Source organism: Paramylibacter ulvae, assembly GCF_014652655.1.
Lineage (GTDB): Bacteria > Pseudomonadota > Alphaproteobacteria > Rhodobacterales > Rhodobacteraceae > Amylibacter > Amylibacter ulvae.
The window spans coordinates 344,516-402,186 of sequence record NZ_BMZF01000001.1 but is presented as its reverse complement, the minus strand read 5'-3'; the positions used below and the strand labels follow the sequence as shown (position 1 = coordinate 402,186).

57 protein-coding genes and 1 pseudogene (2 of these 58 running past the window's edge) are annotated in these 57,671 nt (G+C 49.3%); 39 read left to right on the top strand and 19 right to left on the bottom strand.

Translation table 11 applies throughout. The features are described from left to right. The 5 genes from IE094_RS01995 to IE094_RS01975 form a co-directional block, all read right to left on the bottom strand. Positions 1 to 157, bottom strand: the 5' portion of a protein-coding gene (locus tag IE094_RS01995; RefSeq protein ID WP_189638892.1) for a MarR family winged helix-turn-helix transcriptional regulator. 311 nt of this gene lie to the left of the window's left edge; only the first 157 of its 468 coding nucleotides appear in the window; it begins with the start codon at positions 155 to 157; the stop codon falls past the left edge of the window. Between the two features lie 56 nt (positions 158 to 213). Further along, positions 214 to 1,386, bottom strand: a complete 1,173-nt coding sequence (gene pobA, locus IE094_RS01990; RefSeq protein WP_189638891.1) for a 4-hydroxybenzoate 3-monooxygenase — start codon at positions 1,384 to 1,386, stop codon at positions 214 to 216. 80 nt (positions 1,387 to 1,466) lie between these two features. Then, positions 1,467 to 3,671 carry a hybrid sensor histidine kinase/response regulator gene (locus IE094_RS01985; protein ID WP_189638890.1) on the bottom strand — a complete coding sequence of 735 codons (2,205 nt, stop codon included), beginning with the start codon at positions 3,669 to 3,671 and terminating at the stop codon, positions 1,467 to 1,469. 3 nt (positions 3,672 to 3,674) lie between these two features. Continuing rightward, positions 3,675 to 4,808: an FIST N-terminal domain-containing protein gene (locus tag IE094_RS01980; RefSeq protein ID WP_229801962.1), complete on the bottom strand. Its 1,134-nt coding sequence runs from the start codon at positions 4,806 to 4,808 to the stop codon at positions 3,675 to 3,677. 24 nt (positions 4,809 to 4,832) lie between these two features. After that, a complete protein-coding gene (locus tag IE094_RS01975; protein ID WP_189638888.1) occupies positions 4,833 to 5,546 on the bottom strand; it encodes a response regulator in 714 nt (237 codons plus the stop codon). A gap of 156 nt (positions 5,547 to 5,702) precedes the next feature. Between IE094_RS01975 and IE094_RS01970 the strand changes: the two genes are divergently transcribed. The 8 genes from IE094_RS01970 to IE094_RS01935 all read left to right on the top strand — a co-directional run bounded on the left by IE094_RS01970 (position 5,703) and on the right by IE094_RS01935 (position 14,707). Next, a complete protein-coding gene (locus IE094_RS01970; RefSeq protein WP_189638887.1) occupies positions 5,703 to 6,227 on the top strand; it encodes an SRPBCC family protein in 525 nt (174 codons plus the stop codon). Positions 6,228 to 6,249: 22 nt separating this feature from the next. Beyond that, entirely contained in the window at positions 6,250 to 6,735 is a 486-nt protein-coding gene (locus IE094_RS01965) for a (2Fe-2S)-binding protein (protein ID WP_189638886.1), read from the top strand. A 13-nt stretch (positions 6,736 to 6,748) separates the two neighbouring features. After that, entirely contained in the window at positions 6,749 to 9,106 is a 2,358-nt protein-coding gene (locus IE094_RS01960; RefSeq protein WP_189638885.1) for a xanthine dehydrogenase family protein molybdopterin-binding subunit, read from the top strand. A gap of 11 nt (positions 9,107 to 9,117) precedes the next feature. After that, on the top strand, positions 9,118 to 9,951 hold the full coding sequence (locus tag IE094_RS01955; protein WP_189638884.1) for an FAD binding domain-containing protein: 834 nt from the start codon (positions 9,118 to 9,120) through the stop codon (positions 9,949 to 9,951). Between the two features lie 70 nt (positions 9,952 to 10,021). Further along, complete coding sequence (locus tag IE094_RS01950; RefSeq protein WP_189638883.1) at positions 10,022 to 10,909, top strand: AAA family ATPase; 888 nt, start codon at positions 10,022 to 10,024, stop codon at positions 10,907 to 10,909. Continuing rightward, a complete protein-coding gene (locus IE094_RS01945) occupies positions 10,906 to 12,135 on the top strand; it encodes a vWA domain-containing protein (RefSeq protein ID WP_189638882.1) in 1,230 nt (409 codons plus the stop codon). Before IE094_RS01950 ends, IE094_RS01945 begins: the two co-directional genes overlap by 4 nt. Further along, complete coding sequence (locus IE094_RS01940) at positions 12,132 to 13,112, top strand: XdhC family protein (protein ID WP_189638881.1); 981 nt, start codon at positions 12,132 to 12,134, stop codon at positions 13,110 to 13,112. The genes IE094_RS01945 and IE094_RS01940 overlap by 4 nt, the downstream gene beginning before the upstream one ends. Next, positions 13,109 to 14,707, top strand: a complete 1,599-nt coding sequence (locus IE094_RS01935; protein ID WP_189638880.1) for an NTP transferase domain-containing protein — start codon at positions 13,109 to 13,111, stop codon at positions 14,705 to 14,707. The genes IE094_RS01940 and IE094_RS01935 overlap by 4 nt, the downstream gene beginning before the upstream one ends. A gap of 54 nt (positions 14,708 to 14,761) precedes the next feature. Here IE094_RS01935 and IE094_RS01930 read toward each other — a convergent pair whose 3' ends face one another. Next, a complete protein-coding gene (locus IE094_RS01930) occupies positions 14,762 to 16,531 on the bottom strand; it encodes a PQQ-dependent methanol/ethanol family dehydrogenase (protein ID WP_189638879.1) in 1,770 nt (589 codons plus the stop codon). Between the two features lie 215 nt (positions 16,532 to 16,746). Here IE094_RS01930 and IE094_RS01925 point away from each other — a divergent pair, with 215 nt between their 5' ends. From IE094_RS01925 to IE094_RS01915, 3 genes are all read left to right on the top strand, one after another. Beyond that, the gene (locus IE094_RS01925; protein WP_189638878.1) at positions 16,747 to 17,721 is read left to right on the top strand and encodes an ABC transporter substrate-binding protein; all 975 of its coding nucleotides are present in this window, start codon (positions 16,747 to 16,749) and stop codon (positions 17,719 to 17,721) included. Positions 17,722 to 17,782: 61 nt separating this feature from the next. Continuing rightward, positions 17,783 to 18,469: an ABC transporter permease gene (locus IE094_RS01920; RefSeq protein ID WP_373295846.1), complete on the top strand. Its 687-nt coding sequence runs from the start codon at positions 17,783 to 17,785 to the stop codon at positions 18,467 to 18,469. Further along, positions 18,466 to 19,056, top strand: coding sequence for an ABC transporter ATP-binding protein (locus IE094_RS01915; RefSeq protein ID WP_189638877.1), 591 nt, complete (start codon positions 18,466 to 18,468; stop codon positions 19,054 to 19,056). The genes IE094_RS01920 and IE094_RS01915 overlap by 4 nt, the downstream gene beginning before the upstream one ends. Here the strand turns inward: IE094_RS01915 and IE094_RS01910 are convergent. The 6 genes from IE094_RS01910 to pedA1 are packed head-to-tail and all read right to left on the bottom strand — an operon-like array spanning position 19,050 to position 23,737. Continuing rightward, positions 19,050 to 19,601 carry a tetratricopeptide repeat protein gene (locus IE094_RS01910; RefSeq protein ID WP_189638876.1) on the bottom strand — a complete coding sequence of 184 codons (552 nt, stop codon included), beginning with the start codon at positions 19,599 to 19,601 and terminating at the stop codon, positions 19,050 to 19,052. The two genes, IE094_RS01915 and IE094_RS01910, sit on opposite strands and share 7 nt — an antisense overlap. Before the next feature lie 30 nt (positions 19,602 to 19,631). After that, entirely contained in the window at positions 19,632 to 20,423 is a 792-nt protein-coding gene (pedC, locus tag IE094_RS01905; protein ID WP_189638875.1) for a lanthanide ABC transporter permease protein PedC, read from the bottom strand. Next, positions 20,420 to 21,139 carry a lanthanide ABC transporter ATP-binding protein PedB/LutE gene (gene pedB, locus IE094_RS01900; protein WP_268247197.1) on the bottom strand — a complete coding sequence of 240 codons (720 nt, stop codon included), beginning with the start codon at positions 21,137 to 21,139 and terminating at the stop codon, positions 20,420 to 20,422. The genes pedC and pedB overlap by 4 nt, the downstream gene beginning before the upstream one ends. Then, positions 21,132 to 21,593, bottom strand: a complete 462-nt coding sequence (locus tag IE094_RS01895; RefSeq protein WP_189638874.1) for a cupredoxin domain-containing protein — start codon at positions 21,591 to 21,593, stop codon at positions 21,132 to 21,134. Before IE094_RS01895 ends, pedB begins: the two co-directional genes overlap by 8 nt. 11 nt (positions 21,594 to 21,604) lie before the next feature. After that, complete coding sequence (locus tag IE094_RS01890; RefSeq protein WP_189638873.1) at positions 21,605 to 22,561, bottom strand: YVTN family beta-propeller repeat protein; 957 nt, start codon at positions 22,559 to 22,561, stop codon at positions 21,605 to 21,607. Beyond that, positions 22,562 to 23,737, bottom strand: coding sequence for a lanthanide ABC transporter ABC transporter substrate-binding protein PedA1 (gene pedA1 / locus IE094_RS01885; protein ID WP_189638872.1), 1,176 nt, complete (start codon positions 23,735 to 23,737; stop codon positions 22,562 to 22,564). A gap of 132 nt (positions 23,738 to 23,869) precedes the next feature. Between pedA1 and pedF the strand changes: the two genes are divergently transcribed. Beyond that, the gene (pedF, locus tag IE094_RS01880; protein WP_229801959.1) at positions 23,870 to 24,601 is read left to right on the top strand and encodes a cytochrome c-550 PedF; all 732 of its coding nucleotides are present in this window, start codon (positions 23,870 to 23,872) and stop codon (positions 24,599 to 24,601) included. After that, entirely contained in the window at positions 24,601 to 25,497 is an 897-nt protein-coding gene (locus IE094_RS01875; RefSeq protein ID WP_189638871.1) for a substrate-binding periplasmic protein, read from the top strand. Before pedF ends, IE094_RS01875 begins: the two co-directional genes overlap by 1 nt. Here the strand turns inward: IE094_RS01875 and IE094_RS01870 are convergent. After that, positions 25,478 to 26,377, bottom strand: a complete 900-nt coding sequence (locus IE094_RS01870; protein ID WP_189638870.1) for an FAD:protein FMN transferase — start codon at positions 26,375 to 26,377, stop codon at positions 25,478 to 25,480. The genes IE094_RS01875 and IE094_RS01870 overlap by 20 nt on opposite strands. After that, entirely contained in the window at positions 26,374 to 28,401 is a 2,028-nt protein-coding gene (locus tag IE094_RS01865; RefSeq protein ID WP_229801958.1) for a 4Fe-4S binding protein, read from the bottom strand. Before IE094_RS01865 ends, IE094_RS01870 begins: the two co-directional genes overlap by 4 nt. A 183-nt stretch (positions 28,402 to 28,584) precedes the next feature. Here IE094_RS01865 and IE094_RS01860 point away from each other — a divergent pair, with 183 nt between their 5' ends. After that, a complete protein-coding gene (locus tag IE094_RS01860; RefSeq protein WP_189638868.1) occupies positions 28,585 to 29,061 on the top strand; it encodes a c-type cytochrome in 477 nt (158 codons plus the stop codon). On the opposite strand, the gene IE094_RS01855 is transcribed toward IE094_RS01860, so the two are convergent. Next, positions 29,062 to 29,412 (bottom strand): hypothetical protein, encoded by a 351-nt coding sequence (locus tag IE094_RS01855; RefSeq protein WP_189638867.1) that lies wholly within the window; start codon positions 29,410 to 29,412, stop codon positions 29,062 to 29,064. 224 nt (positions 29,413 to 29,636) lie between these two features. Between IE094_RS01855 and rplU the strand changes: the two are divergent. From rplU to IE094_RS01825, 6 genes and pseudogenes are all read left to right on the top strand, one after another. After that, positions 29,637 to 30,143, top strand: a pseudogene (rplU, locus tag IE094_RS01850) (50S ribosomal protein L21); the annotation flags it as partial. Between the two features lie 24 nt (positions 30,144 to 30,167). Next, positions 30,168 to 30,437 (top strand): 50S ribosomal protein L27, encoded by a 270-nt coding sequence (rpmA, locus tag IE094_RS01845; protein ID WP_189638865.1) that lies wholly within the window; start codon positions 30,168 to 30,170, stop codon positions 30,435 to 30,437. Positions 30,438 to 30,519: 82 nt separating this feature from the next. Continuing rightward, entirely contained in the window at positions 30,520 to 31,554 is a 1,035-nt protein-coding gene (locus IE094_RS01840; RefSeq protein ID WP_189638864.1) for a GNAT family N-acetyltransferase, read from the top strand. After that, positions 31,551 to 32,597, top strand: coding sequence for a GTPase ObgE (obgE, locus tag IE094_RS01835; RefSeq protein WP_189638863.1), 1,047 nt, complete (start codon positions 31,551 to 31,553; stop codon positions 32,595 to 32,597). Before IE094_RS01840 ends, obgE begins: the two co-directional genes overlap by 4 nt. Continuing rightward, a complete protein-coding gene (proB, locus tag IE094_RS01830) occupies positions 32,585 to 33,691 on the top strand; it encodes a glutamate 5-kinase (protein ID WP_189638862.1) in 1,107 nt (368 codons plus the stop codon). The genes obgE and proB overlap by 13 nt, the downstream gene beginning before the upstream one ends. 4 nt (positions 33,692 to 33,695) lie before the next feature. Next, positions 33,696 to 34,952, top strand: coding sequence for a glutamate-5-semialdehyde dehydrogenase (locus IE094_RS01825; RefSeq protein WP_189638861.1), 1,257 nt, complete (start codon positions 33,696 to 33,698; stop codon positions 34,950 to 34,952). Positions 34,953 to 35,005: 53 nt separating this feature from the next. Here the strand turns inward: IE094_RS01825 and mepK are convergent, their stop codons facing one another. Then, positions 35,006 to 35,575 (bottom strand): peptidoglycan L,D-endopeptidase MepK, encoded by a 570-nt coding sequence (gene mepK / locus IE094_RS01820; protein ID WP_189638860.1) that lies wholly within the window; start codon positions 35,573 to 35,575, stop codon positions 35,006 to 35,008. A gap of 327 nt (positions 35,576 to 35,902) precedes the next feature. Between mepK and IE094_RS01815 the strand changes: the two genes are divergently transcribed. The 4 genes from IE094_RS01815 (at position 35,903) to IE094_RS01800 (ending at position 40,188) form a co-directional block, all read left to right on the top strand. Next, positions 35,903 to 37,525 carry a L,D-transpeptidase family protein gene (locus IE094_RS01815; protein WP_189638859.1) on the top strand — a complete coding sequence of 541 codons (1,623 nt, stop codon included), beginning with the start codon at positions 35,903 to 35,905 and terminating at the stop codon, positions 37,523 to 37,525. A gap of 62 nt (positions 37,526 to 37,587) precedes the next feature. Then, positions 37,588 to 38,682 carry a UDP-3-O-(3-hydroxymyristoyl)glucosamine N-acyltransferase gene (gene lpxD, locus IE094_RS01810; RefSeq protein WP_189638858.1) on the top strand — a complete coding sequence of 365 codons (1,095 nt, stop codon included), beginning with the start codon at positions 37,588 to 37,590 and terminating at the stop codon, positions 38,680 to 38,682. Positions 38,683 to 38,717: 35 nt separating this feature from the next. Further along, positions 38,718 to 38,978, top strand: a complete 261-nt coding sequence (locus tag IE094_RS01805) for an acyl carrier protein (protein ID WP_189638857.1) — start codon at positions 38,718 to 38,720, stop codon at positions 38,976 to 38,978. Position 38,979: 1 nt separating this feature from the next. Then, positions 38,980 to 40,188 carry a beta-ketoacyl-[acyl-carrier-protein] synthase family protein gene (locus tag IE094_RS01800; protein WP_189638856.1) on the top strand — a complete coding sequence of 403 codons (1,209 nt, stop codon included), beginning with the start codon at positions 38,980 to 38,982 and terminating at the stop codon, positions 40,186 to 40,188. Between the two features lie 45 nt (positions 40,189 to 40,233). Here the strand turns inward: IE094_RS01800 and IE094_RS01795 are convergent, their stop codons facing one another. Further along, positions 40,234 to 40,926, bottom strand: a complete 693-nt coding sequence (locus IE094_RS01795; protein WP_189638855.1) for an invasion associated locus B family protein — start codon at positions 40,924 to 40,926, stop codon at positions 40,234 to 40,236. 344 nt (positions 40,927 to 41,270) lie between these two features. Here IE094_RS01795 and IE094_RS01790 point away from each other — a divergent pair, with 344 nt between their 5' ends. Continuing rightward, on the top strand, positions 41,271 to 42,821 hold the full coding sequence (locus IE094_RS01790; protein ID WP_189638854.1) for a helicase HerA-like domain-containing protein: 1,551 nt from the start codon (positions 41,271 to 41,273) through the stop codon (positions 42,819 to 42,821). Between the two features lie 13 nt (positions 42,822 to 42,834). On the opposite strand, the gene miaA is transcribed toward IE094_RS01790, so the two are convergent. Then, complete coding sequence (gene miaA / locus IE094_RS01785) at positions 42,835 to 43,755, bottom strand: tRNA (adenosine(37)-N6)-dimethylallyltransferase MiaA (protein ID WP_189638853.1); 921 nt, start codon at positions 43,753 to 43,755, stop codon at positions 42,835 to 42,837. A 128-nt stretch (positions 43,756 to 43,883) separates the two neighbouring features. Between miaA and pyrH the strand changes: the two genes are divergently transcribed. The 13 genes from pyrH to IE094_RS01720 all read left to right on the top strand — a co-directional run bounded on the left by pyrH (position 43,884) and on the right by IE094_RS01720 (position 55,868). Further along, entirely contained in the window at positions 43,884 to 44,621 is a 738-nt protein-coding gene (pyrH, locus tag IE094_RS01780) for a UMP kinase (protein ID WP_189638852.1), read from the top strand. Positions 44,622 to 44,644: 23 nt separating this feature from the next. After that, positions 44,645 to 45,205, top strand: a complete 561-nt coding sequence (frr, locus tag IE094_RS01775; protein ID WP_189638851.1) for a ribosome recycling factor — start codon at positions 44,645 to 44,647, stop codon at positions 45,203 to 45,205. Positions 45,206 to 45,232: 27 nt separating this feature from the next. Next, a complete protein-coding gene (gene uppS, locus IE094_RS01770; protein ID WP_189638850.1) occupies positions 45,233 to 45,949 on the top strand; it encodes a polyprenyl diphosphate synthase in 717 nt (238 codons plus the stop codon). Further along, a complete protein-coding gene (locus IE094_RS01765; RefSeq protein WP_189638849.1) occupies positions 45,946 to 46,722 on the top strand; it encodes a phosphatidate cytidylyltransferase in 777 nt (258 codons plus the stop codon). Before uppS ends, IE094_RS01765 begins: the two co-directional genes overlap by 4 nt. A gap of 3 nt (positions 46,723 to 46,725) precedes the next feature. Beyond that, a complete protein-coding gene (gene dxr / locus IE094_RS01760) occupies positions 46,726 to 47,892 on the top strand; it encodes a 1-deoxy-D-xylulose-5-phosphate reductoisomerase (protein ID WP_189638848.1) in 1,167 nt (388 codons plus the stop codon). Further along, positions 47,892 to 49,238 carry an RIP metalloprotease RseP gene (gene rseP / locus IE094_RS01755; protein ID WP_189638847.1) on the top strand — a complete coding sequence of 449 codons (1,347 nt, stop codon included), beginning with the start codon at positions 47,892 to 47,894 and terminating at the stop codon, positions 49,236 to 49,238. The genes dxr and rseP overlap by 1 nt, the downstream gene beginning before the upstream one ends. A 68-nt stretch (positions 49,239 to 49,306) precedes the next feature. After that, on the top strand, positions 49,307 to 51,667 hold the full coding sequence (gene bamA, locus IE094_RS01750; RefSeq protein ID WP_189638846.1) for an outer membrane protein assembly factor BamA: 2,361 nt from the start codon (positions 49,307 to 49,309) through the stop codon (positions 51,665 to 51,667). Beyond that, a complete protein-coding gene (locus IE094_RS01745; protein WP_189638845.1) occupies positions 51,667 to 52,215 on the top strand; it encodes an OmpH/Skp family outer membrane protein in 549 nt (182 codons plus the stop codon). Before bamA ends, IE094_RS01745 begins: the two co-directional genes overlap by 1 nt. Positions 52,216 to 52,285: 70 nt before the next feature. Next, positions 52,286 to 52,762 (top strand): 3-hydroxyacyl-ACP dehydratase FabZ, encoded by a 477-nt coding sequence (gene fabZ, locus IE094_RS01740; protein WP_189638844.1) that lies wholly within the window; start codon positions 52,286 to 52,288, stop codon positions 52,760 to 52,762. A 5-nt stretch (positions 52,763 to 52,767) separates the two neighbouring features. Further along, a complete protein-coding gene (lpxA, locus tag IE094_RS01735) occupies positions 52,768 to 53,571 on the top strand; it encodes an acyl-ACP--UDP-N-acetylglucosamine O-acyltransferase (RefSeq protein WP_189638843.1) in 804 nt (267 codons plus the stop codon). Continuing rightward, positions 53,516 to 54,421: an LpxI family protein gene (locus IE094_RS01730; protein ID WP_189638842.1), complete on the top strand. Its 906-nt coding sequence runs from the start codon at positions 53,516 to 53,518 to the stop codon at positions 54,419 to 54,421. Before lpxA ends, IE094_RS01730 begins: the two co-directional genes overlap by 56 nt. Beyond that, positions 54,414 to 55,592, top strand: a complete 1,179-nt coding sequence (gene lpxB, locus IE094_RS01725) for a lipid-A-disaccharide synthase (RefSeq protein ID WP_189638841.1) — start codon at positions 54,414 to 54,416, stop codon at positions 55,590 to 55,592. The genes IE094_RS01730 and lpxB overlap by 8 nt, the downstream gene beginning before the upstream one ends. Beyond that, positions 55,593 to 55,868 (top strand): hypothetical protein, encoded by a 276-nt coding sequence (locus tag IE094_RS01720; protein WP_189638840.1) that lies wholly within the window; start codon positions 55,593 to 55,595, stop codon positions 55,866 to 55,868. It begins immediately after the preceding gene. Positions 55,869 to 55,920: 52 nt separating this feature from the next. On the opposite strand, the gene IE094_RS01715 is transcribed toward IE094_RS01720, so the two are convergent. Beyond that, a complete protein-coding gene (locus IE094_RS01715; protein WP_189638839.1) occupies positions 55,921 to 57,294 on the bottom strand; it encodes a M20/M25/M40 family metallo-hydrolase in 1,374 nt (457 codons plus the stop codon). A gap of 80 nt (positions 57,295 to 57,374) precedes the next feature. Between IE094_RS01715 and IE094_RS01710 the strand changes: the two genes are divergently transcribed. Next, positions 57,375 to 57,671: the beginning of a M23 family metallopeptidase gene (locus tag IE094_RS01710; protein WP_189638838.1), read on the top strand. 693 nt of this gene lie beyond the right edge of the window; only the first 297 of its 990 coding nucleotides appear in the window; the start codon lies at positions 57,375 to 57,377; its stop codon lies off the right edge, out of view.

Genomic DNA, 57,671 nt, shown 5'->3' with positions numbered 1-57,671 from the left:
CCGCTGTGGTTTTTTCCGATGTCCACAACATGCGCAACACGCGCCATTGTTGTTCGGTCAGATCAAATCGCGCAAAAAGTTCGCGATGAACCGGCATTACAGCATCGAGCGTGTAATTTAACATCATCGGTAATGATCGTTGAAAGTTGAGCATCATGCATATCCTAATTAATTAATATATTAATAATTTAGATATGCATGAAGTGCAAGTATTTAGCGCGAGTAGGGAAGCCCCACATAATTTTCCGCAATGCTTGTCTGTGCGGCCTTTGATTGCGCGGTGTATAACAATTCGCTTTCTTGGACATGTTGATCAAAATCGGTTTGATCTGGGAAACGATGCAACAGGGTGGTCATGGACCAGCTAAATCGGATGGCTTTCCATATCCGATCAAGTGCGGTTTCTGAATATGCGGACAACAGGTTTGAATTGCCATCATCGTAATGCGCGATCAAGCCGTTGGATAAATAATACACATCCGACATGGCCAAGTTTAACCCCTTGGCACCCGTGGGTGGCACGATATGTGCAGCATCGCCACACAGGAACAATTTGCCATGTTGCATCGGCTCACACACAAAGCTGCGCAATGGTGCAATGGATTTTTCAATGCTTGGCCCCGTGATCAATGTTTTGGCGTGTTCTGCGGGTAGGCGGCGTTTCAATTCATCCCAAAACGCATCATCAGACCAATTTTCAACCTTATCGGTCAGGGGGACTTGGATATAATATCGTGACCGCGTGGCGGATCGCATCGATGCCAGCGCAAATCCACGGCGATGGTTGGCATAGATCAATTCATCCGCACAGGGTGGAGTATCGGATAAAACGCCAAGCCAGCCAAATGGGTAAACTTTTTCATATTCAGTGCGAATATCATCGGGGATGCTGGGGCGGCTGACACCGTGAAAACCGTCGCAACCTGCGATAAAATCGCATTGAACTTCCTGTGTTTTCCCATCCAGTTCATATGTCACGCGCGGCGTCGATTGCAGGTCATGCAATTTCACATTTTCCACACCGTGAATGATGGTGGCGCCAATTTCATCTTGGGCTTCGTATAAATCACGCGTGACCTCTGTTTGGCCATAAACCATCATGCGCTTACCCGTGTGTTTATGCACATCAACGCGAAATTCTTGGTTGTTATAGGCCAGATGAAAACCGTCATGGGGGTGACCTTCGGCATCCATACGCGCGCCAACGCCTGCTTTGCGTAACAATTCAACGCTGCCCCATTCCAAAACACCCGCGCGGATACGCGACAGAACATATTCGCGGCTTTGACGTTCTAAAACGATCGTGGAAATACCCGCGCGATTAAGAAGTTGTGATAACAATAGCCCTGATGGCCCCGCACCGATGATTGCAACTTGCGTTTTCATGATCACTCCCAAAATTAATGCGGTAACAATAACGCGGACAGGGGTAATTCCAAATTCGTTTGACGAGATGCATTATTCACTTAGGCTATAGGTGGTTTGATTGCGGTCAATAAAAACTGTTCTAAAACATCTGCATCAACGGGTTTAAGCATAAGCTGTAATCCAGCATCTTTGCATTTTCGGCGCAGATCACCCGTGCGATTGGCCGAAATAATACGGGTGGGGATATCGCTATGTTTTTGTAAAATGGTCTGTGCCAAATGGATGCCGTCATCGCCGAAATCCAGCTGGTAATCTATTACCATCGCATCGGGCATGATTTGGATTTCATCCAAGAGATCCAGCGCCTCTGGTGCGTTGGCTACGTCCAATACGTTAATGTCCCATTTGTTCAACAATAACACCATGGCGCGGCGCAATTCTTGGTCGTTTTCAACCAGCAACACGATCAAGCCTTGGTTTTGGAGACTGTTTCGTGGCGAATATTTTGAATTTTGAGTGGTTGGATTGGTTTGTGCTTGGTCAGAAATGGGAACGTTGACAAAAAAACCAGAACCCTTGCCCAACACCGACCAAAGCTGGAGCGGGTGGTGCAATTGTTCACAGGCACGTTCAACAATCGCAAGGCCAAGCCCCATGCCCTCGGACGCGCTGGCGCGGGTTTCAAGGCGTTGAAATTCATCGAAAATAATGGCCTGATCGGGTTCGCTAATGCCGCGCCCTGTGTCCCAGACCTCTAACCGTAGTGATCCGCCATTGCGCCGCGCACCGACCAAAATGCGGCCCTGATCGGTGTATCGAATTGCGTTGCTGATCAGGTTTTGCAAAATACGGCGCAGGTAGGACGGATCGGATCGCACCGTGACGCTGCTATTTACCACGACCAATTCTAAATTTTTCAACGCTGCAATCGGTTGGAATTCGTTTTTCAACGTGGTCAAGATATCGGCAAGGCGAAAATTACCCACCTCCATCGTAGCCGAACCTGAATCAAGCTTTGAGATTTCCAACAAATCTTCGATAATGGTTTCTACACTGACGAGCGCCTGTTCGGCCTTGCCCAATATTTCTTGGTTTGCCTTATCAGACAGCGCCGCAAGATAAAGTTTCGCCGCGGAAAGGGGCTGTAACAAATCATGGCTTGCGGCAGCTACAAATCGGTTTTTGGATGCGTTCGCACGTTCTGCGGATTGCAAAGCCTGTTGCAAGTTATCGGTGCGTTCTTCGACGCGTAATTCTAAGGTTTCATTGGCGCGCGCTAACATGCGGGTGGCGGATCGTTCGGCGGACACATCTGTGAGGCTGATCACAAACCCACCATCGGGCATACGGCGCACAAAGGCATCCAATATTTGCCCGCTTTTGGACGTGACTTCAAATGATAACGGGCGGCGCAGATTTGGCGATTCAACCCATGTGTTCAAGGCATGTACCGCTTTTGCGTTTTCATTTCCAAAACTGTTGCGCAAACTGTCAACAACCTTTGAAAAACTAACCCCCATACGTAGCGATTTTGATTTGAGGCTGAGCAGGCTGTTGAGGCTGCGATTCCAACCGATCAGGCGTGATTGCTGATCAAAAATCGCAACCGCTTGGTTCAGGTGATCCAAAGTCGCCTTGATCATGCGCGCTTGATCGTCCAGCAATTTATCACGTTCTTCGCGTTCGGTGCGGATGATGTCGGTCACATCGGTTTGCATAATTACCGTGCTGCCGTTCAATGTGCGATCTGTGCTGACCTGTAACCATTGATCGTCGTTAATTGCGATATTGAATACTGCATGGGGTTTTTTGTGCAATGCCTTGCGATCAGTCGCCCAACTATCGCGCGTGGTGCCATCTGGTGGAATCAAATGGGGGCTGTTTGCGGCAAAATCGATGAATTGGTTTAACCGCAACCCAGGTGCGAGTTTGGCGCGAATATCGGGCAGGGCGGTGCAAAATCGGCTGTTGTTCATCACCAAAACATCATGTGAATCAAACAGTGCGAAACCTTCTTCGATGGCCTCGATGGCGTTGAACATGTCTTCGCGTGCGGATTCCGTTTCGGCCATTGCACTGGCAAGGTTTTCGTTGGATTGATTTAACAGACGCAATGCCTGTTCCAATTCTGCGGTGCGTTTGCGCACTTGGTCTTCTAACAATACGGCGCGTTCGAATTGCGCATAGGCATCGCCGTTATTGTTGGTGTCTTGTTCAACACGGCGCATCAACGCATCAACGATTTTCAACAGTTTTTCGTTTTGTTTGGTGATGGGTTGTGATGTATCGACCAGAGAATTCATGCGTTAAACTTTGTTTTCGGGGCGATAAATCGCAACACCTGTCATGGTTTGATTCACATGCATTGCGCCAAATTGTTCGCCATATGTGTTAAAACCGATTGCGCGGTTTTTGGCCATGATATTGGACAGTGCAATTGTTTTTTGGCTTTGGGCTGCTTCTAGTCTGCGCAAAATACAATCGCAAATCAACATACAATCCAGTGATCCCTGATCCGCAATTTTTGAAAATTCTCGTTCCAGATGGGTTTCCATATCTTCGGCATCGGCAAGGGTTAAAACCAACCCTTCGTCTATGGCCGAGAAAAACACCAAATCGCCGTCTTTGGTTACCTGTTGAATGGCGCGCACATGATGGCGTCCGCCAACGCGCACGACCAATGGGTTGGATGCGAATGTAAATTCCGACAACTGATTTGGATCGCGTCCTAATATGCGTGCATATTCGCGCGCGGCGGGTTCGGCGTTGATTTCATGCACAATACGGCGTGCTGGATCGGCGCGGGTTACAACCATTTTTTCACTGCTAGCGGACAGGTGATCCAAGCTAAAGCTTTCAATCACGCAATCGCTGCGCATGAATGTTAAAACGGCTGCGTTTTGATGGCTGACGCCGTTGCACGCGACATAGGTTTTTTCAAACCGTGTGCCATCACCAGCAGATCCGCCAAACAATGGAACAGGGCCAAGACCAGATGATATTTTGCTGACCAATTGATCTTCGAACAATGACAGGCCATCAACGATTAAAAACGCAACTTCGTGCGAAAACATCGGGTTGGCATCGGTAAGTTCGGTACGTGCACGGATCATTTCACCAATAAGATCATTGGTATTTACAGATGTTACATCCTTGATCAAAATGGATTTTGTGGCAAAGTGGTTGTTTGGCAACCCTACCGCCACAATCTGATCCTCGGTATAACCAGACATGATTTCACCCGCGGTGGTGCAGGCAACAATGCAGTCGGCGTGAAACAGGTGTTGTGCCTGTTTTGCGATGTCGTCAAAATTAACGCTTGGCGAAACGTATAAAAAGACATGCGCCAAATCTTCGCCTAGATCGGCGGCAAGCGTTTTTATTGCGTTTGGGTGGTGCGCTGCGATTGATGCGCTGCGCACAATGTGTTCCTGAGACACCACAAACCCCTCCCAAAGTTGTGGTTAATGTGTATTCACATCCGCCTGCATTTGGGCAAGGTTTTGGAATTTTGCTTGTTGTAACAACAAAACCGCCTGTGTGCGATTTTGTGCGTTTAATTTGCGCAAAATAGCCGTGATATGAGCCTTTACCGTAGCCTCTGCGATCGACAATTCATAGGCTATTTGTTTGTTTAATTTCCCATCGCTCATCAGGCGCAAAATACGACCCTGCTGGCGGGTTAATGTGGCCAGTTTGTCAATCACTATTTGTGGTGAATCGTCGTCGGTTTCGGGATTGGGCGATTCAATGAATTCTGGCGGCAAATATGTTTTACCACTTTGTAATGTTTCAAACGCTTGTTTGAATACTTCCTTGGCGCTGTGTTTTGGAATAAATCCATTTGCACCGGCTGCAATCGTTGATCGGATCATTTGATTGTCTGACATGGATGACACCACGACGATGATTAATTTGTCGTTGCGTGCACGGATGCGCATCAACCCATCCAAGCCGTTAACATCAGGCAGGCTGAGGTCCAGCAATACAATGTCGGGGTTTAAACCTGCGTCCAGTTTGTCCAATGCACCTTGTAGCGAAGCGGCAGTGTCGGGTGTTTCAATGTCCGATACCATCTGAACGATCAATGACAACGCGTCACAAAATAGGGGATGATCATCAACAATTAATGCTGAGTTCAGATCAATTTTATGCTGTTCCGTTGCGATCTCGTTCATTGAATACTTTCACAGAGTTTATTGGTCACATCAGATAATGGCCTAAGCTAACCAAAATAAGGGATGTATTCAACTGAATGGCGACTTGGACATTGGTCGTATTTTGGGTTTCGCAGTTCAAGCATAGAGTTACCCCATTATTGGGAGACAAGAATCGTGGAATTAAAAGATACCCGCGTGATCAAGGCCGATCCAGCAACCGTTTGGAAAGCAATCCTTGATCCCGAAGTGTTAAAGCAATGCGTGCCAGGTTGTCAGGAAATGACAGGGGACGCTGAAACTGGGTTTACAGCAACCGTTGTGCAACGTGTGGGGCCGGTAAAGGCCACGTTTAAGGGCATTGTTAATTTGTCCGATTTGAACGCACCACATAGCCTGACAATCAGTGGCGAAGGGCAGGGTGGCGTTGCTGGTTTTGCCAAAGGTGGTGCCGATGTGACCCTCACACCAAATGGTAGCGGCACAGAATTAGCATATAACGTAGAGGCCAAGGTCGGGGGTAAACTTGCCCAGCTTGGATCACGTATCATCGACAGTTTTGCCAGCAAAATGGCAGACCAGTTTTTTCAAAAATTTCAAGAGATCGTCGAAGGTGGGGGCGCACCCGCGGCCAGCACAGCACAACCTGCAAAACAGGGTGGGTTCTGGGCATGGCTTAAACGTTTATTTGGCGGCGCATAAATTACAATAGCGGAGGAAAACAATGACAAAAATAACAATGACGGTAAACGGAAAGGCCGCCAGTAAGGATGTTTCCGATAACACCTTGCTGGTGGAATATATTCGTGAACATCTACGCCTGACGGGCACGCATGTTGGGTGCGATACCAGCCAATGTGGCGCATGTGTTGTGCATGTAAACGGCCAAGCGATGAAATCTTGCACCATGCTTGCCGCCGCCGCCGAAGGCGCGACAGTGACCACGGTGGAGGGATTGGCGACATCCAAGGATGATCTGCACCCGATGCAGGTGGCGTTCAAGGAAAATCACGGGCTTCAGTGTGGGTTTTGTACACCGGGCATGATTATGACAGCTACCGATATGGTGAAACGATATCAGGAAGCGGGCAAAGAATTAACAGAAGACGCCATTCGCCACGAGCTTGAGGGAAATATTTGCCGCTGCACGGGGTATCATAACATCGTGAAATCCATTCAGGACGGTGCGTCCAAAATGACAGCTGCGTAAGGGAGGAATGACCATGACTGAAGGTATTGGCGCAAGAGTCCTGCGCAAAGAGGACAAACGTTTTATCACAGGCAAGGGGCGATATACCGATGATATCATCGAACCAAACCAAGCCTATGCCGCATTCGTGCGATCACCACATGCCCATGCAAATGTCAAAGGCATCGATGCATCCGCCGCATTGGCGATGGAGGGCGTTGTTGACGTTCTTAACGGGCATCAATTAACGGGCGATGGCATTGGTAACATCATTTGCGGTTGGGGTGTAACATCCAAGGATGGCACGCCAATGAATATGGGTGCTTGGTCCGCACTGGCCACCGAAAAGGTGCGTTATGTGGGTGACGCGGTTGCTGTTGTCATCGCGGACAGTGCCGAAATTGCCAAACTGGCGGCGGAATCCGTGGTCGTTGATTATGAAACGCTGCCCGTTGTTGTTGGCTCTGTCGAGGCTCTGGCAGATGGTGCACCGCAAATTCACGAAAACGCACCGGGCAATCTAATCTTTGACTGGGAAATTGGTAACAAGGAACCAACCGATGCGGCATTGGCAAGCGCGGAACATATTGTCGAGATGGACATTGTGAACAACCGTTTGGCACCAAATCCGATGGAGCCACGTTCCGCAATCGCCACATTTAATGAATCCGAGGATCATTATACCCTATACACCACATCGCAAAATCCACATGTTGCACGTTTGGTTCTGTCTGCGTTTTATAACGTGGCACCAGAACATAAACTGCGTGTGATTGCACCCGATGTTGGTGGTGGTTTTGGGTCCAAGATTTATATCTATCCCGAAGAAATCACATGTTTGTGGGCATCCATGAAAACCAATCGTTCGGTGAAATGGACATCTGATCGCACAGAGGCATTTTTAACAGATGCACATGGGCGTGACCACGTTACCCATGCAAAGATGGGTTTTGATAAGAACCATAAAATTGTCGGGCTTCGCGTGAATACCAAGGCAAACCTTGGCGCATATATGTCGTTGTTTAGTTCGGCCACGCCGACCTACCTGTATGCAACACTTTTGTCAGGACAATATAACATCGAAAATGTGTATGCTGATGTGCAAGGTGTTTACACAAACACCGTGCCAGTTGACGCATATCGCGGCGCAGGGCGACCAGAGGCCAGTTTCGTTATGGAACGCATGATGGAAACCGCTGCACGCCAATTGGGTGTTGATCCTGCGGAATTGCGTTTGAAAAACTTTGTCAAAGAATTCCCACATCAAACGCCTGTAATCATGGCCTATGACAGTGGTGATTTTGCAGCAAACCAAAAACAAGCAATGGACGCTGCCGATTACAAAGGGTTCGAAAAACGCCGAACAGAGGCCGCAAAACGTGGCAAATTGCGCGGTATTGGTTTTTCAAACTACATCGAGGCCTGCGGTATTGCTCCGTCAGCAGCGGTTGGTAGCCTTGGTGCTGGTGTTGGTCTGTGGGAAAGTGCCGAGGTACGGGTAAACCCCGTTGGCACAATTGAAATCCTGACGGGTTCACACAGCCACGGACAGGGACATGAAACAACATTCGCACAAATCGTGGCGGAACGTTTTGGTCTGCCCACGGAAAATGTGGCGATTGTTCATGGTGACACGGACAAGGTGCAATTTGGCATGGGTACCTATGGTTCACGCTCTGGCGCGGTTGGCATGTCCGCCATCGTCAAGGCAATGGATAAGGTTGAGGCCAAGGTCAAAAAGATTGGCGCACATGTGCTGGAAGCATCCGAAGATGACATCATCATCGAGGATGGCGCGGTCAAGGTGAAGGGCACGGATAAACAGATGTTGTGGCACGAGGTTGGCCTTGCCGCCTATACCGCGCATAATATCCCAGAGGGCATGGAACCAGGTCTAAAAGAATCTGCGTTTTATGATCCAAGCAACTTTACCTTTCCTGCGGGCTGTTACATTTGCGAGGTCGAGGTTGATCCAGAAACGGGTGTGACCAAGATCATCCAATTCACTGCATCCGATGACTTTGGCACAATCATCAACCCGATGATCGTCGAAGGCCAAGTACACGGCGGTCTTGCCCAAGGTATTGGTCAAGCCATGTTCGAAGGCGTGGTATATGATCCCGATGGGCAACAGTTATCCGCATCATACATGGATTACTGTATGCCACGCGCGGATGATGTGCCGATGTATCAGGTTATGCATCAATCAACCGAATGCCCAGGCAATCCATTGGGTATGAAAGGCTGTGGCGAGGCTGGTGCGATTGGATCGCCACCAGCGGTGATCAACGCGATCACAGATGCAATCGGTAACAACAACCTCAACATGCCAGCAACCCCAAGTGCTGTTTGGGCCGCTTTGCAAGAAGCATCCAAACAAGCCGCAGAATAAGGAGAGCAAAGATGTATACGACAAAATATCACAAAGCGTCTGATGCGGCCAACGCGGCATCCCTGTTGGGGGCATCGCCAGAGGCGAAAATATTGGCGGGTGGTCAAACCTTGATCCCCACAATGAAGCAACATCTTGCCGCACCATCCGATCTGATTGATATCAGTGGCATCGCAGAACTGAGCGGTGTTACGATTGAGCAGCGCAAAAAACTGGGTGTGTTAAAGGCAAAGGGCGGTGAAACCATCACAATCGGTGCCACAACCACCCATTATGATGTGGCCAATAACGCCGATTTGGCTGCTGTTTGTCCTGCAATCACGGGGCTTGCCGCCAATATCGGTGATCCAGCAGTGCGCCATCGCGGCACCCTTGGTGGATCGATTGCCAATAATGATCCAGCAGCGGATTATCCTGCGGCCTTGCTGGCCTTGGGTGCAACCATTCACACCACATCGCGTGACATTAGTGCCGATGATTTTTTCACGGGAATGTTTTCAACGGCGCTGAACGAGGGCGAGGTTATCAAATCTGTGTCCTTCCAAGCCCCGGCGAATGCAGGTTATGGGAAATTCCCCGTACCCGCATCGCGTTACGCGATGGTCGGTGTGTTTGTGGCCAAATCCATTGATGGTGATGTACGTGTATCGGTAACAGGTGCTGGCGATGACGGTGTATTCCGCCACGCTGGTTTGGAAGCGGCGCTTTCATCCGATTGGTCGTCCGCATCGGCCGCAGGTGTGAATGTCGGTGCCGAAGGATTGTTATCCGACATTCACGGCAATGCGGCCTATCGTGCCAATCTGATTGGAGTGATGGCAAAACGCGCGGTCGATGCTGCCTAATTCGCAGTGTTATCAAAACTGAAATCCACCAGCCCCTTGTTGGGCTGGTGAAGTTTGTTAGTGTGGCTATATGACGAATAACATACCCAAATCCATCGACGAAACGCTGACCCTGTTGCGCGGCCAAGGCTACATCTGTGATCGTCGCTTGGGCACTTTGACGTTTCTGTCGCTCTCGCTTGATCGCCCGATATTTTTGGAGGGCGAAGCAGGGGTGGGTAAAACCGAACTGGCCAAAACGCTGGCCGCTGCATTGGGGCGCGATTTGATCCGTTTGCAATGTTACGAAGGTCTTGATGCATCCACCGCCGTTTACGAATGGAATTTCGCCAAACAAATGCTGGCGATGCGCGGGGATGATGCGCGCGATATTTATACCGACGAATTTTTGATCAAACGTCCGTTGTTACAGGCATTGGAACCCCATGCAAATGGTGCGCCCATCCTGTTGATCGACGAAATTGATCGCACCGATGCCCCGTTCGAGGCGTTCTTGCTTGAAGCATTATCCGATTATCAGGTCAGCGTACCCGAAATTGGTACGATCAAGGCACCCGAACCGCCAATTGTGATCCTGACATCCAACCGCACCCGCGAGGTGCATGATGCATTGAAACGGCGCTGTTTATACCACTGGGTTGATTACCCCGATTTCGAACGCGAATTGGAAATTTTACAATCGCGCGTACCAGAGGCCAAAGCTCAGCTTAGCGGTGAAATCGTTGCCTTTGTTCAACGATTGCGGGGTGAGGATTTGTTTAAAAAACCTGGTCTTGCTGAAACGCTAGATTGGGCGAAATGTTTGGTAGCGTTGGATGTTGTTGCCCTGTCACCTGATGTGATTGCCGATACCATTGGTGCGGTATTGAAATACCAAGACGACATCGCAAAATTGCATGGGTCAGAGGTCGGCCGTATTTTGGAAACCGTACGCGCCGATCTGCGCGAGGCGGGATGAGCGTTATCCCCATAACGCCCCACGGGCGGTTGCCCGAGAACATTACCTATTTTTGCAAAGCGTTGCGCCGCGCAGGCGTGCCCGTTGGCACAGCCCAAGTGATCGACGCCATTCGCGCCGTTGAAACCGTGGGGTTTACTAATCGACGCGATTTTTTCATAACCTTGCGTGCAAGCCTGATCACCCGACCAGAACATTTACAAGTGTTTGAACAAGTGTTTCGCATGTTTTGGCGCGATCCAGAGTTTTTGGAAAAGATGATCACAAACCTGTTGCCTGTAATCAATGCACCACCAGTAGAGAAAAAACCAAAACCCGCAGAAAACCGTGCGGCTGATGCGATGGCCGATGGCGCCACGCGTGATGCGCCCGAACAGGTGCGCGATGAATTGGAGCTGGACGCACAATTATCCGTGTCGCAAAATGAATTGCTAAAAAACATGGATTTTGAAGCAATGAGCAACGCGGAAATGCGCGATGCAGAACGGGCCATTGCAAAAATGGAATTGCCTGTTTTGAAAACACCGTCGCGTCGATACCAAACAGCCAGTCATGGTCATATGATAGATGCACGCGCCGCATTTCGCGCCGCACGGCGTTTGGGTGGTGAAGTATTATCATTGCCACGCAAACGTGCGGTGAAACAGCCGCCTAATTTGGTGGTGCTTTGCGATATATCGGGGTCGATGTCGGCGTATTCGCGAATGATGATGCATTTCATTCATTCCGTGTCGCTCAAACGTGGTGCGGGTTGGGCGCGTGTTCATGCGTTCACCTTTGGCACACGTCTGACCAATATCACCCGGATGTTGAACGAAAAAGAACCTGATGCCGCGCTAAAACTGATCGGCAATCGGGTAAACGACTGGGATGGTGGCACATTGATTGGCACATCATTAGAGCGGTTCAACAAAGATTGGTCGCGCCGTGTGCTGGGAAGCAACGCAATGGTGTTGTTGATCACCGATGGATTGGAACGAGAGAATGTTGAAAACCTGTCGCAACAAATGCAGCGATTGTCGTTGTCGGCGAAACACATATTATGGTTAAATCCGTTGCTACGTTGGGATGGGTTTGAACCCCAAGCGATGGGGATCCGCGCAATTCTGCCCCATGTCGATAGTTTCAGTGCGTGCCATAACCTTGCATCATTGCAAGAACTTGCCGAACTGCTGAGCAATGCACATAATACCGGTGAAAAGAACCGCATGAAGGCCATGTTATGACGCAGATAGAACATATGCCAAGTGTGGCAATGGAATTCATTTCAAACGGGAAGGGTGCCGCATTGGCCACCGTGATCGCTACGTGGGGATCCGCCCCGCGCCCCGCAGGATCACAATTGGCAATCAGCGAGGATGGCACGTTTTTCGGATCAGTATCTGGTGGCTGTGTCGAGGGTGCAGTGATCCTTGAGGCACAATCGGCCATCGCCGACGGGCAATGCCGCGTGCTGGAATATGGTGTCGCAGATGAAGAGGCATTCGCCGTTGGTCTTGCCTGTGGGGGTAACATTAAAATCTTGGTCGAACCTATTGGTGTGGGTGATGGGCCAAGCGTTGATATGATTGCGGATTTGGTGAACGCCGCGGATGCACGCCGCGCGATTGGATATCAGGTGAACCTGTCAAACTGGTCGCGCAAATTGCTTGCGTCCGATGATGCACCTGATGCTTTTGCAGCTGATAAATCCATCCTTGATGGTCAAACATATTCGGGCGTGTTCAATCCACCGCTGCGCATGGCTATTGTCGGGGCGGTGCATATTACACAATCATTGGCGGCGATGGCGCGCATGGCTGGATATGCAGTGTTTTTGGTTGATCCGCGCGACAGTTTTGCCACCACGGAACGTTTTCCAGACGATCAATTCGTTGATGAATGGCCCGATGATGCGATGGATGTAATCGGGCTTGATCCACGCACGGCGGTGGTGACATTAACCCATGATCCAAAAATGGATAACCCCGCGTTGGAACGCGCATTAAAAAGTGATGCGTTTTATATTGGCGCACTTGGGTCGCGCAAAACCCATGCCAAACGGGTTGCACATTTACAATCGGCTGGATTTTCAGATGCAGAAATAGCCAAAATACATGCGCCAATTGGTGCAGATATCGGGTCAAAATCGCCCGCAGAAATTGCCATATCTATCATGGCAGAAATCACCGAACGTTTGCGCCGACCAGAGACACGGCGATGAAATTTGGAACCATTGCCACATCTAATGCGCATGGCGTGATTTTGGCGCATTCATTGCGTGCGGGTGATCTTCATCTGAAAAAAGGGCAGGTGTTGGATGGGGCACAAATAGCAGCGCTGGAGCAGGCGGGCATTTTTGAAATTAACGCGGCGATATTATCCGCCACGGATATTGGCGAAGATATCGCCGCGCAAAAAATTGGTGAGGCGCTGCAAAATGCAAATATCGGTTGCACCAAACCCGTAGCAGGGCGCGTTAACCTGTTGGCGGGGTGCGACGGTGTTGTGACGTTTGATATCGATCAGATCAACGCGATGAACAATATTGATGAATCAATTACAATTGCGACACTTCCAAATCACTCCAGAGTGGCCAAAGGTGCCTTGGTCGCGACGATAAAGATCATCCCATACGCCGTTGATAAAAATGACTTAAATAATGCCATTTCTGTAATTTCTGACAGCGCGGCGCAATTGTTTGCGTTTAAACCCAAATCGGTAGATTTGATCCTCACCAAAACCGCTGGGTTTAAAGACAGCGTACTGGCCAAGGGCGAAAAGATCATAGCATCGCGTGTTGCACCGTTGAATATGTCGCTTAATCATTGCGAAACGGTTTTACATGCAGAGGATGCGATTAAAGCCGGGATAAAAAATTGTCGCTCGGATATTATTCTACTGTTGGGTGCATCGGCGACATCGGATCGACGCGATGTAATACCTGGGGCCATCGAACGGGCAGGCGGGCAAATTTTACGATATGGCATGCCAGTTGATCCTGGGAACCTGTTGGTTTTGGGACATATTGATGGGCGGCCAGTTGTTGGCCTGCCTGGATGCGCACGTGCGCCCGCGTTAAACGGGGTGGATTGGGTGTTGGAACGCTTGGCAGCAGGGATTGATGTGCAATCAAACGATATCGCCGCAATGGGTGTTGGAGGATTGCTCAAGGAAATTCCAAACCGTATCCAACCCCGCGCAAAACGTGCCAAAGTGCCGACGCTGAATTACGGCGTTATGCTCGCGGCGGGTGCTTCGCGCCGTATGGGCGATCAGGATAAGCTGCTGCGCGAAATTGATGGTGTGCCATTGCTGCGCCGTTCGGTGGAAACAATGTTGGCCGCGGGTTTTGATAAATGCGTGGTAACATTGCGTACAGGTGCAGATGCACATCGTGCCGCGCTCGCGGGCTTGGACGTTGAAATTCAAGATGTGATGGATGCAGAACAGGGCATGTCCGCGTCCATACGCGCCGCAGTGGGTTGTGCAAATGGCAAGGCGAAAACCATCACGTTTGCGCTTGCAGATATGCCAGATATTCGCGTTGATCATTTTAATGCGCTGTTGTCAGCGCATGATCCAAATCAAGATCGGCTGATTATCTGTCCAAAAACCAGCGCGGGCACACGCGGGAATCCCGTTTTGTTTGACGCACGGTTTAGCGAAAATTTAAAAGATATCAGCGGGGACAAAGGCGCACGTGATGTTCTGCGTGCGGTTCCAGAGTTTATCCATGAAATCGATATGGACGATGCAGTGGCAATCGATCTTGATACGCCAGAGGCGTGGAAAATCTGGGAATCCAAAAACAACTAACCCATAAAAAAAGACACCCCGAAGGGTGCCCTTTCAAGGGGGAGAATTATTGTATTAGTTGGCTGATGCCATTTGTTTGGGTAATTTGAATACCCACATCAGGCCACCTTGGTTCAGGTAGTTTACCTTTTTGGCAACTTCGCCGCCCCACAATGGAACCGCGCCACCCCAACCAGAGGCCACAGCAACATATTGTTCGCCGTCCATGTCCCATGTGATTGGCTGACCAACGATGCCAGAACCCGTTTGGAATGACCAAAGCTCTTCGCCGGTTTCATCATCGAACGCTTTGAAATCACCCTCTGGTGTGCCCGTGAATACAAGCCCGCCAGCGGTGGACATTACGCCACCCCAAAGAGGCGCGTTGTTTTTGTATTCCCACTTGATGTCGCCTGTATCTGGGTCAACGGCCTTGAGCGAACCAATGTAATCTTCGAACAATGGTTTGATGGTAAAGCCAGAGCCAAGATACGCCGCACCTTTTTTATAGGTCACAGGTTCATTCCAAATATCCATGCCCCATTCGTTTGACGGAACATAGAACAGACCTGTTTTGGGGCTGTGCGCCATTGGCATCCAGTTTTTGCCACCCAAAAATCCAGGAACGGAGAATGTTGTTTCACCCTTTTTCCCATCAGCGGCGGCAGTTGGATCACCAGGGCGATTATCTTCAACGAAAATCGGGCGACCGTTTTCATCAATGCCTTCGGCCCATGTGATGTTTTGAACGAACGGTGATGCCGAAACGAATTCACCATCTTCGCGGTTCAAGACATAGAAATAGCCATTGCGATCCGCCGTGGCGTAACGCTTGTTGCCCTCACGATCGGTATAGGCGACGACCTCGTTCACGCCGTCAAAATCCCAACCTTCACGTGGGGTTGTTTGGAAATGCCACTTGATTTCGCCAGTGGCGGGATCAATGCCCAGACGGCTTGCGGCATAAAGGTTATCGCCGGTGTTGCCATCGGTGGGTTTACCCGCACCACGCAGGTGGCTGTTCCATGGGGCAGGGTTGCCTGTGCCGAAAATCAACGTGTCGGTATCGGCATCATAACTGCCACCCAGCCACGTTGCACCGCCACCTGTTTTCCACATGTCACCAGGCCATGTCGCGTTTAGTGTACCCGTCATGGTGGATTCTTCGCCGTTCAACGTGCCCATGTGACCTTCGATCACGGGGCGTGTCCAAACCAGATCACCTGTTTCGGCGCTGCGTGCTTGGACTTCGCCAACCACACCAAATTCACCGCCAGAGTTACCCGTGATGACCAGACCGTTCACGATCAAAGGTGCCGCAGTGTATGAATACCCTGCCTTGTAATCAGCGATTTTTTTGCGCCAGATTACGTCACCTGTTTTTGCGTTCAACGCAACAATACGCGCATCCAATGTGCCAAAAAATACGGTGTCGCCGTAAATTGCTGCGCCGCGGTTCACCACGTCACAACATGGCAAGATACCTTCGGGCAGGCGGGCATCGTATTGCCAGATCTCTTTGCCAGTTTTGATATCAATCGCATACATGCGTGAATATGAACCGGTGATATACATCACGCCATCATGTACCAAAGGCTGTGTTTCTTGGCCGCGCTGTTTTTCACCGCCAAGCGAAAATGCCCATGCTGGCACCAAATTTTTGACGTTGTCTTTGTTTAAGATTTCCAACGGTGAAAAGCGTTGCAAATGACGCCCCATGCCGTTTGTTAACACGCTGCTGGTGTTTGCGGTATCATTGGCAATGTCAGCTTCTGTTACTGGTCCTGCGGACACTGGTGAAGCCGCGATCAGGCATGCGACTGCCCCCGCTACAAAATTTCTCATACAATCCTCCCTTAGTGCAAGGTCACGACCCAAAGAGTCGCCCTTATGGTGGGGGAATTATGGAACAGGCGGCAAAAACGGGGTATTAGCCATAGGTCGATACGACCAAAGGCTAATATGAAAATGGATGAAAATGCAGGCGCTAATCATTTGGTCGTATATCCCATCAAAACCCTGCCATTTAGACATATAGGAAACATCTACGGGAGAGAGATATGAACCAGCTTCGTTTGATCATAACGGCGTTCATCGCAACGATTTTATTTGCCAGTCTTGGTAATGCCGAAACTCCAGTGCTGCGCGCTGCTGTGTTAAAGGTGGGTACGGTCAATTGGGAATTGGACACGATTAAACACAACGGTCTTGATCAAAAAAACGGTTTTGATTTGCAAATTGTGGGCATGGCTGGCAATCCCGCAACCCGCATCGCATTCCAAGGCGGCGAGGCAGATGTCATGGTTGCCGATTGGATCTGGGTTGCACGCCAACGTGCCGATGGCAAAGATTTTGTATTCATTCCATATTCCAAGGCTGTTGGTGGTTTGTTGGTGAAAAAAGATAGCCCAGTTCAATCACTGTCCGATTTAAAGGGTAAAAAAATCGGTATTGCTGGTGGACCAGTGGACAAAAGCTGGTTGTTGCTTCGCGCATTAGCGGAACAAAAAGGCGGCTTTGATTTGGCGGGGGAAACCGAACAGGTTTTCGGCGCACCACCCCTTGTGTTTAAATCAGCACTCAGCGGAGAGGTAGATGCCGCAATAAATTTCTGGCATTTCAACGCAAAAATGCAAGCGGCGGGTATGCGCCAAGTTGTTTCCGTTGCTGATGCAGCAAATGAATTGGGACTAAGCAGCGAAACACCATTGCTGGGATATGTGGTGCGGGGCGAATTGGTACGCGAACATCCTGAACTGGTGAACGGATTGGCAATGGCATCACGCCAAGCCAAGGAAATTTTGGCAACAGATGATACCGCATGGGATCGTTTGCGCCCAATGATGCGTGCCGAAAAAGACAGTGCATTTAATGCGCTAAAGGATGGATTTCGCGCAGGTATCCCAACAAGCTATTCCGTGAATGAAAAAGACGCTGCAACATTGTTGCAAGTGATGGCAAAATTTGGGGGTGAAAAACTGGTTGGCAAGGCTGTAACCTTGCCACAAGGTGTGTTTTTACAACCAGAAAGTTAAACAGATTAAAACGCTTTCGCGGATAATTTCGATTGCGGCATTTGTCGCAATCTGGGCGTGCTTGGCCATTGTTTTGCAAGATCGCGAAACATTGCCAGGGCCGCTTGCTGTTTGGCGATTGATGATTGCGGAATTGCAATCGGGCGAATTGTTATTTCACATTGCAATCACATTGCGCCGTGTTGCGTTTGCATTCGTTATTGCCATGTCTTTGGGTGTTATATTTGGCCTGATCATGGGGCGAAACCGCACTGTGAACCGTTGGTTTGATAGCTGGCTTTTGATTTTTTTAAACCTGCCGGCGCTGGTCACAATTGTGTTGTGTTATTTGTGGATTGGGCTCACGGAAACCGCGGCAATTGTTGCGGTGTCCTTGAACAAAATTCCGATGGTGACCGTAATGATCCGCGAAGGCGCGCGTGCGTTGGATCCCAAATTGTTTGATATGGCACAGGTATTTCAGATGTCACGCACCGAACGGTTGCGCCATGTGGTTATCCCCCAATTGGCACCACAATTGGCCGCGTCCGCACGCACGGGGTTGGCATTGATTTGGAAAATCGTGTTGGTGGTGGAGTTTCTGGGGCGATCAAACGGGGTAGGGTTTCAAATCCATTTGTATTTCCAACTGTTTGATGTGGGGCGTGTTTTGGCCTATGCAATTTCATTCATGCTGGTCATGCTTGTGGTGGAATATCTGATCCTGCAACCCATCGAAAACCATGCTAACCGTTGGAGACACAGATGATTTCGGTTGCAATTAAACGCAAATCATTCGGCGAACAATTGGTGCTGGTCGATGTGAATTTTAACATTGATACCAACGAACGGGTGTCGATTGTTGGGCCATCTGGCGTTGGAAAATCCACATTGCTGCGCGTGATCGCGGGGTTGGATACCGATTATGACGGGCAGGTATCATCAGTTAAAAACAGCGCCGTGGTGTTCCAAGAACCCACATTATTAAACTGGCGCGATGTGATGGATAATTTGCGTATCACAACACGCAAAGATGACGCGACATTAACAACCATTTTATCAGAGGTTGGGTTGGGCGAAAAGGCACAGATGTTTCCATTGCAGCTCTCGCTTGGTCAGCAGCGCCGTGTATCATTGGCCCGTGCATTGGCGATGGAACCAGAATTATTGATCCTTGATGAACCATTCGCATCCCTTGACGGTGATATGGTCGATGAAATGTTGTCGCTGACAAAACAGGTGGTCGATGCGCGCGATATGGCATTGCTGTTGGTCACACATTCACAAAAAGAAGCCGCGTTTTTAACCGATCGTCGCCTCACGTTGGGCGGTAATCCTGCGACGATTATTCAATAATTGGGTGCGTATTTCCAGTTATCCGCATCGGGCGTAACTGTTTCAACGTCGTAATCATCCATCTGTAATTGTTTGGCGATACCCAGCCCGATATTGGCGGCCTGATCCACATATTGACGGCCCAGCTCGATATTTTGCGTTTTCCCATGCCCGCGCATCAGATCAAGCCCATAATTATACATGCCCATTTCATCACCTGCATCAGCGGCGCGGCGATCCCAATCTGCGGCAGAGTCTGGATCGTATTCACCACCAAACCCGTTGTCATCCATATATGACATCCATGTCATCGCGCTGGTGTATCCTTGGTTGGCGCATTCGCGAAAAATGGCGCGGGCATCTGCGTGTGATCCGCCCTTGGTCAATAAATACCCTTGCGAACAAATTACCATGTTTACATCGCCGTCTTTGGCGCGTTTTACGGATTTTCGTAATGTCATTTCTTCGGGGTTAAGCGTGCCGCCATCAACGTCTTCTTCGTTGGCTGCGTACGCTGCGCTTGAAAGCGAGAGTGATATTATTGCGGCGGTTAATAAATATTTCATGTGCATTCCCTTTGATGCGGCTGAAATAGGCTAGCCCATTTTACGGTTTGTCATGGTCTTGGCCGGATTGTATCCCCAAAGGCTCGCAATCATAAATACGACGAAGGATGTAACAACCCAGATCAGCGCCGCGCCATTAAATTGCATATAGAGTGCAAAACGGATGAGCTCTATCGCATGGGTAAATGGGTTATAGGCACAGACATCGCGTAACAACGGCGACCCTTCGGCCATTTTCCACAATGGGTACAATGCCGTGGACAGGAAAAACATTGGGAAGATCACAAAATTCATAACCCCCGCGAAATTTTCCAACTGTTTGATGGTTGAAGACAATAACAAGCCGAGCGCACCCAGCATCAGACCGCTACAAACCAAGGCGGGTAGGGCGAGGATATACCCCATTGGCGGGAACGTAATGCCAAACAGTGCGGCGATACCAAGGAATGCGTAAACTTGCAGCAATGACACAAAAACGCCTGCGAATATTTTACATAGCAATAGCCACCATCGCGGCAAAGGGCTGGTTAACAGCAACCGCATCGATCCCATTTCGCGATCATAAACAAGGCTTAACGATGATTGCATGCCGTTGAATAATTGGATCATCCCACACAGGCCAGGCACGATATAAACCTCGTAGGTGATATAGGTTTGATAGGGGGGCATGATTGATAACCCCAATGCCGCGCGAAAGCCAGCGGCAAACACCACCAACCAAATTAATGGGCGCACAAGTGCGGATAAAAATCGTGAGCGTTGCCCAACAAAGCGGAGCAATTCGCGCCGTATAATCGCAGTTAATGCGGTAAGATATATCATGCATCCACCGTTTGATCAGAAAACCAGCGCGCCAAATCTTTCGTGCCAACCACATCGGATACGCGGCCCGTTTCCAACACTTGGCCATGGTGCAGCAAAACCAAATGATCGGTTGGTTTGATTTCATCAACCAAATGCGTGGCCCATAAAATGGTGATGCCATCATCGCAAAGTTGATGCACATATTGCGTGATCGATATGCGCGTTTCGTGATCCAACCCAACGGTTGGTTCATCCAGCAACAAAACCGATGGTTCATGGATCAATGCACGCGCAATTTCCATGCGGCGACGATGCCCACCATTCAGGTTTCGCACCTTTTCGCCTGCGCGTTCACCCATTGATAATCGATCAAGCGCATCCATCACGCGTGGTTTTGCGCGGCGACGAGAAATTCCGTGAAGTGCTGCAAAATACAAAAGGTTTTCGGTTACACTCACGTCCAGATCAAGGGTCGGTTGTTGAAAGACAACGCCAATATCGCGCCGTGCCAATCGTCCAAAACTGGCCAAATCATGCCCCAAAACCGAAACCGCGCCATCGGGTGATTGCACCAATCCCGTTAACACCGAAAACAATGTCGATTTGCCCGCGCCATTGGGACCGAGCAATGCACAAAAGTTGCCCTTTGGAATATCAAAAGACACATTTTTTAGCGCATTTTTTGTGGCATACGCATAGCTTAGATCGCATACCGACAGGGCATATTTACTCAATGTTTATGGTCACAGTCTGTAAATCACTTCCCGGGACACCAAAGCGATAGCTCCCTGGTTTTATTGCCACAAATGATAGCTCTGCTTCACCTGCTTCGTCAAATTCCATACTATCGATTCCATAGGGGCGAAGCTCGATCCCCTCGACCACGAATTCATCAACCCAAATAGCACGGAAAAAATCAGCGCCACCAAGTGCCAATTCCTGGCTGCCATCCGCGTTGATTTCCAACTCGTAATACATGCCAGATTTAAGTGTGATGGTATCACCATCCTCTAGTAACGGCATACCAGATGATAGTGAAATTTCAGGAATATCACCACGGTTGGTTTTGGATAAAATACCCGCCTGCCCAAATCCGTTATCGTCATCATCATCATCATCGTCTGCAAACGCGATCCCCGCGGCCATGATCAATGGGATGCAGCCAAGTTTAATTAATGTGTCTTTCATTATAATCTCCGTTATTTTGTTGGTCGAAATGCAGCGCCCCATGGGAACCGCCCGACCTTGATTGTGTTGATTGCTTTGAGTGATGGGATATCAATGACGCTGACGTCGCCTGATATTCCGTTAGTCGTATAAAGCTGAGTTTCATCGGCGTTGAATGCCATATGCCAAACACGCCGCCCGACGAGGATGTAATCCAAAACCTGATATGATGTGGGATCGACCACCGCGATATAATTCGATGGCCCAAGTGCCACGAACGCATATTTCCCATCATTGGTAAGCTCGAACCCAACGGGTTGGATCCGATCGCGGTGCACACCTTGAATTTCAAAATTGATCTTGGCCTTTTCAGATTGATCGGCGGTGTTAAACACGCTGATCGTGCCACCGATTTCAGAGCTGACCCATAATTCGGAACCATCTTTGGTGAATTCTGCATGGCGGGGACGTTGATCAACCAGTGAGTTGGCGAAAATGGTTTGATTTTCCGTGTCAATCCAATGCGCCATATTCGTGGTTTCAGATGTGGTTATCGCAACCTTTCCATCGGGCGAAACGGCCATGCCCTCGGGTTCGATGCCAACATCAATCTGGGCAATGACACGGTGTGTTTCTGTGTCAACAACCGTTGTAATCGCATCATCTTCGTTCGCGATATAAAGATGTTTGTCGTTGGGGTGCAAAACGAATTGCTCAGGATCTTCGCCCGATGGCAATTCATGAAGAACCTTTCCCGTTTCGGGATCAATCACCTGCACTGCATCGCTGTCAGATGCACAAACGTAAAGCACGGAAAAATCTTTGGAAAATGTAATGCCGCGCGGGCGTTGCCCTGTTTCGATGGTGCGCGTGACAGTTTGGGTTTCAATATCGATCACCGAAATGGTGTCGTCTTTTTCGTTCGTCACCCAAATTTCATCCGCAAAGGCGGGTGAACATAACAGGGCGAACAACAGTGTAAATCGCATTTAGTCCTCCTGAAAAGCCGTGCAATTGGATTCAGGTTGATCCAACCCCAACGTATCCAATTCGTTAAATTGATGTAAAAACCCAGCGAGCGGTGCCATCGCAACCATGGCGTCGTGATGTGCCAAAACGATAGGCTGTCGCATTTGTCCGTTCCATGATCGAAACGATAATTTGCGCCCCTTGAATCCAGCGAGCGCGAATTCATCCGATAAAAGGTATGATTTTAACGTTTGCAAATCGTTGCTGTCGGTGCGCGTCACAGCCTCGCCGATTGCCCGTATTGCGGCCCAACTTGCGTAATCGGTTTGTTGCATGTCACGCTTTGCCAGTTCACGAAAACGATTTTGCAATTGTACAGCACCAAATTGTTCCACGGATCGCGCCCAACCCGAAGTGATCAGCCCAACCGAACCCGCAACGGGGCGGGGTGCCCATGTATTATAAACCACATATCGCGCAAAATCGTTTGTGGCATCAGTGACAACAAGCATTTGGTGATCTGCAAAATCCTGTGTGAACAGTGGGATTTCATTGCTGGCACTGCGGCGCATATCGGTGTCAAATGTCCATTCTTTGCGTGCAACCAGATCAATGCCAAATTTGTTGATTGATTTTTCAAACGATGCGGCGAGGGCTCGATCATGCACTTGTGGTCCCACAATCATCGCCCAGCGTTGCCATTTTTTCGCAAACCCAAATTGGGCAAGCGCATCTGTTAACATCGCATGTGATGGCGCGGTGTGAAACATGTTGGGCAAACAGGCATCATCGCGCAATGTATTGTCCATCGCGCTGGCGTTGAACAAAACCGCAGGGGCATTCGCCCCCATTTGTGATATGGCAATCAGATCTGGCGTAGGCGCGTTTGCAACCACAATTGTTTGGCTGAAATCTATCTGGTCTTTCAACGTTGATATGTCTTGGTCGGGCGATAAGGTTATAATGTTCAATGTGTAATCATGCCCCAAAAACTTGCCCGTGGTTTGATTGTCTACCAACCCGAGTTCGGCACCGATCAGCCCTAAGTTTTCTGGAATCGGATCAAGATTTGAAAGTGTCGGCGCCTGGTTTTGTTCACGCATCACATAGGTAATCGACACGCGTAAATCAGACGCAAACGTAGTATTTGCAAGCATTGCGATGATGATCGCACATGCCAGTCCTAATAATTTCATTATGTCCCTCAACGCTGTTCCTCACGAATAACGCTATCGGCTCTGTCAAAATTGCAAAATGCTCCAAAGGTCTAATAGAAGGATTTGTCGGAGTTTGGCAAAAGGTCACAAACAAGCTTTGGGAGGTTCGTAATGAACAAGGGTTTTGGTTTTCTTACCGCGATGTCATGTGGCGTTGCCGTTTTATTTTTGGCACCAACTGCATCAGTAAACGCACACGGCGATGTGGCGCCACAAGCGGTGGATACCGCTGGTTTGCCCAATTTGGGTGATGAACAGTTAGAGGAAAACCCATGGCGCGATCCAACAGGCGATGCGTGGTCCGCAGCTGTGGCTATTGGCGATTCTGGGTACAATCAAAACTGTGCCCGTTGCCATGGTTTGGGCGCAGTGTCTGGTGGGCTTGCCCCTGATTTGCGCTATCTAGAGGCCGACATCGATGGCGATGAATGGTATATGGAACGCTTTAATGGCGGGTTCACGCAAAACGGTATTACCAAAATGCCTGCCTTTGGCGAATTGTTATCACAAGAGGCGGCATGGGCCATTCGTACATATCTTGAAACACGCCCCGATGATGGCGCGCTGGATGATCACACCGATGCATTGCAAACGATCAAAACCGATCTGGAATCAAAATCAGCATCGATAAACGCAGGTGATAAAACCGTGGCGGATTACGCAGATGATATTGGTGCGATTAAACAACAGCTTACAGATATTGCACAAACTGTTGAAACCGGATCGGGTGCACCACTGGCAGATTCCGTTGCATCACGCGCTGTGGCCGTATTGGATAACAGCGATGGCAGCTTGAAAAAGGCCGTTGATATTTTATCCGTCGGCCTGTCTGTCGCGCAATAATGCGCTGCTGTCTTGCAGCGCTTGCGTTTCTGATCGCCCCCCCAACATTTGCGCAAAACTGCGAAGGGGTGAAATCAGGGTTAGAGGCATATGGCAAGCCGCAAAACACCGCGCGTGATATCGTCGGGCAGAGCCTTGACGATATCATCGAACGTGGCTGGATGATGTTTGCCGTTTACGAGGATTACGCACCATATTCATGGATGAAGGATGGTTCATTGGTCGGCATTGATGTCGACCTTGGCCGATTAATCGCACAGGATTTGGGTGTTGAGGCACGATTTTTCCAAACGGCAGCAGACGAAAATGTCGATGCTGATTTACGCAACAATGTATGGCGTGGAAAACTGATCAGCGGGCAGATTGCCAATGTGATGATGCATGTTCCATATGATCACGAACTGGGTTGTCGCAATGAACAGGTTGTTTTGACAGGGCAATATTTCAACGAAAAAATCGCCATTGCGTATCGTGACGATGTTTACCCTGATGGCGGCCCCACGCCTGCGTATTTTCGATATGATAAGGTTGGCGTTGAAAACGATACGCTCGCGGATTTCTATCTTGCGTCCATTGCAAATGGTCTGATGGTGCCAAATATGGTGCGCTTTGATCATATTGATGATGCAATGGCGGCGCTGCGCGACAAACAAGTTGCCGCCGTGACAGGGCCAATTGGCCAGTTGGAACACGGGCTGGTTGATGGGCTTTCGGTTCATCAACCACCATTAGTTGGGTTGGCAAAATCTCAATGGACATTGGGCGTTGCCGTGCGCCACAATTGGCGGCCATTGGGATATACTGTTGATGATGCAATACGCGCGGCGGTCAATGACGGGCGCATGGCAGATATATTTGCCAGCTATGGGTTACAGTTTAACCCGCCAGAGTGGTGAGTTTCCCATTATTATCCACCAACAAACAACGCTGGATCACGCCGTTTTCAATCAATTTTTGCGCAAGTCGCAGATCAGGCGTAAGGCATAGCGCGGTTGACACCCCATCCGCGATACTTGCGCGTTTCGCCGCCACGGTGACAGTTTTCCAAACGCTGGGAATAGCGCCGTATCGGGGATGTAAAATGTGCGTTGTATCCCCGTTTAACATCAAGGCAGTCGGCGTAGATGTGGCAAGTGCAGCGTTTTTCAACGTGACGATATCATCGGTTCCAGCAACCGCAATCTGCGCCGCACGCGCACCTGCGCGATATTCACCGATATTAACGATTGCATCATCATATCCGTGTGTCGCGAGCAGGGCGGATATTTGATCCGTGATAAATCCCTGGGCAATGCCATTTAGCGTCATCGCCATACCGGCACGCGCAAATCGCACGTGTTTAGCTGTATTCTCGACATGCTGCCAACCCACGCGTAGCAACGCTTGTTGCTGTGCGTCTGCGGGCAAATTCGGATCATCTGCATATGCACGCCACAGGGGTTGAATCGTTGGATCAAACAAGCCATTCGTATAATTGTATATCTCATTCGCTTCGTTCAATAACGCATTAAAATCAAGTGTATTTACAGATTTACCTGTATCGTTTAGTGCGGAAATTCGCGACTGTGTCAGATAGAGTGAAAATTCATTTTCCAATTGACGGATACGCGAAATCGCGAGCGCGAGGATATGATCCGCATCAGCCTCATTTGCGTGCAGCGTAATTGATACATCCGCACCCATTGCAACACCCCGCCACGTGCTGGCCTGCGCGCGCATACCAACGCCCATGGCGGCGGCGCTGATGGCGATAAAACGGCGGCGCGAAATTGTCATAATGTTTTGCCTTTTTGCGCTAGGATTAATGGTACACATTGTTTTGGGTTGTCATGAATGGTGACACAATCAAGACATTGAAAACATTCGCTATATTTTATTTCGCCCGTTTTTTTAATCGCGCCGTAATTGCATTTCACTTTGCAAAGCTGACAGGGCGATCCGCATTCCTTGCGACGTTCAATCCAATCGCGCCCACGGATCAACCCGCCAATGGCCATCACCGCACCCAATGGGCAGAGATATTTGCAAAAGCTTTTGAAAACAAACATGCCCAACACCAACCAAAGTGCAGCATATGCGACGTAATACCAGTTGCGAATGAAATAGGTCGTGATTGCGGTTTTGAACGGTTCTACCTCTACCAGTTTATCCGCAACATCCGGGTTATAGAACGCCATGAAAATCAACCCGAATAGCACGGGGTATTTCAAATAAATCAGAACCGCATCAACGCGGTCTGGCACGGTGAATTGAGGCAGGCGTAACAAACGCCCCAAATGATGAGCAAATTCTTGTAATGCGCCAAACGGGCAGAGCCAGCCACAAAACAACCCACGCCCCCACAAAACGAATGATACTATTACCACCAACCAGATCAGCAATGAAAACGGATCGTAGAGCAGGAATGCCAAACTTTGCCCTTCGTAAACCGAACGCATCACCCCCAATGGTGTGACGATAGATAATTGTCCTTGGCCCCACCATCCAATGAAACAGGTCACAAACGCCAAAATAGAAAGGCGAATAGGGGTAAAATATCTATGCCCGGCCAACCAGTTTATTTTACCCAACATAATCCAGACAAGCGCAAACAGCGTGATCGCCAATATGACAAGATCGACAATCCGCGATTGAATGGCTTCTACCCATGGCGGTGTTGGAACATGAACCTTTTCACGAATGAAAAATCGTTCATCGGTTTTGTGATTTGCATCAAATGATACATTGCCCAGTTCCGGTCGAAATGATCCGTGTTCACGCACGGCCTTTATTCTGATGGTCCAATCACGTGTTGGGTCAAATCCCAAACGGCGATCTGTGCGAAATATCATGGCCGTTTCACCGGGAACACCATCCGCCAATTCCACATCCAAATCAGAATCGCGCAGGGCGATAGGGAACCCGTCTTGGTGTGCTTCGATTAAATCTGGGCTGGTGTTACGAATGAATGTATCGCTAACCAAACCATGACGCCCCGCATCGATCACCAACAGGGGTTCATCATGGTTTGAAATTTCCATAAAACCTTGTAATTCGTCATAGGCATCCGCGGACAAAACCGCACGGGCAACGGATTGTGGGCCAACATCAACCAGCCACAAATCAAGATAGGGTTCATCTGGTTCATCCGCTGCGATGGGATCGTCATCCTCCCATAATGTATCGTCGAATGCGGCTTGAACCTCGCTATTTTTAACCAGCCGTCGTGTGGCGATACCCTTGTCGATCAAGGCTTGCCAATCTAAATTTTCATTATATTCCACGTTTGGTTTTGCGGGTGGACCAGAGGGGATTTGTTGCAACATTTCTTTGGCAACCTTAAAGCTTGCTGCCAAAATTGTTTCATGCGCGATGCGTACACTGGCCGTGGCCTTGGTCACACCGTCGAGATAAATCAGGGACGATGCACCGTCTTTGCCGCCGTATGGTACGCCAACAACCAGCGTGTCAAAAATTGATTTACCTTTGTATTGTTCGACAAAGTTATGGAACAACGCACCGTCCAAGCCAGACACAAATATCGGCTCGTTATGTTCCAAAATTTCGGCATCAATGAATTTGCCTTGCAAATCAATGGTGACAAACAAATTAATCGGTGCGCCCGAAAACCCAGGGATCACGGCATAAGGGATAGTTTCAAACGCATAACCACCAATGCGCCCATCAAGATTGATGATTTCATAAGTGCGATCACCAATTTCATCACCCAGCGCGAATGGAGGTTCGATTTTGGCGGCCAAGGTTTCATAATCCACCTGTGCCGATACCGCGCTTGCGATCAGTGTGATACAGACGGACATGAGGACCGACAAGTAGTGTATTAATTTATTCATTTCGAATGCTAGTCATCGCGCAATTCACCACGCAATACGATGTTGGTATTAGTTCACGTAAATGCGATGAACTTCGACTAAAGATTTATTGAACCTTGAACGTTTTTCTGTGCATCTGTTTGCGACGCTACAAAGCCAGAGGAACACCAAATGTTTAAACCAGCCCTTATCGCCAGTGCCGTTTTCTTGGCCGTAACGCCAGCCTTGGCGCAAGATTCAAGCGCACCAGAAGAGGCCACCGCCGATATTCAAGAAACCCTCGATCCGCCAACAGACACAGAAACAGCAGAAACCGCCGCTGTCGATCCAGAATTGATCAAAGCGGGCGAAAAGGTATTTCGCAAATGCAAGGCCTGTCACAAGGTTGGTGAAAAGGCGAAAAACGGAGTTGGCCCACAGTTAAACGGCATCGTTGATCGCGCGGCAGCAACCGTTGATGGGTTTAGCTATTCTGGCGCGATGAAAAAGGCAGGCGAAGAGGGGGTCGTTTGGAACGCAGAAAACCTGACAGCGTATTTGCAATCACCAAAGGGTTTTGTCAAAGGCACGAAAATGTCATTCGCAGGATTGCGCAAAGAAAAAGATGTCACTGCGATTATTGCCTATCTTTCGACGTTCGCTGAATAATCAATTCCCATGAACCATTAACGCCACGACCAGTGGTTCGGGATCGGTTCCAAAATATAAATCGTGTTGATCGCGCAGCTCTTTTATCAGGGCGGCGCGATTTTGCGTTTTGACCCGCGCAAAATCCATTGCGGTGTTTATTGCATCACCACCACCATTTTGCACGTCGGTCTGTATAGTATTGTGATTGTCGATGACAAAAGTTTTCACCAACGCGCGGCGATGATTATACGCACCGTTTTGCGCACCAGTTGTGATCGCTTGAACAGGCCAAGTGAGCGGATTGCCCAAATGATTGGGCGCATCACTGGCGCATCCTGCAAGCATAAGATATAAAACGAGCCAACGCATGTGGTGATGTTATGGAATTTCACCCAGAAAAACAGGGTTAAATGCTTGACTCTGCAAACGCTTTTGACGATAAGCCGCCATCTGTTGCGCAAATGTGTGCAGAGAAATGTTCATATCGCACTAAACGGTGCGCGCTGTTCGAGGCGCGATTTATTCGCTAAACAGTTGGTTTTAAACATAAAACCATCGGGCCACAGGACGCGGAAGTTAAAGGAAAGACGCATATGTTTGCGGTTCTAAAAACTGGTGGCAAGCAGTATAAAGTTGCAAGCGGGGATATCCTGCGTGTTGAAAAAGTAACTGGCAATGCTGGTGAAACTGTTCAATTCAACGAAATTTTGATGGTTGGTGGCGACAAGCCAGTAATCGGTGTTCCAACAGTTGCAGGCGCAGCCGTTCAGGCCGAAATTCTGGAGCAGGGCAAAGGCCCTAAGTTGATCAACTACGTTAAACGTCGTCGTAAGCACTCTAGCCAACGTAAAAAAGGTCACCGCCAACAGATCACTGTTTTGCGCGTAACTGACATTCTGGCCAAAGGCGCTGACAAATCAGGCGTTGCTGTTGCCGAAAATGGCGCAGGTTTCACACCTGGTGCCGTAGAAGCAAAACCAGCGAAAAAAGTAGCGGCGAAAAAGCCAGCCGCGAAAAAAGCCGCTCCTGCTAAAAAAGCAGCAGCAGAAAAGAAACCAGCAGCAAAAAAAGCAGCCCCTAAAAAGGCCGCTAAAAAAGCTGAAGACAAGTAAAGGACACGCGAAATGGCACATAAAAAGGCAGGCGGCTCGTCCCGCAACGGTCGCGACTCCGCTGGACGTCGTCTTGGTGTAAAAAAATACGGTGGCGAAGCAGTCATCCCAGGCAACATCATCGTGCGTCAGCGCGGTAACAAATGGTGGCCGGGTGAAAATGTTGGTCAAGGTAAAGACCACACATTGTTCGCACTGAAAGGTGGCGCCGTGAAATTCCACAAGGGTTTCAAGGGTCGTACATTCATTTCAGTTTTGCCGGTAGCGGAAGCTGCTGAATGAGCTGATTGATTTCAGATTAACCATATGGTTATTGAAAAGGGTCGGCTGTTACGTCGACCCTTTTTTTGTGTAAAGTGATCCCATGAAAGATGTCATTCAAACCAAACGCTTGACCCTGCGCCATTTCACCAGTGCGGATGCTCCTGCTGTGGCCAAAGCATTGAATGATTACGAGGTGGCGCGGTGGTTATCATCCGCGCCCAATCCCTATGGTTTGGATGACGCAAAGAAATTCATCAACAAAACCAAGTCGATGAAAATCAAACCCTTTGCGATTTTTGATCAAAACCAATTTGTTGGCTGTATCGGCACGGATGGTTTGGTTGGGCTGGGGTATTGGATTGCTCAGGATCATTGGGGCAAAGGATATGCATCAGAAGCTGTGCGTGCCGTGGTGAATTGGCATTTTTCCAATCCAAAAAACACTGAACTGCGCTCAGGCTATATTGCCGATAATGATAAATCTGCGGCAGTTCAGCAAAAGCTAGGCTTTCAGATCACTGAATATAATACAGTTGATACCGTATTGCTCGGCACTGTTGATCATGTGAACACGGTTTTAACCCGCGATGCGTGGCTTACGTCATTCAATTTACCAATTGAATCTGCGCGGATATTTTTGCGCCCGCTGTCATTGGACGATTGGCATGATATGCAGAGCATTTCGGGAAATCGTGAAACCGCGCGGATGGTTTCAAAAATCCCCGTACCGTGGCCAGAAAGCCAAGTGAAACAAATGATCGCCGATACCGCGTTTCGCGGTCAGGTTGGTTTCATGCTGGCCATTTGTTTGCATGGTGGGCGCATGATTGGCGTGATTGGGCTGGGCGGGGATAAAGATCCGTCCGTCGCCTATGTGATGTCAAATCAGTTTAAGGGCCGGGGCCTTACAACCGAGGCATTGAATGCCTTGCTCCATTACAGTTTTAAAACCTTCGATTTGCCATCTATTGCATCCGAAGTATTCACAGATAACCCAGCGTCGATGCGGGTGTTGGAAAAAGCTGGCTTTGAAAAATGTGGCGAGTCGATCGAGCCATCCAAAGCGCGGCTTGAGCCTTCACCAGTATTTCTATATCGCTTGACGCGACACAAATTCGAAAGCCAAAACAAATGAAATTCCTCGATCTCGCCCGTGTATATCTGAAATCAGGCGCAGGCGGTAACGGCTGTGTATCTTTTCGCCGCGAAGCACACCAAGAATTCGGCGGCCCAGATGGGGGTAACGGCGGCAATGGCGGCGGCGTTTATGCCGAGGCCGTGGACAATCTGAACACACTGATTGATTTTCGCTATCAGCAACATTTCTTTGCCCAAAATGGCCGCCCCGGCATGGGGAAACAACGTTCTGGCAAAGACGGCGAAGATATCGTTCTAAAGGTTCCTGTTGGCACAGAAATTTTAGAAGACGACCAAGAAACCGTGATCGCTGATCTGACCGAAGAAGGCCAACGTGTGTTGTTGGCCCAAGGTGGCAATGGCGGTTTTGGGAACCTTCATTTCAAATCATCCACCAACCAAGCACCGCGTCGCGCCAACCCTGGCCAACCGCTTGTGGAATTAGAAGTATGGCTACGTCTGAAACTGATCGCGGATGTGGGATTGTTGGGGTTGCCAAATGCTGGGAAATCAACATTTTTGGCGGCAACTTCAAATGCCCGCCCGAAAATTGCGGATTATCCGTTTACCACGCTGCATCCCAATTTGGGCGTTGTTGGCATTGACGCCAAGGAATTTGTGATCGCCGATATCCCTGGCCTGATCGCTGGTGCATCCGAAGGTGTTGGTTTGGGCCACCGTTTTCTGGGCCACGTCGAACGCTGTGCGGTGTTGTTGCATTTGATTGATGGCACATCCGAGGATGTCGTAACCGATTATCAAACGATTATCACAGAGCTGGAAAAATACGGCGATGATCTGGCCGATCGCCCACGTGTTACCGTGTTAAACAAGATTGATGCGTTGGACGAAGTTGAACAAGCCCAAAAAATCAACGATCTGGAACAGGCCAGCGGCGGAACGGTTTTGGCGATGTCAGCGGTTGCACGTACAGGAACGGATAATGTTCTACGTGCGCTTGCAACACAGGTTGAAACACGAAATGCGCGTGAAAAGGCGGAGGAAAACGCCGACGAAGGGACGACAGGATGGCGCCCCTAGATCAGACAAATCGTATCGTCATCAAAATTGGTTCTGCGTTATTGGTTGATAGCGAAAGCTCGCAATTGCGTCTGTCGTGGTTACAAGGTGTCGCCAATGATGTGGCAGCAATGCGCGCCGCTGGCAAAGACGTGGTCTTGGTTTCATCGGGTTCCATCGCATTGGGGCGTTTGGTTTTGGGTTTGCCCGCGGGCGCATTAACATTGGAACAAAGCCAAGCAGCGGCAGCAGTCGGCCAAATTCGATTGGCACGCGCATATGAACAGGTACTGGAACCCCTTGGTATAAAAACCGCGCAGATATTGTTGACGCTAGAGGATAGCGCGGATCGCCGACGTTATCTGAATTCACGCGCAACGATGACGACGTTATTGCAGCATGGCGTTGTGCCAATCGTGAATGAAAACGACACGGTGGCAACGGATGAAATTCGTTACGGCGACAATGATCGCCTTGCCGCACAGGTGGCATCCATGTGTGGTGCGGATATGTTGGTTTTATTGTCCGATGTGGATGGGTTTTATACAGGCAATCCAAAAACCGATCCTGATGCCAAACGTATGGATGTTGTGCAAACAATCACGCCAGAGCTGGAAAAAATGGCGGGTGGTGCGGGCACGGCCGGTGCCAAGGGGGGCATGAAAACCAAAATCATGGCCGCGAAAACCGCAATGCGTGCGGGTTGCGCTATGGTTATTATGCTTGGGGATATTGAACGCCCGCTGGATGCGTTGCAAAACGGTGCAAAACATAGCCTATTCCTGGCCGAAGGCGACCCCCGCCAAGCACGTAAAAAATGGATTGCTGGGATGAAACCCAAAGGTGCCGTAATCGTGGACGAGGGCGCGGCAACCGCGCTTGGCCAAGGTAAATCATTGCTGGTCGCGGGGATTGCACAGATTTCTGGCGTGTTTGGTCGTGGTGATCTGGTGTCGATTGAAAATCAAACAGGCGCTGAATTGGCCAAAGGTTTGGTCAATTACGACGCCGCAGAAGCGCGCGCAATCGCAGGGCGTAAAAGCAGCGAAATCAAAGAAATATTGGGATACCCAGGGCGCGGTGTGTTAATTCACCGCGACGATATGGTGATATGAGGGCATGATGGACATTAAAAAAATGATGGCTGAAATTGGCCAAAAAGCAAAAGCAGCCAGCGCAGAATTGGCCTATGCCAACCCTGACAGCAAAACCGATGCATTGAATTTTGCCGCCGAAGCAGTGTGGAAAAACCGCGCCGATATTATTGCCGCGAATGCAAAAGACATGGAATTTGGTCGCGACAAAGGTTTGTCCGATGCGATGTTGGATCGCCTTATGTTGGACGAGGCACGGATCGAGGGCATTGTTGGCGCGCTTCGCGAAGTTGCAGGACAACCAGATCCTGTTGGTGCGATATTGCAATCTTGGGATCGTCCAACGGGGCTGAATATCAAGCGTGTGCGCACACCGCTGGGCGTTATTGGCGTGATATACGAAAGTCGTCCAAATGTTACCGCGGATGCGGGTGCGCTCTGCCTAAAGGCGGGGAATGCCGTGATTTTACGTGGTGGTTCAGAGAGTTTTCATTCATCTGGCGCCATCCATCAATGTTTGGTTGATGGCTTGGTCAAGGCTGGGCTGCCTGCGGATTCCATTCAGTTGGTTCCCACACGTGATCGTGCGGCGGTGGGTGAAATGTTAACCATGACCGATACGATTGATGTGATTGTACCACGCGGTGGCAAAGGTTTGGTTGGGCGTGTACAATCAGAGGCACGTGTGCCTGTGTTTGCTCATCTCGAAGGTATTTGCCACATTTATGTTGATGTGGATGCAGATCTGGAAAAAACCCGCAAGGTTATCATGAACGCAAAAACCCGGCGTACTGGCATTTGTGGTTCGGCGGAATGTCTGCTGATTGATCGTGAATTTTATGAAACCCACGGTGCGCCATTTATATCCGACCTTATCGCGGCGGGTGTAGAGGTGCGCGGTGATGAGACGCTGCAATCCATTGATGGTGTGATTGCGGCGAACAACGACGATTGGGGGCGTGAATATCTGGATATGATTATCGCCGCACGTATCGTGGACGGGGTCGGGGGCGCAATTGCCCATCTGCGCCAATATTCATCAAACCATACAGATTGTATCATGACGGAAAACGACGAAACCGCGAATGTGTTTTTTCAACGGGTTGATAGCGCGATTTTGATGCGCAACGCATCGACACAGTTTGCGGATGGCGGCGAATTTGGCATGGGGGGCGAAATTGGTATCGCAACGGGGAAAATGCATGCACGCGGTCCCGTTGGGGCAGAACAATTGACCAGTTTCAAATACTTGGTCGAAGGTGATGGTACAATCCGAGCATAACGCATAAAAAAACCCGTCAAATTGGCGGGTTAGTTTTTTTAGTGATTAGGTTGTTAGCCCCAAGTGCGAATTGGACCACAATCCACATGCACAAAACCAGAGCGGTGATATTTACCAACGCCACCACCACGACCGGCAACAGCCGCACGCGCGATATTGCTGACTGAACGGGATTTTAAACGCACATCAGATGCCTGTGCTTTCAGGTGATAGCTTTTCTTGGCTACGCCAGAACCACGCGAACGTAACATGTTATTGGTACGGCTGGTGCGATAACCAGATAGCAAAGTGAATGGTTCATCCGTATCAAGACGGAAATGCGTTGCGGCAATGACATCGATCAAATTTGGATCCATTTTCGCAACAGAGTTTTCACGCCAATCACGCATGAAATAATTGATCTCTTTCATTGCGGGTTTGATGTATTGGCCGTCAATCCAGTAAATCGTATCAACAGATTCACCTGTACGTGCCGAGCGCAATCGTACGCGGCGAATATTGCCAGCGCCTTTAACGTAACCAAAAGATTTTGAATAAACTGGTGCCGCCGACACCATAGCAATTCCTGCGAATGCCCCTAGCAAGCCACGCCGAGACAAATTTGAATTATCTTGCGATTCCATTTTGTGTAACCTGTCCTCTTTTTTGACAGCCCTATTTTGAGCCTTTACCGATTGCCCCCCGTGGAAATCGGATATGTTTTTATTACACAGGCCGATTCGAATTCCAAGGTAAACTTTATTTTTCAGCGAATTTTTGCTTAGATAGCAGGGGGTTAGCGACAATCATGCGAATTTGTAACTTTGATCACTTTTTGTTCTAGTTGTAATTTGTAAATTCGAACTTAATGGGCGAAAACTTGCCGAAAATTTGATTGGCAGGAGCCTAACAATTGGTGATAAAGGGATTATATTACTTGTATAAAACCATGGTTACGGGGACTGAAGCATATGATTAAGATATTAAAGCCGCTCAAGGTGGCGAGTTTTGCGCTATTTGCAATTTCAGCAAGCGCAACATTGAACGCACCGGTGCAGGCACAATCATTGCTTTATCCTGGCATTCAAAACAGTGCGGCGCGATTAAAAGCGGCTGATGCTGATATTGTGAAATTCTACCAAGAACGTCGGTTTAAACCGATCTGGGTTGGAAACCAAAATTCTTCACGACGCAATGCCTTTATCAAAGTTTTGCGCGACGCCAGTGATCACGGTTTGCCCGTTTCACGCTACAACCCATCTGGTTTGATGAAAGCGTTGAAATCCGCGCGTTCTGCAGAGGATCGTGGAAATGCCGAAATCCTTGCGAGCAAAACATTTGTTCAATACGCGCGCGACATTTCATCTGGTGTGTTACAACCAAGCGCCGTTGATCGTGAAATCGCGGTGCAACCGAAAAAATATGCGGCTTACGGCTTGCTTACAAATTTTGCGAAAAGTTCACCGAAAGGTTATTTGGCAAAACTCGCACCCAGCAATCCAGAATACACAGCATTGCTGAAAGAGCGTGAGCGCCTGTCAAAATCAATGCGCGGTGCTTCGGCTGTGGATGTGCCAATGGCCACCATCAAACCGGGCATCAGCAGCAAAAATGTTGTGATCATGCGCCAAAAACTGGGTGCGCTTGGTTATGGAAAACTTGGCAATTCACCAACCTATGATACGAAACTTGTCGCGGTTGTGAAGAAATTCCAAACGGATCGCGGGTTGGGAGCGGACGGTATCGTTGGCCCATCAACTATCCGTTCGATGAATTTTGGGCCAAAGGCCCAGATGGTCAAGGTTCTGGTAAACCTAGAACGCCAACGCTGGTTGAATTTTCCACGTGGTGACCGCCATGTCATGGTGAACTTGCCAGATTATTCCGTATCGCTGGTTGATAAAGGCAAGGTTTCGTTTAAATCGCGCACTGTGATTGGCCAAACCAAAAACGATTTCCGCACACCAGAATTTTACGATTCAATGACCCATATGGTGGTGAATCCCACATGGAACGTACCAAAATCCATCGCGGTAAAAGAATATGTTCCAATCATCAAACGCGACCCAAATTTCTTGGCTAAGCGTAACATGTATATGGTGAACGGAAGCGGTAAGGCCGTGCGCCCAAGCGTGGCTGAATTGTCCAAGTATAACAAAGATAACTACGGCAAATTCCCATATTACATCAAACAAAAACCTGATCCGCGCAACGCGCTTGGCTTGGTGAAATTTATGTTCCCAAATAAATACAATATTTATTTGCACGACACGCCATCAAAATCGTTGTTTAACAAGGAAACCCGCGCGTTCAGCCACGGTTGTATCCGTGTGCACCAACCGTTTGATTTTGCTTACAAATTGCTGGAACGCCAAGAGGCAAACCCAAAGGCATCTTTTGCAAATTGGTTGAATGCCAAAAAGGAACGCTTTGTGAATTTGAAAACACCAGTGCCAGTGTATATCACATATCGTACGGTTTATTTTGACGGTGGATCAAAACCAATTTATCGCAGCGACATTTATGGCCGCGACAAGAAGGTTTTCAACGCCTTGACCCGTGCAGGGGTGGCGTTGACCGCCGTAGAAAGCTAAACACCACTTACGGTGATAAACGGGGCGCCGATTGTGGCGCCCTTTTTTGTGAAAGGTCGGCTATGCCTGAATTGACAGTTGGTGAAATTGCAGCGGCATTGGGCGCCGATGCTGTTGGTGATTTAGATATTAAAATCAGCGCAGTACAAGAGCCAGCGAAGGCAGTTTCGGGCCAGCTCGCGTTGGCGATGGAGCCAACCTATGAATCCGCACTACGCCAAGGATCAGCAAGTGCGGCGATCATTTGGCCGGATGCGGATTGGCGTGATATGGGGCTGTCTGCCGCGATCATTGCACCGCGTTCGCGATATGTATTATCGGGCATATCCTATATTTTTGAGCACAAGCCCGAGATATCCACGGGCATCCACCCAAGCGCGATTGTTGATCCAACGGCCAAGATCGGTGCAAATGCCGCCATTGGCCCATTTTGCGTGGTTGGTGCGCGTGCGGTAATCGGGGATAATTTGCGCATGGTGGGGCATTGTACCATCGGCGAGGATGCCATGATCGGTGATAACGCGTTGTTATATTCCGGCGTGCGCATCGGTGCGCGGGTCAAAATTGGCAACGGCTTTATTTCCCAATCCAACACCGTTGTCGGTGCGGATGGGTTTTCGTATGTCACCCCACAACCAGGTGCGGTGGAAGAGGCGAAAAAAACGGGTCAAATCAGCGAACACACCCGCACGGATGGTTTTTCGCGGATCAATTCGTTGGGTGCTGTGCATATCGGGGATGACGTGGAAATGGGTGCAAATTGCACGATTGATCGCGGCACGATTGCAAATACAACCATCGGTAATGGCACGAAATTGGATAATCTTGTGCATATTGGCCATAACGTGGTTGTCGGGCAAACCTGTTTGATTTGTGGCCAAGTTGGCATCGCAGGCAGCAGCGTGATTGGCGATCGCGTCGTGTTGGGCGGACAGGTTGGCGTGGCCGATCATATCAATATCGGTTCCGATGTCATTGCGGCGGGGAAATCAGGAATTTCATCCAATGTTCCCGCGGGGCGTGTGATGATGGGTAACCCTGCGATGAAAATGGATTTGAATATTAAATCCTACACCGCGCTGCGCCGTTTACCGCGATTGGCTGCAAAGGTCGCAGAGCTGCAAAAATCTGTTTCAAAAATACTGGAAACAAAGTAATAGGCAGACGACTAACTGCAAAGGGATCTGAAAAGATGTCTGTTCAAGACAAGATTGTCGAAATCATCGCTGAACAAGCGGTGCTCGAGCCAAGTGATGTTTCACTTGAAATGGGGATCGAAGAATTGGGACTTGATTCCATGGGATTAGTTGAAACCGTCTTCGCCATCGAAGAAAACTTTGACGTATCCGTACCATTTAATGCAAATGATCCAAGCGCATCTGATTTTGACGTGTCATCCGTGCAATCAATTGTCACCGCAGTCGAAGGCTTGATCGCCGCGAAATCAGCTTGATATGAAACGGGTTGTCATTACGGGGCAAGGAACGATCAATGCCTTGGGCAACAATGTCGCGCAAACAATTGATGCGATGGCGAATGGTAAATGCGGCATTGGTGAATTGGAATTTCCAAATGCGGATCGTCTGTCGATTAAAATTGGCGGGCAGATCAAAAACTTTGATGCCAGCGAACGGTTCAGCCGCCAACAGCTTAATTTCTATGACCCATTTACACAATTCGCGTTGATCGCCGCAGAACAAGCCATTTCACAATCTGGATTGGTTTTTGATGGCGAATTGGCCGAATTTTCGGGTGTGATTTTGGGCACAGCTGGCGGTGGTCTGCAAACACAGGATGAAAATTATCGTTCCGTTTATGAGGATGGCAAAAACCGTGTGCATCCATTTGTCGTGCCCCGTTTGATGAATAATTCCGCCGTTTCACATGTATCTATGACCCATGGATTAAAGGGGCCGTGTTTTACGGTTTCGACAGCCTGTGCATCATCAAACCATGCCATGGGGCAGGCGTTTCAAATGGTACAATCGGGCGCTGCCAAGGCGATGATAACTGGTGGTAGCGAAAGCATGTTATGCTTTGGTGGGATCAAGGCATGGGAAGGGCTTCGCGTGATGTCCAACACAGGTTGCCGCCCGTTCTGCGCCAGCCGCGATGGCATGGTGCAGGGCGAGGGCGCTGCCGTTTTTGTGTTCGAAGAATATGAACATGCCCGTGTGCGCGGTGCAGAAATTTTGGCAGAAGTTGCAGGTTTCGCCATGAGCTCGGACGCCAGCGATATCGTCATGCCAAGCGTGGGCGGCGCACGGCGCGCAATCCAAGGCGCATTGAACAGTGCTGGGTTAAACCCAACTGATGTTGGTTACATCAATGCTCATGGCACGGGTACGGCGGCGAATGACAAAACCGAATGTGCCGCGATCAAGGATGCCTTGGGCGACCACGCATATAACGTGATGGTGTCATCGACGAAATCCATGCATGGGCATTTGATCGGTGGCACGGGGGCGGTTGAAATGCTGGCCTGTATTGCCGCGATCAAGGATGGCGTTATCGCACCCACGATTAATCTGCGCGACAGTGATCCAGAATGTGATTTGGATTTTGTGCCCAACGAAGCACGGCAAACATCCGTTGATGTCGCCATTAGCAACGCATTCGCATTTGGTGGTTTAAACGCGGTAATAGCGCTGCGCAAAATATAAAGCCCGCACAAATTGCGCGGGCTTACACATCAGAATTTCGATGATTTATTTGGGTGCGATTGCATCCCACGCTGCGGTAATGCCTGACAATGACACAGCCAATGGAATTGGTTTGTCGGGTGCGCCAACAGATGTGATTGTCATCACCGCATTCGCACCTTTTTTCAATGCATTCATTTCGCTGTTTGGCAGGCCAAAGCGTGAAATACAGCCTGATTTTTCACACCAGCTAAATTCATAGCTACGAACTTTGCCAGAATCGATGCGCATTTTTGCTCCTGATGGCAACAACGTGCCAAGCGGTGTAATGAATGTAACACCTGCAACGGCTTGGCTGCCTTTTGGTAATGCAACAACGTTGAATTCCGCAACGCTATTGCCGTCGCTGTCGTTAAGCAGTTGATAAAGGCTACACGCGTCGGTTTCATCACCTTTAATGCAGCGCACTTGCCAATCGCCATGGGTTTCGCGCACGAATTCTTGGCCAACTTGTGGTTCACCGTCCGTTGGTGCTTCGTCACTTGCAACTGGAAACGTTTCGTCTTGTGCTGGCGCTGCTTCTGCTTCAGCACCCGCTTCTGGAGAGCTTTCTGCCGGTGTTGCAGGTGCCTCTGTTGCAGGTGTCTCTGCGGCAGGTGTTTCTGTTGTGGGCGTTTCGGCATCGTTCGATTGCGCCATGGCAATGGACGAAACGGTCATGCCCAGTGCCAATGTGATTGAACATACAGTCAGTTTCATTTGTAATTCTCGCTGCTCGTTTTAATTTCGCTGGTTTTTAGCGTTATTTGCGCTGCTTGTCAGGTAAAATTTCCATCAGGTACAATTGATGACGAAACGGGCAATTTTATGCTGAATTTATCCCCAAAAGAAAAAAGATGCGCCCAATGACGCACCTTTTCTAGCTTTTAAAGCTTTCTCCCCTGTCGGACTGGCCGAACATTGCCCCACACATACGCTCATAAATCGATTTCGTCAACAAATCTTACGGTAAACCGCCCGAAAATATACGTTTTTTGTGATTGAAACCTAGCGTTGGGCGATCAAGATGCCTATGTTCACGTTACGAACACAAGGGGATGAATATGTCGCAATCTGATCGCATTTTTATTGGTGGCGGTGGCGCTGAATATGGCGAACCGCAAAACCTGATTTTGAAATACGCTAATCGTCATGGGATGATCGCGGGTGCGACGGGTACGGGTAAAACCGTGACCTTGCAAATTCTGGCAGAAAGCTTTTCCAGCCAAGGCGTGCCGGTGTTTCTATCCGATGTTAAGGGTGATTTGTCTGGTCTGGCCAAGGCAGGATCGCCAGAGGCAAAATTGCATAAACCGTTCATGGAACGCGCCGCGACGATCAAATTCGACGATTACGATTACAACGATTTCCCCGTGACATTTTGGGATATGTTTGGCGAACAGGGGCATCCTGTGCGCACAACTGTTTCGGAAATGGGTCCGTTGTTGTTGTCACGCCTGATGGAATTGAGCGAAGCGCAAGAGGGTGTGATGAACATCGCGTTTCGTGTGGCGGATGAACAGGACATGTTGTTGCTGGATCTAAAAGATTTGCAATCTATGTTAGTATGGCTGGGCGAAAATTCAGGGGAAATTGCGCTGCGATACGGTTCGGTTTCCACTGCATCCATTGGTGCCATTCAACGCCGCCTGTTGGTTTTGGAAAACCAAGGCGCGACACAGTTTTTTGGCGAACCTGCGTTAAACCTAGAGGATTTGATGCAAACTACACCGGGTGGTCAGGGGCGCATTAATATTCTGGCGGCGGATAAATTGATGCAATCGCCACGGCTCTATGCGACATTCTTGCTCTGGATGCTGTCCGAATTGTTCGAAACTCTGCCAGAGGTTGGCGATCCAGATAAACCCAAATTGGTGTTCTTCTTTGACGAGGCACATTTGTTGTTTGACGATGCGCCAAAGGCGTTGTTGAACAAGGTGGAACAGGTTGCGCGATTGATCCGATCCAAAGGTGTCGGTGTTTATTTTGTGTCGCAAAACCCAGCCGATATTCCAGAGGATATTTTGGGGCAGCTTGGTAACCGTGTGCAACACGCGCTGCGAGCGTTCACGCCCAAGGATCAAAAGGCATTGCGTATGGCGGCTGATACATTCCGCACCAACCCCGATTTTGATACCGCCGATGCGATTAAAGAGGTGGGCGTTGGCGAAGCACTGGTTTCAACCCTTGAAAAAAAGGGGATGCCATCGGTGGTGCAACGCACATTGATCCGCCCTCCAAGTTCGCAACTTGGCCCGATTAGCGATGCAGAACGCGCCGCCGTAATCGCGCAATCACCAGTTGCGGGACTGTACGAGGCCGCATTGGATCGTGAATCTGCGTTTGAAATCCTATCCAAACGTTCCGCAGAGGCCGCAGAGGCTGCCGCCAAAGCAGAGGCCGAAGAAGAACGCTTGGAAGCCAAAGAAAAAGAGCTGAAGCTCGCACGTAAATTCGACGGTTACACGACCAAGAAATCCACGCGATCCACCCGTTCATCACGATCCGACAGTTTGGGAACAACATTGGCAAAAACCATGATCAAACAGTTGGGCACGCAATCTGGGCAAAAAATGATCCGTGGTATTTTGGGTGGGTTGTTCAAAGGTAAATAACAAAGCGAATGGGTTATCCAGTGATTGCCCATTCATCATTAACCCGTTGAACTTGTTGCCAATCTTTCATCTTTGATCGAAACCACGTCCGCTGGCGTTTGGCATATTGGCGGGTTTGGGTTTTGGCCAAATCTATTGCGGTAACCAATTCCATGTCGCCATTGATATGCGCGATCAACTCTTTAGCTCCAATCGCTTGGCATGATGGCAACGCTTCATCCCAACCATTATTCATCACCGCACGGCATTCATCCAATGCACCCATATCCACCATCATATCGAACCGTTGATCAATACGCGCATTTAACCAATCCTTGTTGCTGACAAGATTAAGCGCAACAGTTTGGTCAAGGGGCAACAACGGGGGTGGTGTTTCATCCTGCCATTGTGCCAAACCTTTGCCCGTTGCACGCAACACTTCCCAGGCGCGTTGGGTGCGCGCGGGGTTTAATGTGTCTATTTTTGAATGCGTTGCGGGGTCTAGTTTACGTAATTCGCGGGCAAAAACATCCAATCCCTTGTCCGCGCCCAATGCGTTTGCCTCTGCGCGAATTTCTGCGGGGATGTCGGGAATATTGGTCAAACCCATGGTCAGCGCCATAAAATATAGCCCCGTGCCGCCCAAAATTATCGGACGCAGCCCATTTGATTTCACCGCATCAATCTGTGCGCTAACTTCGCGCAGCCAATGCCCCACGGAATAGTCTTGTGCCAAACCGACATGGCCATACATAAAATGGGGGCAGGCGTCCAATTCATCACCCATCGGGCGCGCGGTCAGGATTTGCCAATCCGAATACACTTGCAACGCATCGGCATTAATGATGCATCCGCGAAACTTCTGCGCAATTTCAATGCCAAGCGCGGATTTTCCGCTGGCTGTTGGACCCGCGATCAACACGGGTAAATCGTTTTGCAATACACGCGATAACATTATTAGTTTCCTTGGCAAGCGGGCAAGAAGGTGCCGAAGATCACTGTCTATTCAATTTCCATCACATTTGCCATTGCAAGAAACAGCAATTTCAGACATTTTGCGCAAAGATAAGATAGGAGACGCAGATGTCGAATGAAACGGGCGATTCATCGCCAAAATTTAAACGCGTTCTGCTTAAAATCTCCGGAGAGGCCTTGATGGGCGACCAAGCATTTGGTCTGCACCCACCCACCGTTGAACGTATCGCCAAAGAATTAAAATCCGTCCATGACGAGGGAATCGAGCTTTGCGTTGTGATTGGTGGCGGCAATATTTTCCGTGGTCTGTCAGGTTCCGCACAGGGCATGGAGCGCACCACCGCCGATTATATGGGTATGTTGGCCACGGTAATGAATGCGCTGGCCATGCAGGGCGCATTGGAAGCGTTGGGTGTTCATACTCGCGTAATATCCGCCATCCCAATGGATCAGGTTTGTGAACCATACATCCGCCGCCGCGCCGTGCGCCATTTGGAAAAGAAACGGATCTGTATTTTCGCCGCTGGTACGGGCAATCCGTACTTTACCACCGACACCGCTGCCACATTGCGTGCGACCGAAATGTCTTGCGAAGGTATTTTCAAGGGCACACAGGTGGATGGCATTTACGACAAAGACCCAAAAACCAACCCTGATGCTGTGCGTTACGATCGCGTCACTTACGACGAAGTGTTGCAAAAGAACCTAAAGGTGATGGATGCGTCCGCAATTGCATTGGCGCGTGACAATAATCTGCCTATTGTGGTGTTCTCGTTAGAGCAAAAGGGTGGTATGACTGGCATTCTGCGCGGCGAGGGCACATATACCGTCGTAGAAAACGGTTAGAATATCGAACAAGGAATTTGAAGATGGCTGATATTGAAATTGACACCGCCGATTTGGAACGCCGCATGGATGGCGCGATGGCTTCGTTGAAGCATGAATTTGCAAGCTTGCGAACAGGGCGCGCATCGGCATCGATCTTGGATCCAGTGTTGGTTGATGCCTATGGTTCAAATATGCCGCTCAATCAATGTGGCACGGTCAATGTTCCAGAACCGCGCATGATTACGGTCACTGTTTGGGATAAGGGCTTGGTTGGTGCGGTCGAAAAAGCAATCCGCAATTCAGGCATCGGTATTAATCCCGTGGTTGACGGCATGGTTTTGCGCCTGCCAATTCCAGAATTAAACGAAGAACGCCGCGCCGAACTGGCCAAAGTTGCCGGTCAATACGGCGAAAACGCCAAGGTCGCAGTGCGTAATGTGCGCAAAGATGGCATGGACCAAGTTAAAAAGGGTAAGTCTGAAGGTATGAGCGAGGATGACCAAAAATTCTGGTCTGATGAAATTCAAACGCTGACAGATGCAGCGATCAAAAAGGTTGATGAAGCAATCGAACATAAACAACAGGAAATTATGCAGGTTTAGAACCCTGTGAATTTGTAACACGTAGACATGTCCGAAGTATCCGAAAACTTGCATTTGGCCATCATCATGGATGGCAACGGTCGTTGGGCGGCTTCACGGGGATTCGAACGATTGAAGGGACATAAGCGTGGTGTTGAACGTGTTCGTGAAGTTGTCGAAGCCTGCCCAGATTTGGGCGTAAGCCACCTAACACTTTTTGCTTTTTCTACCGAAAATTGGAAACGTTCAGAAAAAGAAGTGAACGGTTTGATGGCGCTTTTTCGCCGCTATATCCGATCAGAGGCCGCACGATTATTTGACGAAGGCGTGCGCGTGCGTTTTATCGGGCGGCGCGGCGAACTTGATAGCCGACTACAAGATTTGATGACAGGGCTAGAGGCGCAAACCGCCGAAAATACCCGCCTGCATATGACCGTTGCGATAAATTACGGTGGGCGCGACGAAATCGTGCGTGCATCACAAAAGGTTGCCGGAATGGTTGCCGCGGGACAGATTGAACCGCATGACATCACCGAAGATTTGATTTCAGAACAAATGGATACCGCCGAAATTTGTGATCCAGATTTGGTGTTACGCACGTCTGGCGAATTTCGCACATCGAATTTTCTGCCTTGGCAATCGGTTTATGCCGAATATGTTTTTGAAGAATCTTCATGGCCTGATTTCTCGGTTGAACTATTGGCGCAAACTTTGGATGAATTTCGCAACCGCGACCGCCGTTTTGGCGCAGTTGGCACCAAATGAGCAATCCTGCACAATTTTCTGATCTTGGAACACGCCTTGCATCCGCCGTGGTGATGACCGTGATTGGTGCATTTGCGATTGTCCAAGGCGGGATGTGGTTTCAGGCGCTGGCAGTTTTGATCGGTGGATTGATGGCATGGGAAACGTTACGGATGCACGGCGCATCTGCGATGTATGTCATTGTGGGGGCAATTGTTTTCGCATTCGCGCTTGGTCTGAATGTAATTGCGCCCAGTTTTGTTTTTGCGATTGCTGCGTTGGTGTTGGTGGCACTGTTGTCTCTTGGGGTTTCAAAATCGCGGCTAACGACGGGTGTTGCGCTGGTTCTTATTCTTATCGCATGTTCGGCACTGGTTCAGCTGCGCCAAACATCGATGATAAATCTGTTGTTTTTGGCGGGCTGTGTGATCGCATCGGATATCGGTGGGTATTTTGCAGGGCGCATCATCGGCGGGCCGAAATTTTGGCCAGCAGTCAGCCCCAAAAAAACATGGTCAGGAACGATTGGCGGCTGGGTGTTGGCGGCAATCGTTGGGGTGGCGTTTGTCAGTTTCGCTGGTTTTGGCATACAAACCGTTTTTTACGGCGTTGTGCTTGCCATGGCAGCACAGGCGGGTGATTTGGCTGAATCTTGGATGAAGCGGCGCGCGGAAATTAAAGATAGTTCAAACCTGATCCCTGGTCATGGTGGATTGCTAGATCGCTTTGACGGGTTTATGGGGGCTGCGGTTTTGACGGGTCTGGTTTTGCTTGCCACAGGTAATTGGGGATAACCCATGCGGAGCATTTCGATTTTTGGTGCCACGGGTTCCATCGGGCAAACGACGCTTGATGTGATTGCCCAACAATCCGATGATTTTCAAATTCAGGTTTTGACGGGAAATGGCAATGTTGAATTGCTGGCGGAACAAACGCGGCGGTTTCAACCCAATACAGTTGTTATTGCAGATGAAACCAAACACGCGCAATTGGAAAAATTGCTGTCGGGTATGGATATTGTAATCCAGTCGGGCAGGGATGCGATACTGGATGCGGCGCGTGTTGATGTTGATTGGGTAATGTCGGCCGTCGTCGGGTTTGCAGGTTTTGAAATAAGCCTGATCGCAGCACAGCATTGCAAAACGCTTGCACTTGCCAACAAAGAAAGCCTCGTTTGTGGCGGCCCTTTGTTACGTGCCGCTTGCGCAAAATACGAAACGAACTTGTTGCCAGTGGACAGTGAACATTCTGCGATCTTGCAATGTTTAAATGGCGAAGAATTAGAAACTGTTGAACGTGTGATCATCACCGCATCGGGTGGGCCATTTCGGGAATTCACGCTTGATCAAATGCGCGATGTGAATGCATCACAGGCGGCAGCGCACCCGAATTGGTCGATGGGACAACGCATTTCAATCGACAGTGCATCCATGTTTAACAAAGCGATGGAAGTCATTGAAGCAAAAGAACTATTTGACCTTTCTAATGATCAGATAGAGGTGTTGATTCACCCGCAATCCATCATCCATTCAATCGTGGGGTTTAACGATGGCAATATGGTTGCACAGATGGGCCCCGCAAATATGGCGGGTGCGATTGGTTATGCGCTCAACTGGCCAAATCGTGCGCCATTGGATCAACAGCGATTAACGGCCAAGGAATTGGTTTCATTGGAATTTAACGAATTGGATGATACACGGTTCCCTGCGGTGGCACTTGCGCGCCGTGCGATTGACATGGGCGGTTTATCGGGTGCGGTGTTTAATGCCGCAAAAGAACAGGCATTGGACTTATTTTTGGCACAAAGAATTGGTTTTCTGGATATGGCTGCGCTTGTTGAACGGGCGTTGGATCATTACATGTTGTCAGAATGGTCACAGGATATGACGCTTGCGAATATTCAGTTTGCCGATGAAAAGACGCGCGAATTTGTGCAAAACAGCATAACAAAGGATGTTGCCTAATGTTTGAAATGATTGAATCTATTCCTGTATTTGGCAACGGTTTGTTGGTTGTTGTTGCGATGGTGATCGTGCTTGGTACGGTTGTGTCGATCCATGAATATGGTCATTACATCGTTGGGCGTTGGTGTGGCATTGACGCGGATGTGTTTTCCATCGGTTTTGGTAAGGTGATCTATTCACGTTACGATAAACGCGGCACCAAATGGCAGGTGGCGGCGATTCCGTTGGGCGGTTATGTGAAATTTCGCGGTGATTTGGATGCGGCCAGCACGCAAGGCAAGGAAAATCTTGCCAATTTACCACCAGAAGAGGCCGCCCGCAGTTTCCCAACTGCACCACTTTATAAACGTGCGCTGACGGTTATGGCGGGGCCAGTTTTCAACTTTATCCTGTCGATTGTGATTTTCACGGGGCTTGGGCTTTATTCTGGACAGGCCGTCGATGATATGACCTTGGGCAAGGTGATCGCGCCCAAAGGTACGCAATACGAAATCCGCGAGGGTGATAAAATTCTTGCCGTCGATGGTGTTGAAATGAACAGCTTCCTTGAAATGGCCGAATGGGCGGCCACAGCAGAAGCAAACAAAAACACGATTTACACGGTTGAACGCGGCAATGATCGCATTGATGTAACGGGGCCGTTTCCCGCACCTGCATACGCCGCAGCGATCATGCCTGTATCAGCCGCATCAAGTGCGGATATGCGTGCGGGTGATTTCATCGTTTCGCTTGATAATAAAGAGGTGAATTCATTTCGCCAATTGGTCGAGGTGGTGAAAACAGTGGGCGTGGGCGAAATTCCGATCACGGTTTTGCGTGATGGTGAAAAATTGACCTTTCCAATCCGTCCGCGCGAACAGGTTTATGAAAACGCAGATGGCGAAATCGAAACCCGTATATTATTGGGCATTTCTGGGGGCAATGCATTTGAACCCGCGATTATCCCCGTTGGGTTTGGAACGGCAGTATCCAACGGTGTGTCACGTACATGGGCGGTGATTTCTGGTTCCGTGCGCGGCATTAAATTGATGTTCCAAGGCGCGATCAGCCCGAAAAACCTGCAAGGCCCTGTTGGAATCGCGCATATGTCCAGTGACGTTGCAAAATCTGGTTGGATCAGCCTGATCGCATTGATCGGTATCATCTCCACGGCAATTGGTTTTTTAAACCTGATGCCATTGCCTGTTTTGGATGGCGGTCATTTGGTGCAATTTGCGTATCAAGGTGTGGTTGGAAAGCCGATGAATGAACGGGTAGTGCGATATGCAACCGTGGTGAGCCTATCGTTGTTGTTAACGCTGATGTTGTATTCAACATCCAATGATTTGGTGCGCTGGTTTCAATAGCAAAATCTGGCTTTAACTTTGATCTGAATTGTCGTAGTTTACCATAAAAAAGTATACTGGGGACGACGATGAGCAGTACCAAACGATTGAGCGCCGCTGGGCGTATGGCCGCGCAACTTACGTTTGTTGGCGTATTATCGGCAACAACAGGGCTGGTTTCACAGCCCCACGTGGCACAAGCGCAATCAATTTCATACCAATCGGTAGAGGTGCGCGGCAACGCACGCATCGCATCCAGCACGATTTTATCAATCGCCGCGGTCGAATTGGGGGTTGTGACATCTCCAGCCAAGATTAACTCTGCTGTGCAGCGGTTGTTCCAAACGGGTTTCTTTGAGGCCGTCGATATCGATGTGCAGGGTTCCAACCTTGTGATCAATGTGCTTGAAAACCCAACCATCAACCGGGTGAGCGTTGAGGGCAATAGACGTCTGAAAGACGAAGTTTTGCTTGGTTTGATTGAATCAACGTCGCGCCAAACATTTTCGCCAACCCGCGCAGAATCCGATACTCAAAAAATCGCCGAGGCTTATGCCGCATCTGGGCGTGTTGCCACGCAAATCACGCCCAAGGTTATCAAGCGTTCGCAAAACCGAGTTGATCTGGTGTTTCAAGTGGTAGAGGGAAGCATTTCCGAAATCGAAAGCGTGAGCTTTGTTGGCAATCGCAACTTTTCTGATCGTCGATTGCGCAGCGTGATTGAATCCAAACGCGCTGGCATTTTCCGCGCGTTATCAAAACGCGATACATTTGTGGCTGACCGTATCGAATTTGATAAACAAAAACTCTCTGAATTTTATCTCAATAACGGTTATATCGATTTTGAAGTTCTGGCAGCATCCAGCGATTTAACCCGTTCACAAGATAGTTTTGGTGTAACCTTCAATGTCCGTGAAGGCCAACAATACACCTATGGCGATGTTACAATCGTGAGCAACGAGCCTGATGTTGACGCAGCTGAATTTGAAAACCTGCAAAAAATCAAAAACGGGCGGCGTTATGATCCACGTAAACTGAACGATTTGGTGGATAATATTGAAATTCGTGCGAACAGTTTAAATTACCCATTCTTGGTTGCGCGACCAATTATTAGCCGTAACGACGATGCACGCACGCTTGATATTGAAATCAGTTTGGAACGTGGCCAACGCGCATTCATTGAACGCATCGATATTGAAGGTAATGCGATCACATTGGACAAGGTTATTCGGCGCGAATTCAAGGTGGCCGAAGGCGATGCATTTAACCAACGTGCCATTCAACAGGCCGCCGATCGTGTTCGCGCCTTGGACTATTTCGAAGAAGTAAACGTCGAAGCACGCGAAGGTTCTGCGGCAGGGCGCGCGGTCATTGATGTGAACGTCAAAGAAAAAACCACAGGTTCACTTGGGTTTGGTGTTGGCTATAATTCATCCAATGGTCCCGTTGGTAATGTGGAAATCTCGCAGCGCAATTTTTTGGGCCGCGGGCAAAACGTACGTTTTGGTATTTCCACATCGGGCGAGGCAAAGGATTTCCAACTTGCCTTTACCGAACCGCAATTTTTGGATCGCGATTTGGCAGTTGGGTTTGATCTAAGCGGGCGCACCACGTCATCGTCATATCTACCTGTCGATTTTGAAACCATCCAATTTTCCCCGCGCGTGTCATTCCCAACGGGTGAAGATGGGCGTTTTACGATTTATTACAAATTGGCCCGATCTGAAGTGTTACGCCAAGAAACGGATGATTCAACGGATGCAGTGCCGCTCTATGAGGACGCTTCTGCTATTACCTTGGCGGATGTTGCCGATGGCACGGTAATGACCAGCTCGATCGGGTTTGGGTATAAAATTGATAAACGTGATTCAATTATATCCCCCACATCGGGTTATACATTGTCGTTTGATCAAGAATTTGCAGGGCTTGGTGGCGATGTAAGTTTTTCTAAAACATCGGCAAATTTCAAAATGTTCCGCTCATTTTTTAACGATAATGTTGTTGTGACTGCGGAATTGGAAGGCGGATATTTGCACAATATCGATCGTGGTTCACGCATCACCAACCGCTATTTCTTGGGCGGGGATCAGTTGCGCGGGTTCGAAGATTACGGAATTGGCCCACGGGATGCATCCACAGGTGATCCAGTTGGTGGTAACACCTATGCCGTTGCGCGACTAGAGGCCAGTTTCCCAATTGGTTTGCCAGAAGAATACGGAATTTATGGCGGTGTGTTTTATGATGTTGGTTCCGTGTGGGGAATTGACGATACATTTGGCGTTGATCTTAACGGCGAAGATGACAGCGCCATCATTCGTTCGGCGGTTGGCTTTTCCATTTTCTGGGACACCGCGATTGGACCATTGCGTTTCAATTTTGCCAAGCCATTGAAAAAACAAGCGTATGACGAAACAGAAACCTTCCGATTTACGGTTGATACGCGGTTCTAATGGGTGTTGCGCGGCTGATTGCATCTGGGTTTTTGGCGTTTGAAATTGGCATTGCGGGTTTTGTATATCCCGCAATTTCGCAAACCTATCCTGTTTTCAGAGAGCCAACAGTTGCATCAATCGACCAAGAACGCCTGTTTTCTGAATCAAATTTTGGCAAACAGATTTTGCAAGAAATTGAAACGGTATCGCGCGCGCTGAGCCTTGAAAACCGTGAAATAGAAGCAAAATTAACCGCCGAAGAAAAATCACTGGCAGAGTTGCGCAAAACAGAACTGCCCGAGATTTTTAAACAAAAGGCAGCAGAATTTGATCGTCGTGTGAAACAAATTCGCGCTGAACAGGATCAAAAATTTGCCAATATTCGAACAACATTGGACACAGCACGCCAAACATTCAACACCAAAGCCACGCCAATATTGCAACAATTGATGGTGGATTCGGGGATCGTTTTCATCTTGGACAGCAGCGCGATTTTGATGGGACAGCCAAACGGCGATATCACGGATCAGGCAATCGCGCGCATTGACCAAGAACTCGAACAATAGACGACCACTTGCTTGAACACGAACGACAGAGTTGTTAGGCAGGATAAAGAAAATATAAAGGGACAAATTCATGGCCGAAAATCAAACAGATGGCGAATTGTATCACGCAGATATTCAAGACATCAAACGGATGATTCCACATCGCTATCCATTTTTGTTGATTGATGCTGTGCGTGATATGAAACTGGGTGAAAGTGCCGTTGGGATCAAAAACGTGACCATGAATGAACCCCATTTTCAGGGTCATTTTCCCGAACGTCCCGTGATGCCTGGGGTCACGATTGTCGAGGCGATGGCGCAAACTGCTGCGGTTTTGGTGGTGAAAACGCTGGATATGATCGACAATGATATGTTGGTCTATTTTCTGACCATTGATAAATGCAAATTCCGTCATGTGGTATCACCACCCGATCAATTGGAATTGCATGTCAAAGTGGTGCGCGGGCGCGGTAAGCTGTGGAAATTTTATGGCGAAGGCAAGGTTGATGGCAAAGTCGTGGCCGAAGCCGAGTTTCAGGCTATGATGGTCCCCCCAGAAGAGGCTTAACAATTATGGCAATCGACCCCAGCGCGAATATCCACCCCAGCGCTGTCATCGCGGATGGCGCAACCATTGGTGCGAACGTAACCATCGGCCCGTTTTGTGTGATCGGCGCAGAGGTTACATTGGCCAAGGACGTTGAATTGAAATCACATGTCGTCGTCGAAGGCTGGACGGATGTGGGCGAGGGTACGGTGATTTTCCCATTCGCATCGATTGGGCATATCCCACAGGATCTTAAATTCGGCGGTGAACGTACGAAATTGGAAATCGGTGAACGCAATCGCATTCGCGAACATGTTACGATGAACCCTGGCACAATTGGCGGCGGTGGATTGACCAAGGTCGGTAACGACGGGCTATATATGATGTCGGTCCATGTTGGGCATGACTGCATCGTCGGTAACAACGTGATTTTGGCGAATAATGCGTCCCTTGGCGGGCATTGTATTATCGAGGATAATGTTGTGATCGGCGCACTTGCTGGTGTGCATCAATTCTGTCGTGTCGGGCGCGGGGCGATGATTGGCGGCTTGGCCGCTGTGGTCGCGGATGTTATTCCGTTTGGCACAGTCATGGGCGATCGCGCGGATTTGCATGGTTTGAACCTAACGGGTCTTAAGCGTCGTGGTGTAAGCCGCGCTGAAATTGCTGGCCTGCGTGCAGCATTCAAAGAATTATTCGCCCAAGGGGGCAGCTTAAAAGAACGCGCCGCTGTGATGCAGAGCGAAACAGATAACCCTTGGGTCAAAGAGGTTGTTGATTTTATCCTTTCGGAATCCAGCCGATCAATCTCTACCGTTAATTACGGGTGATTTGATGGTGGCCGCGCAACAACACGGGCTTGCAATTATCGCAGGGCGCGGCGATTTACCAAAATTGCTGGCCGAAGAATGCGCGCGTCGCAATGAACCGTATCTGGTGATTGGTTTTGGGAATGCAGCGTTAAAGTGGGCTGTTGATCACCCGTTTGAAACGGCCCAATTTGAAAAGGCCGGTGCGTTATTTGATACCATTCGCAACGCTGGGTGTGATCGTGTTGTTTTCGCGGGTGCCATGTCACGGCCAAGCCTTAACCCGTTGAAATATGATTGGAAATTCACCAAACTCGCGCCACGATTGTTGAAATCACTTGGCGCTGGTGATGATGAAACATTGCGCACGATTGCGTCGGTGTTTCACGAAGAAGGTTTTGAAATTATCGGCGCAGACACCGTTTTGGAGAACCTTGTGGCCAAACTGGGCATTCCAACCAAACGACAGCCAACCGATATTGACCGTGCGGATGCTAAACGCGCGCGTGATGTTGTAAAACAGCTTGGCCTTGTTGATGTTGGGCAGGGCTGTGTTGTCGCCAACGGAATATGTTTGGCGCTGGAAACAATCCAAGGCACGGATGCGATGCTTGAATTTGTATACCAAACCGCCGCCCCATATCGCCATAACGCCGATGCAGGTGTGCTATACAAAGCGCCTAAACCCAACCAAGATCGCCGCATTGATTTCCCCGCGATCGGAACCGACACGATACGCACCGCACATCATGCAGGGCTTAACGGGGTGGTTGTCCCCGATGGTGGTGCGCTGATCATTGATTTGCGCGAAACGGTCAAAATGGCCGATGAGCTAAACCTGTTTTTGTGGATACAGGGCGCAGATGAATAATTCGCTAAACCTGTTCATTATCGCGGGCGAGGCATCTGGCGATAAACTTGGCGGTGCCTTGATGCAAGGATTGAACACGTTATACGATGGTCAAATCCAATATCGCGGCGTTGGCGGCGATCAGATGATCGCCAATGGTTTGCCCAGCTTGTTTGACATGTCTGATTTGTCGGTTATGGGGTTGGTCGAAATCCTGCCAAAAATTCCAAAACTATTGTCGCGCGTTAAAACAACTGCGCGTGCGGCTATCGCACAAAAACCCGACGCGATCATCACAATCGACAGTCCTGATTTTTGTTTCCGCGTTGTCGCAAAGATCAAGGAAACATACCCCGATATTCCCGTTATCCATTACGTCGCACCATCGGTTTGGGCATGGCGTCCAGAACGCGCACAAAAGATGGCGCAATATGTTGATCACGTGCTCGCATTATTACCGTTTGAACCGCCATATATGACAGACGCGGGAATGACCTGTGATTTTGTTGGGCATCCCGCGGCATTCGAACCACCGTTGGATGCCGCGGAACTTGGCGCGATGAAACAACAATTGGGTCTTGATGGCCCCGTTATCACATTATTGCCGGGGTCTCGTGCGGGTGAAATCAAACGCATGATGCCGATATTCCATCAGGTGGCGAATAATATTTTTGCCAAACACTCGGATGCGAATTTTTTGCTACCTGTGGCGCGCCCCGTGGCCAAACAGGTGCAACGCGCGGTGGCAAAATGGGCGTTGCCAGTGAAACTATTGCTGCCCCAACCAGATGCGCAGGCCACGGAAATGCGCAAAAACGCAGCCTATGCAATCAGCGATGTCGCGCTTGCAACATCTGGCACGGTTGCGCTTGAATTAGCTGCGCAAAATTGCCCAATGGTGGTCGCATATCGTGCTAACTGGGCAACTACACGCATGGTTAAAAAATTGGCTCAGATTGATACGGCAAACCTGATTAATATTGTAACGCAAAGCCGTGTCATACCCGAATTTCTGTTCGAAAATTGTACGCCAGATCACATAACACCTGCACTTTTGGCGCTTTTGAATGATAAAACGGCACTAAGCGCACAGGAATCCGCCTTAAAAAACACTATGAAGGCGTTAGGGCGTGACGACCATGACATGAAGCTGGCAGCGGCGCGTTCGGTTCTTAATAAGCTGGGCAAATAAATGGTATTTAAGGGTAATCTCGATATTGATCCGCGTGGAATGATCTATGAATCTTTTCGAATCGAAAACATAACGGTAGAGGAATGCCGCGTGATCTTCCTTGATTGGGCCATGTTTGCTCCATCTGGTGAAATGAAAGATCAACTTGGGCAATTTATTACCGAATATGGCGATCAATATCCCGATCATCCGATGATGACGGTGATCAAAGAGGGTTTGGAAAAATCGCCAACAAAAGGCCGCCGTGGCGGTCGGATGGGGCGGCGCAATCTCTAGCCGCCACACCATCTCTATTTCAACCGCGCCACCAATTGCAGCGCGATTAGATTTAGTTCAACGCCGCCAAAATACGAACCCAGCTGCGAATACCTTTGTGAAATGATCGCAAGTCATATTTTTCGTTAGGCGAATGAATGCTGTCATCGTCTTGCGCAAATCCAATTAACATGGATTCAGTGCCAATAATTTTCTGAAAATGACCTGCGATTGGAATGGAACCACCACAACCAACAAACACGCCTTCATTGTCCCATTCATCGGATAATGCACCGCGTGCCTGTTCAAATGCAGGGTGATCGATCGCCATGCCCGACGCACCTGAATTGCCATGCCCGTGAAATTCAACGCTGCAATCTTCGGGCAGGAAGCTTTCGACATGCGCGCGAAATGCGTCGCGCACCTTTACAGGGTCTTGTTGGCCAACCAGACGAAAGCTCACCTTGGCACTTGCTTCGGCTGGGAGAACGGTTTTGAAACCTTCGCCGGTGTAGCCGCCCCAAATGCCGTTTACCTCGGCTGTTGGGCGTGACCATAACATTTCCAGAACGCTGCGCCCATTTTCGCCAGCGGGTTTGGATAATCCAACATCACCCAAAAAACGTGCCTCGTCAAAATCAAGGTTTTTCCATTGTTCGGCGATCTGTGCGGGCAATTCTGGTACGCCGTCATAAAACCCTTCCAAGGTCACACGCCCATTGTCATCATGCAACGCGCCAAGTGCCTGGGTTAACACGCGAATTGGGTTGATTGATGGGCCGCCATACATGCCTGAATGCAAATCTTTGCTTGGGCCCTTGATGGTGATTTGTTCACCAACCAAACCACGCAACATGGTCACGATGGATGGTGTGTTGGGTTCCACCATGCCCGTGTCACAAATCAACGCCACATCGGATTTCAACTCGGCCGCGTTTTCCTTCATGAATGGCACCAATGATGGTGAACCGCTTTCTTCTTCGCCCTCGAAAAAGATCGATACATTTGTTGGCAAAGATCCTGTTACTTCCTTCCAAGCGCGACAGGCTTCGACAAATGTCATCAACTGGCCTTTGTCATCCGATGATCCGCGCCCACGTATGACTTTGCCGTTTGGGGTATCTTCAACGCGCGCATCAAAGGGTGGGTTTTCCCACAGCTCCAACGGATCAACGGGTTGCACATCATAATGGCCATAGAACATCACATGCGTTCCATCGGTTGCATCATTATGTGCAATCACCATCGGATGCCTAGGTGTTTCGCGTTTGCTTGCGTCAAACCCAATGGATTTCAAATCATCCACCAACCAATCTGCGGCGCGATTACATTCAGCGGCATAGGCTGGATCGGTCGAAATGCTTTCAATTTTAAGCAATTCGATTAAGCGGGCGAGGGCGTTGTCTTGATCGGCATCAACATGCGCAAGAACTTTGTCCAAAGACATTTTTTTGGCCTTTCTGGATAAAACCGTTAAACTGGATTATGGGCATAACACACCCTGTGGATCAAAATGAAAAGACCAAAATGAAAATAGTTTCAATGATATCGGCGCTGTTGATCACAATTGCGAATGTTAGCTATGCCAATGATATTGCATTGCAATTCCCGCTTGATTGCAGTTTGGGTCAGGATTGTTTTGTGCAACAATTCATGGATCATGATGATACGGACAACGCACGTGATTTTACCTGTGGCCATGCCACATATGATGGGCACAAGGGTACGGATTTTCGGATCAAGGATTTGGCCGCAATGAAACGCGGTGTGCCCGTCTTGGCTGTGGCCGATGGTCAGATCGTAGCACTTCGCGATGATATGGCG

Coding starts and splice junctions, on each gene's coding strand:
- pobA (WP_189638891.1), bottom strand. CDS start 1,386: ATGAAAACGCAAGTTGCAATCATCGGTGCGGGGCCATCAGGGCTATTG.
- IE094_RS01985 (WP_189638890.1), bottom strand. CDS start 3,671: ATGAATTCTCTGGTCGATACATCACAACCCATCACCAAACAAAACGAA.
- IE094_RS01975 (WP_189638888.1), bottom strand. CDS start 5,546: ATGAACGAGATCGCAACGGAACAGCATAAAATTGATCTGAACTCAGCA.
- IE094_RS01965 (WP_189638886.1), top strand. CDS start 6,250: ATGACAAAAATAACAATGACGGTAAACGGAAAGGCCGCCAGTAAGGAT.
- IE094_RS01960 (WP_189638885.1), top strand. CDS start 6,749: ATGACTGAAGGTATTGGCGCAAGAGTCCTGCGCAAAGAGGACAAACGT.
- IE094_RS01955 (WP_189638884.1), top strand. CDS start 9,118: ATGTATACGACAAAATATCACAAAGCGTCTGATGCGGCCAACGCGGCA.
- IE094_RS01950 (WP_189638883.1), top strand. CDS start 10,022: ATGACGAATAACATACCCAAATCCATCGACGAAACGCTGACCCTGTTG.
- IE094_RS01945 (WP_189638882.1), top strand. CDS start 10,906: ATGAGCGTTATCCCCATAACGCCCCACGGGCGGTTGCCCGAGAACATT.
- IE094_RS01940 (WP_189638881.1), top strand. CDS start 12,132: ATGACGCAGATAGAACATATGCCAAGTGTGGCAATGGAATTCATTTCA.
- IE094_RS01935 (WP_189638880.1), top strand. CDS start 13,109: ATGAAATTTGGAACCATTGCCACATCTAATGCGCATGGCGTGATTTTG.
- IE094_RS01930 (WP_189638879.1), bottom strand. CDS start 16,531: ATGAGAAATTTTGTAGCGGGGGCAGTCGCATGCCTGATCGCGGCTTCA.
- IE094_RS01925 (WP_189638878.1), top strand. CDS start 16,747: ATGAACCAGCTTCGTTTGATCATAACGGCGTTCATCGCAACGATTTTA.
- IE094_RS01915 (WP_189638877.1), top strand. CDS start 18,466: ATGATTTCGGTTGCAATTAAACGCAAATCATTCGGCGAACAATTGGTG.
- IE094_RS01910 (WP_189638876.1), bottom strand. CDS start 19,601: ATGAAATATTTATTAACCGCCGCAATAATATCACTCTCGCTTTCAAGC.
- pedC (WP_189638875.1), bottom strand. CDS start 20,423: ATGATATATCTTACCGCATTAACTGCGATTATACGGCGCGAATTGCTC.
- IE094_RS01895 (WP_189638874.1), bottom strand. CDS start 21,593: ATGAAAGACACATTAATTAAACTTGGCTGCATCCCATTGATCATGGCC.
- IE094_RS01890 (WP_189638873.1), bottom strand. CDS start 22,561: ATGCGATTTACACTGTTGTTCGCCCTGTTATGTTCACCCGCCTTTGCG.
- pedA1 (WP_189638872.1), bottom strand. CDS start 23,737: ATGAAATTATTAGGACTGGCATGTGCGATCATCATCGCAATGCTTGCA.
- pedF (WP_229801959.1), top strand. CDS start 23,870: ATGAACAAGGGTTTTGGTTTTCTTACCGCGATGTCATGTGGCGTTGCC.
- IE094_RS01875 (WP_189638871.1), top strand. CDS start 24,601: ATGCGCTGCTGTCTTGCAGCGCTTGCGTTTCTGATCGCCCCCCCAACA.
- IE094_RS01870 (WP_189638870.1), bottom strand. CDS start 26,377: ATGACAATTTCGCGCCGCCGTTTTATCGCCATCAGCGCCGCCGCCATG.
- IE094_RS01865 (WP_229801958.1), bottom strand. CDS start 28,401: ATGTCCGTCTGTATCACACTGATCGCAAGCGCGGTATCGGCACAGGTG.
- IE094_RS01860 (WP_189638868.1), top strand. CDS start 28,585: ATGTTTAAACCAGCCCTTATCGCCAGTGCCGTTTTCTTGGCCGTAACG.
- IE094_RS01855 (WP_189638867.1), bottom strand. CDS start 29,412: ATGCGTTGGCTCGTTTTATATCTTATGCTTGCAGGATGCGCCAGTGAT.
- rpmA (WP_189638865.1), top strand. CDS start 30,168: ATGGCACATAAAAAGGCAGGCGGCTCGTCCCGCAACGGTCGCGACTCC.
- IE094_RS01840 (WP_189638864.1), top strand. CDS start 30,520: ATGAAAGATGTCATTCAAACCAAACGCTTGACCCTGCGCCATTTCACC.
- obgE (WP_189638863.1), top strand. CDS start 31,551: ATGAAATTCCTCGATCTCGCCCGTGTATATCTGAAATCAGGCGCAGGC.
- proB (WP_189638862.1), top strand. CDS start 32,585: ATGGCGCCCCTAGATCAGACAAATCGTATCGTCATCAAAATTGGTTCT.
- IE094_RS01825 (WP_189638861.1), top strand. CDS start 33,696: ATGATGGACATTAAAAAAATGATGGCTGAAATTGGCCAAAAAGCAAAA.
- mepK (WP_189638860.1), bottom strand. CDS start 35,575: ATGGAATCGCAAGATAATTCAAATTTGTCTCGGCGTGGCTTGCTAGGG.
- IE094_RS01815 (WP_189638859.1), top strand. CDS start 35,903: ATGATTAAGATATTAAAGCCGCTCAAGGTGGCGAGTTTTGCGCTATTT.
- lpxD (WP_189638858.1), top strand. CDS start 37,588: ATGCCTGAATTGACAGTTGGTGAAATTGCAGCGGCATTGGGCGCCGAT.
- IE094_RS01805 (WP_189638857.1), top strand. CDS start 38,718: ATGTCTGTTCAAGACAAGATTGTCGAAATCATCGCTGAACAAGCGGTG.
- IE094_RS01800 (WP_189638856.1), top strand. CDS start 38,980: ATGAAACGGGTTGTCATTACGGGGCAAGGAACGATCAATGCCTTGGGC.
- IE094_RS01795 (WP_189638855.1), bottom strand. CDS start 40,926: ATGAAACTGACTGTATGTTCAATCACATTGGCACTGGGCATGACCGTT.
- IE094_RS01790 (WP_189638854.1), top strand. CDS start 41,271: ATGTCGCAATCTGATCGCATTTTTATTGGTGGCGGTGGCGCTGAATAT.
- miaA (WP_189638853.1), bottom strand. CDS start 43,755: ATGTTATCGCGTGTATTGCAAAACGATTTACCCGTGTTGATCGCGGGT.
- pyrH (WP_189638852.1), top strand. CDS start 43,884: ATGTCGAATGAAACGGGCGATTCATCGCCAAAATTTAAACGCGTTCTG.
- frr (WP_189638851.1), top strand. CDS start 44,645: ATGGCTGATATTGAAATTGACACCGCCGATTTGGAACGCCGCATGGAT.
- uppS (WP_189638850.1), top strand. CDS start 45,233: ATGTCCGAAGTATCCGAAAACTTGCATTTGGCCATCATCATGGATGGC.
- IE094_RS01765 (WP_189638849.1), top strand. CDS start 45,946: ATGAGCAATCCTGCACAATTTTCTGATCTTGGAACACGCCTTGCATCC.
- dxr (WP_189638848.1), top strand. CDS start 46,726: ATGCGGAGCATTTCGATTTTTGGTGCCACGGGTTCCATCGGGCAAACG.
- rseP (WP_189638847.1), top strand. CDS start 47,892: ATGTTTGAAATGATTGAATCTATTCCTGTATTTGGCAACGGTTTGTTG.
- bamA (WP_189638846.1), top strand. CDS start 49,307: ATGAGCAGTACCAAACGATTGAGCGCCGCTGGGCGTATGGCCGCGCAA.
- IE094_RS01745 (WP_189638845.1), top strand. CDS start 51,667: ATGGGTGTTGCGCGGCTGATTGCATCTGGGTTTTTGGCGTTTGAAATT.
- fabZ (WP_189638844.1), top strand. CDS start 52,286: ATGGCCGAAAATCAAACAGATGGCGAATTGTATCACGCAGATATTCAA.
- lpxA (WP_189638843.1), top strand. CDS start 52,768: ATGGCAATCGACCCCAGCGCGAATATCCACCCCAGCGCTGTCATCGCG.
- lpxB (WP_189638841.1), top strand. CDS start 54,414: ATGAATAATTCGCTAAACCTGTTCATTATCGCGGGCGAGGCATCTGGC.
- IE094_RS01720 (WP_189638840.1), top strand. CDS start 55,593: ATGGTATTTAAGGGTAATCTCGATATTGATCCGCGTGGAATGATCTAT.
- IE094_RS01715 (WP_189638839.1), bottom strand. CDS start 57,294: ATGTCTTTGGACAAAGTTCTTGCGCATGTTGATGCCGATCAAGACAAC.